The organism is Pediococcus sp. M21F004, assembly GCF_051122535.1.
In the GTDB taxonomy this organism is placed as follows: domain Bacteria; phylum Bacillota; class Bacilli; order Lactobacillales; family Lactobacillaceae; genus Pediococcus; species Pediococcus inopinatus.
On record NZ_CP177314.1, the window covers coordinates 803,745 to 861,415 of the forward strand.

The 57,671-nt window shown below is 38.4% G+C and carries 60 protein-coding genes (2 of these 60 cut by a window edge); 23 read left to right on the forward strand and 37 right to left on the reverse strand.

Translation table 11 applies throughout. The features are described from left to right. From ACLHK8_RS04290 to ACLHK8_RS04305, 4 genes are all read left to right on the forward strand, one after another. On the forward strand, positions 1–922 hold the 3' portion of the coding sequence (locus ACLHK8_RS04290; RefSeq protein WP_236698809.1) for an SAM-dependent methyltransferase. It extends 248 nt beyond the left edge of the window; 922 of the gene's 1,170 nt are visible here — the last part of the coding sequence; its start codon lies beyond the left edge, outside the window; it ends in the stop codon at positions 920–922. Positions 923–1,118: 196 nt separating this feature from the next. Next, the gene (locus ACLHK8_RS04295) at positions 1,119–1,787 is read left to right on the forward strand and encodes a DUF421 domain-containing protein (RefSeq protein ID WP_063698233.1); all 669 of its coding nucleotides are present in this window, start codon (positions 1,119–1,121) and stop codon (positions 1,785–1,787) included. 121 nt (positions 1,788–1,908) lie between these two features. Beyond that, positions 1,909–2,379 (forward strand): DUF2975 domain-containing protein, encoded by a 471-nt coding sequence (locus ACLHK8_RS04300; protein WP_057771727.1) that lies wholly within the window; start codon positions 1,909–1,911, stop codon positions 2,377–2,379. A gap of 12 nt (positions 2,380–2,391) precedes the next feature. After that, positions 2,392–2,610, forward strand: coding sequence for a helix-turn-helix domain-containing protein (locus ACLHK8_RS04305; protein ID WP_057771726.1), 219 nt, complete (start codon positions 2,392–2,394; stop codon positions 2,608–2,610). Positions 2,611–2,802: 192 nt separating this feature from the next. Here the strand turns inward: ACLHK8_RS04305 and ACLHK8_RS04310 are convergent, their stop codons facing one another. From ACLHK8_RS04310 to ACLHK8_RS04320, 3 genes are all read right to left on the reverse strand, one after another. Continuing rightward, the gene (locus ACLHK8_RS04310) at positions 2,803–3,513 is read right to left on the reverse strand and encodes a glycosyltransferase family 2 protein (protein WP_082623203.1); all 711 of its coding nucleotides are present in this window, start codon (positions 3,511–3,513) and stop codon (positions 2,803–2,805) included. Between the two features lie 31 nt (positions 3,514–3,544). Then, the gene (locus tag ACLHK8_RS04315) at positions 3,545–4,132 is read right to left on the reverse strand and encodes a hypothetical protein (protein ID WP_057771722.1); all 588 of its coding nucleotides are present in this window, start codon (positions 4,130–4,132) and stop codon (positions 3,545–3,547) included. A 234-nt stretch (positions 4,133–4,366) separates the two neighbouring features. Next, positions 4,367–5,215 (reverse strand): aldo/keto reductase, encoded by an 849-nt coding sequence (locus tag ACLHK8_RS04320; RefSeq protein WP_057771720.1) that lies wholly within the window; start codon positions 5,213–5,215, stop codon positions 4,367–4,369. Between the two features lie 277 nt (positions 5,216–5,492). Between ACLHK8_RS04320 and ACLHK8_RS04325 the strand changes: the two genes are divergently transcribed. Beyond that, on the forward strand, positions 5,493–5,810 hold the full coding sequence (locus ACLHK8_RS04325) for a DMT family transporter (protein WP_063698235.1): 318 nt from the start codon (positions 5,493–5,495) through the stop codon (positions 5,808–5,810). Positions 5,811–5,898: 88 nt separating this feature from the next. Here the strand turns inward: ACLHK8_RS04325 and guaA are convergent, their stop codons facing one another. The 3 genes from guaA to helD form a co-directional block, all read right to left on the reverse strand. After that, positions 5,899–7,452 (reverse strand): glutamine-hydrolyzing GMP synthase, encoded by a 1,554-nt coding sequence (gene guaA / locus ACLHK8_RS04330; RefSeq protein WP_057773504.1) that lies wholly within the window; start codon positions 7,450–7,452, stop codon positions 5,899–5,901. 137 nt (positions 7,453–7,589) lie between these two features. Then, positions 7,590–8,516, reverse strand: coding sequence for a type I pantothenate kinase (gene coaA / locus ACLHK8_RS04335; protein WP_057773502.1), 927 nt, complete (start codon positions 8,514–8,516; stop codon positions 7,590–7,592). Positions 8,517–8,535: 19 nt separating this feature from the next. Beyond that, positions 8,536–10,830 carry an RNA polymerase recycling motor HelD gene (gene helD / locus ACLHK8_RS04340; protein WP_057773500.1) on the reverse strand — a complete coding sequence of 765 codons (2,295 nt, stop codon included), beginning with the start codon at positions 10,828–10,830 and terminating at the stop codon, positions 8,536–8,538. Positions 10,831–11,074: 244 nt separating this feature from the next. Here helD and ACLHK8_RS04345 point away from each other — a divergent pair, with 244 nt between their 5' ends. From ACLHK8_RS04345 to ACLHK8_RS04355, 3 genes are all read left to right on the forward strand, one after another. After that, positions 11,075–12,931, forward strand: coding sequence for a cation:proton antiporter family protein (locus ACLHK8_RS04345; protein WP_057773498.1), 1,857 nt, complete (start codon positions 11,075–11,077; stop codon positions 12,929–12,931). 187 nt (positions 12,932–13,118) lie between these two features. Further along, on the forward strand, positions 13,119–13,784 hold the full coding sequence (locus tag ACLHK8_RS04350) for a histidine phosphatase family protein (protein ID WP_057773496.1): 666 nt from the start codon (positions 13,119–13,121) through the stop codon (positions 13,782–13,784). Positions 13,785–13,804: 20 nt separating this feature from the next. Next, positions 13,805–15,439 (forward strand): APC family permease, encoded by a 1,635-nt coding sequence (locus ACLHK8_RS04355; RefSeq protein ID WP_057773494.1) that lies wholly within the window; start codon positions 13,805–13,807, stop codon positions 15,437–15,439. 117 nt (positions 15,440–15,556) lie between these two features. On the opposite strand, the gene ACLHK8_RS04360 is transcribed toward ACLHK8_RS04355, so the two are convergent. Then, positions 15,557–15,925 (reverse strand): MerR family transcriptional regulator, encoded by a 369-nt coding sequence (locus tag ACLHK8_RS04360; RefSeq protein WP_063698237.1) that lies wholly within the window; start codon positions 15,923–15,925, stop codon positions 15,557–15,559. A gap of 173 nt (positions 15,926–16,098) precedes the next feature. Between ACLHK8_RS04360 and ACLHK8_RS04365 the strand changes: the two genes are divergently transcribed. The 4 genes from ACLHK8_RS04365 to ACLHK8_RS04380 all read left to right on the forward strand — a co-directional run bounded on the left by ACLHK8_RS04365 (position 16,099) and on the right by ACLHK8_RS04380 (position 17,790). After that, a complete protein-coding gene (locus ACLHK8_RS04365; protein ID WP_320531939.1) occupies positions 16,099–16,248 on the forward strand; it encodes a hypothetical protein in 150 nt (49 codons plus the stop codon). Positions 16,249–16,276: 28 nt separating this feature from the next. Next, entirely contained in the window at positions 16,277–16,756 is a 480-nt protein-coding gene (locus ACLHK8_RS04370; RefSeq protein WP_323707580.1) for an amidohydrolase family protein, read from the forward strand. A gap of 4 nt (positions 16,757–16,760) precedes the next feature. Then, entirely contained in the window at positions 16,761–16,976 is a 216-nt protein-coding gene (locus ACLHK8_RS04375; RefSeq protein WP_057773488.1) for a hypothetical protein, read from the forward strand. A 235-nt stretch (positions 16,977–17,211) separates the two neighbouring features. Further along, entirely contained in the window at positions 17,212–17,790 is a 579-nt protein-coding gene (locus tag ACLHK8_RS04380) for a histidine phosphatase family protein (protein WP_057773484.1), read from the forward strand. A 13-nt stretch (positions 17,791–17,803) separates the two neighbouring features. On the opposite strand, the gene ACLHK8_RS04385 is transcribed toward ACLHK8_RS04380, so the two are convergent. The 6 genes from ACLHK8_RS04385 to ACLHK8_RS04410 form a co-directional block, all read right to left on the reverse strand. Next, complete coding sequence (locus tag ACLHK8_RS04385; protein WP_057773482.1) at positions 17,804–18,004, reverse strand: hypothetical protein; 201 nt, start codon at positions 18,002–18,004, stop codon at positions 17,804–17,806. A gap of 41 nt (positions 18,005–18,045) precedes the next feature. Next, a complete protein-coding gene (locus ACLHK8_RS04390; RefSeq protein ID WP_057773481.1) occupies positions 18,046–18,372 on the reverse strand; it encodes a TMEM175 family protein in 327 nt (108 codons plus the stop codon). A 152-nt stretch (positions 18,373–18,524) separates the two neighbouring features. After that, on the reverse strand, positions 18,525–19,565 hold the full coding sequence (locus ACLHK8_RS04395; RefSeq protein ID WP_057773479.1) for a zinc-dependent alcohol dehydrogenase family protein: 1,041 nt from the start codon (positions 19,563–19,565) through the stop codon (positions 18,525–18,527). Between the two features lie 469 nt (positions 19,566–20,034). Further along, complete coding sequence (locus ACLHK8_RS04400; protein ID WP_434520421.1) at positions 20,035–21,009, reverse strand: amidohydrolase family protein; 975 nt, start codon at positions 21,007–21,009, stop codon at positions 20,035–20,037. An 11-nt stretch (positions 21,010–21,020) separates the two neighbouring features. Then, positions 21,021–21,473, reverse strand: a complete 453-nt coding sequence (locus tag ACLHK8_RS04405; protein ID WP_063698241.1) for a MarR family winged helix-turn-helix transcriptional regulator — start codon at positions 21,471–21,473, stop codon at positions 21,021–21,023. Between the two features lie 173 nt (positions 21,474–21,646). Next, positions 21,647–22,450, reverse strand: a complete 804-nt coding sequence (locus tag ACLHK8_RS04410; RefSeq protein ID WP_063698265.1) for a Cof-type HAD-IIB family hydrolase — start codon at positions 22,448–22,450, stop codon at positions 21,647–21,649. A 184-nt stretch (positions 22,451–22,634) separates the two neighbouring features. On the opposite strand from ACLHK8_RS04410, the gene ACLHK8_RS04415 reads away from it, so the two are divergent. From ACLHK8_RS04415 to ACLHK8_RS04425, 3 genes are all read left to right on the forward strand, one after another. Continuing rightward, positions 22,635–23,513, forward strand: coding sequence for an aldose 1-epimerase family protein (locus tag ACLHK8_RS04415; RefSeq protein WP_057773471.1), 879 nt, complete (start codon positions 22,635–22,637; stop codon positions 23,511–23,513). A gap of 104 nt (positions 23,514–23,617) precedes the next feature. Next, positions 23,618–24,247, forward strand: a complete 630-nt coding sequence (locus tag ACLHK8_RS04420) for a histidine phosphatase family protein (RefSeq protein ID WP_057773469.1) — start codon at positions 23,618–23,620, stop codon at positions 24,245–24,247. A 77-nt stretch (positions 24,248–24,324) separates the two neighbouring features. Further along, positions 24,325–24,480, forward strand: coding sequence for a hypothetical protein (locus ACLHK8_RS04425; protein ID WP_156406511.1), 156 nt, complete (start codon positions 24,325–24,327; stop codon positions 24,478–24,480). Positions 24,481–24,558: 78 nt separating this feature from the next. Here the strand turns inward: ACLHK8_RS04425 and msrA are convergent, their stop codons facing one another. From msrA to ACLHK8_RS04475, 10 genes are all read right to left on the reverse strand, one after another. After that, complete coding sequence (msrA, locus tag ACLHK8_RS04430) at positions 24,559–25,074, reverse strand: peptide-methionine (S)-S-oxide reductase MsrA (protein WP_057773466.1); 516 nt, start codon at positions 25,072–25,074, stop codon at positions 24,559–24,561. A 24-nt stretch (positions 25,075–25,098) separates the two neighbouring features. Next, positions 25,099–25,533, reverse strand: a complete 435-nt coding sequence (gene msrB / locus ACLHK8_RS04435) for a peptide-methionine (R)-S-oxide reductase MsrB (RefSeq protein WP_057773465.1) — start codon at positions 25,531–25,533, stop codon at positions 25,099–25,101. A 198-nt stretch (positions 25,534–25,731) separates the two neighbouring features. Continuing rightward, positions 25,732–27,144, reverse strand: coding sequence for a DHA2 family efflux MFS transporter permease subunit (locus ACLHK8_RS04440; RefSeq protein ID WP_057773463.1), 1,413 nt, complete (start codon positions 27,142–27,144; stop codon positions 25,732–25,734). Position 27,145: 1 nt separating this feature from the next. Then, positions 27,146–27,607 (reverse strand): MarR family winged helix-turn-helix transcriptional regulator, encoded by a 462-nt coding sequence (locus ACLHK8_RS04445; protein WP_057773460.1) that lies wholly within the window; start codon positions 27,605–27,607, stop codon positions 27,146–27,148. A 148-nt stretch (positions 27,608–27,755) separates the two neighbouring features. Continuing rightward, positions 27,756–27,878, reverse strand: coding sequence for a hypothetical protein (locus tag ACLHK8_RS04450; protein WP_269084004.1), 123 nt, complete (start codon positions 27,876–27,878; stop codon positions 27,756–27,758). A 14-nt stretch (positions 27,879–27,892) separates the two neighbouring features. Next, positions 27,893–28,570, reverse strand: coding sequence for a DUF4867 family protein (locus ACLHK8_RS04455; RefSeq protein WP_057773459.1), 678 nt, complete (start codon positions 28,568–28,570; stop codon positions 27,893–27,895). A gap of 64 nt (positions 28,571–28,634) precedes the next feature. Beyond that, on the reverse strand, positions 28,635–29,630 hold the full coding sequence (lacD, locus tag ACLHK8_RS04460; RefSeq protein ID WP_057773456.1) for a tagatose-bisphosphate aldolase: 996 nt from the start codon (positions 29,628–29,630) through the stop codon (positions 28,635–28,637). Between the two features lie 175 nt (positions 29,631–29,805). After that, positions 29,806–30,324, reverse strand: a complete 519-nt coding sequence (lacB, locus tag ACLHK8_RS04465) for a galactose-6-phosphate isomerase subunit LacB (RefSeq protein ID WP_057773454.1) — start codon at positions 30,322–30,324, stop codon at positions 29,806–29,808. Between the two features lie 297 nt (positions 30,325–30,621). Further along, positions 30,622–31,050: a galactose-6-phosphate isomerase subunit LacA gene (gene lacA / locus ACLHK8_RS04470; RefSeq protein WP_057773452.1), complete on the reverse strand. Its 429-nt coding sequence runs from the start codon at positions 31,048–31,050 to the stop codon at positions 30,622–30,624. Next, entirely contained in the window at positions 31,047–31,835 is a 789-nt protein-coding gene (locus tag ACLHK8_RS04475; protein ID WP_057773450.1) for a DeoR/GlpR family DNA-binding transcription regulator, read from the reverse strand. The genes lacA and ACLHK8_RS04475 overlap by 4 nt, the downstream gene beginning before the upstream one ends. Positions 31,836–32,076: 241 nt before the next feature. On the opposite strand from ACLHK8_RS04475, the gene ACLHK8_RS04480 reads away from it, so the two are divergent. The 4 genes from ACLHK8_RS04480 to ACLHK8_RS04495 all read left to right on the forward strand — a co-directional run bounded on the left by ACLHK8_RS04480 (position 32,077) and on the right by ACLHK8_RS04495 (position 34,693). Continuing rightward, entirely contained in the window at positions 32,077–32,568 is a 492-nt protein-coding gene (locus tag ACLHK8_RS04480) for a PTS sugar transporter subunit IIA (RefSeq protein WP_057773448.1), read from the forward strand. 57 nt (positions 32,569–32,625) lie between these two features. Then, complete coding sequence (locus ACLHK8_RS04485; protein ID WP_434520422.1) at positions 32,626–32,931, forward strand: PTS fructose transporter subunit IIB; 306 nt, start codon at positions 32,626–32,628, stop codon at positions 32,929–32,931. A 109-nt stretch (positions 32,932–33,040) separates the two neighbouring features. After that, positions 33,041–34,459 carry a PTS transporter subunit IIC gene (locus tag ACLHK8_RS04490; protein ID WP_057773445.1) on the forward strand — a complete coding sequence of 473 codons (1,419 nt, stop codon included), beginning with the start codon at positions 33,041–33,043 and terminating at the stop codon, positions 34,457–34,459. Between the two features lie 51 nt (positions 34,460–34,510). Next, entirely contained in the window at positions 34,511–34,693 is a 183-nt protein-coding gene (locus ACLHK8_RS04495) for a hypothetical protein (protein ID WP_057773443.1), read from the forward strand. A gap of 109 nt (positions 34,694–34,802) precedes the next feature. Here the strand turns inward: ACLHK8_RS04495 and ACLHK8_RS04500 are convergent, their stop codons facing one another. Beyond that, on the reverse strand, positions 34,803–35,153 hold the full coding sequence (locus ACLHK8_RS04500; RefSeq protein WP_057773441.1) for a hypothetical protein: 351 nt from the start codon (positions 35,151–35,153) through the stop codon (positions 34,803–34,805). Positions 35,154–35,441: 288 nt separating this feature from the next. On the opposite strand from ACLHK8_RS04500, the gene ACLHK8_RS04505 reads away from it, so the two are divergent. Then, positions 35,442–35,753: a substrate-binding domain-containing protein gene (locus ACLHK8_RS04505; RefSeq protein ID WP_057773439.1), complete on the forward strand. Its 312-nt coding sequence runs from the start codon at positions 35,442–35,444 to the stop codon at positions 35,751–35,753. Positions 35,754–35,820: 67 nt separating this feature from the next. Here ACLHK8_RS04505 and ACLHK8_RS04510 read toward each other — a convergent pair whose 3' ends face one another. The 7 genes from ACLHK8_RS04510 to ACLHK8_RS04540 form a co-directional block, all read right to left on the reverse strand. Then, entirely contained in the window at positions 35,821–36,774 is a 954-nt protein-coding gene (locus tag ACLHK8_RS04510) for an ABC transporter ATP-binding protein (protein ID WP_057775260.1), read from the reverse strand. Positions 36,775–36,786: 12 nt separating this feature from the next. Next, a complete protein-coding gene (locus tag ACLHK8_RS04515) occupies positions 36,787–37,914 on the reverse strand; it encodes an ABC transporter ATP-binding protein (RefSeq protein WP_057775258.1) in 1,128 nt (375 codons plus the stop codon). Positions 37,915–37,926: 12 nt separating this feature from the next. Next, positions 37,927–38,949 carry an ABC transporter permease gene (locus ACLHK8_RS04520; RefSeq protein WP_057775256.1) on the reverse strand — a complete coding sequence of 341 codons (1,023 nt, stop codon included), beginning with the start codon at positions 38,947–38,949 and terminating at the stop codon, positions 37,927–37,929. A gap of 4 nt (positions 38,950–38,953) precedes the next feature. Continuing rightward, complete coding sequence (opp3b, locus tag ACLHK8_RS04525; protein ID WP_057775254.1) at positions 38,954–39,883, reverse strand: oligopeptide ABC transporter permease; 930 nt, start codon at positions 39,881–39,883, stop codon at positions 38,954–38,956. A gap of 120 nt (positions 39,884–40,003) precedes the next feature. Beyond that, positions 40,004–41,632 (reverse strand): peptide ABC transporter substrate-binding protein, encoded by a 1,629-nt coding sequence (locus tag ACLHK8_RS04530; RefSeq protein WP_057775251.1) that lies wholly within the window; start codon positions 41,630–41,632, stop codon positions 40,004–40,006. 355 nt (positions 41,633–41,987) lie between these two features. After that, a complete protein-coding gene (locus ACLHK8_RS04535; RefSeq protein ID WP_057775248.1) occupies positions 41,988–43,625 on the reverse strand; it encodes a peptide ABC transporter substrate-binding protein in 1,638 nt (545 codons plus the stop codon). Positions 43,626–43,924: 299 nt separating this feature from the next. Continuing rightward, positions 43,925–45,559, reverse strand: coding sequence for a peptide ABC transporter substrate-binding protein (locus tag ACLHK8_RS04540; RefSeq protein WP_057775245.1), 1,635 nt, complete (start codon positions 45,557–45,559; stop codon positions 43,925–43,927). A gap of 340 nt (positions 45,560–45,899) precedes the next feature. Here ACLHK8_RS04540 and hflX point away from each other — a divergent pair, with 340 nt between their 5' ends. Beyond that, complete coding sequence (gene hflX / locus ACLHK8_RS04545; RefSeq protein ID WP_057775241.1) at positions 45,900–47,177, forward strand: GTPase HflX; 1,278 nt, start codon at positions 45,900–45,902, stop codon at positions 47,175–47,177. A gap of 102 nt (positions 47,178–47,279) precedes the next feature. Here hflX and ACLHK8_RS04550 read toward each other — a convergent pair whose 3' ends face one another. After that, positions 47,280–48,905, reverse strand: coding sequence for a peptide ABC transporter substrate-binding protein (locus ACLHK8_RS04550; RefSeq protein WP_320531942.1), 1,626 nt, complete (start codon positions 48,903–48,905; stop codon positions 47,280–47,282). A 472-nt stretch (positions 48,906–49,377) separates the two neighbouring features. On the opposite strand from ACLHK8_RS04550, the gene ACLHK8_RS04555 reads away from it, so the two are divergent. Next, a complete protein-coding gene (locus ACLHK8_RS04555) occupies positions 49,378–50,712 on the forward strand; it encodes an APC family permease (protein WP_323707576.1) in 1,335 nt (444 codons plus the stop codon). A gap of 18 nt (positions 50,713–50,730) precedes the next feature. Continuing rightward, positions 50,731–51,633: a magnesium transporter CorA family protein gene (locus ACLHK8_RS04560; RefSeq protein WP_057774108.1), complete on the forward strand. Its 903-nt coding sequence runs from the start codon at positions 50,731–50,733 to the stop codon at positions 51,631–51,633. Between the two features lie 148 nt (positions 51,634–51,781). Here the strand turns inward: ACLHK8_RS04560 and ACLHK8_RS04565 are convergent, their stop codons facing one another. From ACLHK8_RS04565 to ACLHK8_RS04585, 5 genes are all read right to left on the reverse strand, one after another. Beyond that, positions 51,782–52,738, reverse strand: a complete 957-nt coding sequence (locus ACLHK8_RS04565; protein WP_410250475.1) for an ATP-binding cassette domain-containing protein — start codon at positions 52,736–52,738, stop codon at positions 51,782–51,784. Continuing rightward, the gene (locus ACLHK8_RS04570; RefSeq protein ID WP_057774110.1) at positions 52,719–53,813 is read right to left on the reverse strand and encodes an ABC transporter ATP-binding protein; all 1,095 of its coding nucleotides are present in this window, start codon (positions 53,811–53,813) and stop codon (positions 52,719–52,721) included. The genes ACLHK8_RS04565 and ACLHK8_RS04570 overlap by 20 nt, the downstream gene beginning before the upstream one ends. 15 nt (positions 53,814–53,828) lie before the next feature. Continuing rightward, a complete protein-coding gene (gene oppC, locus ACLHK8_RS04575; RefSeq protein WP_406827451.1) occupies positions 53,829–54,716 on the reverse strand; it encodes an oligopeptide ABC transporter permease OppC in 888 nt (295 codons plus the stop codon). Positions 54,717–54,768: 52 nt separating this feature from the next. Then, on the reverse strand, positions 54,769–56,259 hold the full coding sequence (locus tag ACLHK8_RS04580; protein ID WP_057774114.1) for an ABC transporter permease: 1,491 nt from the start codon (positions 56,257–56,259) through the stop codon (positions 54,769–54,771). Positions 56,260–56,341: 82 nt separating this feature from the next. After that, on the reverse strand, positions 56,342–57,671 hold the 3' portion of the coding sequence (locus ACLHK8_RS04585; protein ID WP_323707575.1) for a peptide ABC transporter substrate-binding protein. 647 nt of this gene lie beyond the right edge of the window; only the last 1,330 of its 1,977 coding nucleotides appear in the window; the start codon falls outside the window, past its right edge — the gene reads right to left on this strand; its stop codon occupies positions 56,342–56,344.

Genomic DNA, 57,671 nt, shown 5'->3' on the forward strand with positions numbered 1-57,671 from the left:
TAGTTTCATGCATGATAAGAGTTTCTTGAAGTTTGTGCCTAAACAAGGCCACTCTGAAAAAGAGAATACCAAAGATATCCAAAGCCACTACGATATTGGTAACGATTTTTATAAACTGTGGCTCGATCCAACGTTGACTTACTCATGTGCCTATTTTGAACACGATGATGATACCTTGGAACAGGCCCAGCTAAACAAGATTCATCATATTTTGAATAAACTAAAACCAAACCGTGGTAAGACCTTGCTTGATATCGGTTCTGGTTGGGGTACTCTGCTCTACATTGCTGCTGAGGAATATGGCCTCCATGCCACTGGTGTCACATTGAGCCAGGAACAATACGATTACACAAAAGATCAGATTAAAAAACGAGGTCTTGAAGATTTAGTCGATGTTCAATTAGAAGACTATCGCAAGATTAAAGTTCAGTACGATTACATTACCAGTGTAGGGATGTTTGAACACGTTGGTAAAGACAACTTACCTGGCTACTTTAAAAAAGTTAACGAACTGCTCAAACCGAATGCTCATGCGCTAATTCACGGAATTACTGGGCAGCATAATGGCCCCGGTGTTGAACCCTGGTTAACCAAATACATTTTCCCAGGTGGCTACATCCCGAGCGTTTCTAAAAATCTTGATTACATGATTGAAGCTAATTTACAGATTGAAGATTTGGAACCACTCCGCCGCCACTATCAAAAAACGCTTGAAATTTGGGATCATAATTTTAATGACGTTCGTGATCAGGTCCGGGAAATGTTTGACGAACGTTTCTGTCGCATGTGGGATCTTTATCTCCAAGCGGCTGCCGCTTCGTTTGAATCCGGCAATATTGACGTCATGCAGTTCTTATTGACGAAGTCTCCAAGTGGCGAAGGATTACCAATGACACGTGAATATATGTATGAAGAAAAGTAATTCACACAAAAAATTAGAGTTTCTATTCTGGGCATTGGTGAAAATCAATGCTCTTTTTTACCGCTAAATTCATTTTGATCTACATCTTCATTATGGTTGCTTACTTACGTCAATCTCCTTTATACTGAAACTATAGTATCTATAACTCGCTTACAATACATGCTTGTATCAAATCCACCCAAAGGAGATAACCAAAATGATAGGACTAATTGCACTTAAATTAATTTTTGGCTTAATCGGATTATTACTAGTTGTCCGTCTCTTAGGAAAAAAATCACTCTCGGATATCACTCCGTTTGACCTCATCTATACCTTGGTCTTGGGCGGCATTTTAGAAGAATCAATTTACGACCCAAAGATAAATATTGGCCACTTATTGGTGGGAATTATCCTATGGGGTAGCTTGATTTATTTTATCGAAAAAGTTGTTCAGAAAAACGAAAAAATTAATCGTTGGCTAAAAGGTGAACCCTCCGTTCTCATTAAGGACGGTGTTTTAAATTTAAAAGAAATTAACCGTAATAAAATCGAAATGGAACAGTTACGTCAGCTTGCCCGACAAAACCAATGTTTTTCGCTTCAAAACGCTAAACATATTGTTTTGGAAAATGCGGGACAAATTAGTTTAGCCGTTCAATCAGAAGAAGACAAAGTATTATCAGTCATGCTCATTGATCAAGGACATCTGCAAGAAGAGGTTTTAAAAACGCATCAACTAAGCACATCGTGGCTCAAAGCTAGTCTGCAACAACGCGGTTTTAAAAATATCAGCGAATTGGTTTATGTAGAATGGTCTGAAGAAAACGGACTCTATATCGTAACCAACGATGATGTAATCGAGAAAATCTATCGTATTGATGGTTAAACCCGCCAAATTGCTTAATGCATTAACTTAGTAATTAAAATTTTATTAAGCAATAATTATTTATCGTTTATCGATAAATACAAGTGATATTCTTAGTTTATCAAATAACGAGGTGAGCATCTTGAAATTTCGACGCGTATTCTTAAACTTAGCACTATTATTTATTACTGGCTTTTTATGGTTAGTGGGCTTTTTATATCTTGTGCAACTCTTTTCGTCCAAACAACTTGAACACCCAATGGTCATTAGCCTGCTAGGAATTGCAGTTTTTGGAACGGTTATTTTTGGCACCCAGATCATGTATTTTCTCCACCAAATCTTACATTTAATTGTTAACTATCAGTCCTTTTCGCAAGCCTCTGTGACCCTTATTCGAAAGGTGCGTCGCAATATTGGCTTCGTCAGTATTAGTTTTCTCTTCTCTATGCCATTTTTTGTCACCATTGCCAATTCCGATGATGCTCCTGGGGTTATCTTGCTGGGATTCGCAATAATCTGTGTACCATTTGCGATCTATATTTTTTCACAAATTATTGAAGAATTGTTCGAAAGTGCCCTCAATTTGCAAACTGACCATGATTTAACGGTCTAAGGAGGCCCCAAAATGGCAATTCAAATCGAATTAGATGTCGTCATGGCACAAAAAAAAATCACCCTAACGCAATTAGCCAATGATATTGGTATCACAATGGCTAATATTTCAATATTAAAAACTGGCAAGGCCAGGGCAATTCGCTTTTCTACTTTGGAAAAAATTTGTGAAGTTCTCGAGTGTCAGCCAGGTGATATTTTAAAATTTATCCCTGATCAGAAAACAAGATAGTTTGATTTAAGAATAATTTAAGGTAAATTCAGATTTTTCATTCAAAACTTCAATGATTAGCAATCGTTTCAGATACCGCTTGATTATATTTTCAAAAATATTCCTTCTTACAGTTGAATGATTTGTTTAGATATTCTGTGATAGCAAAAAAGATCTGCCTTTAATCGGCAGATCTTTTTAAATATTTACTTGTCATTCAATAAATTTTTGGAGACTATAAATTTGATCGAACACGTGATTCTCTTCATTTCTATCTTGCCGATTAGCCTTGTGAAGCGTACTATCGGGGCGATTGCGTTTTGTGTACAACACCCGTGACAAATAGACATACTTTCCAGGCGTGTGAGCCACAAAAGTCGCTGTGAACAAATAATCTTCCGCCAAATGCAAAGACTCATCGAAAGTTAAATTTGCAGCCTTAATCGCAGATGTTCGAAATGCCTTGTTCCAAACATAACCGCCAACTTCTGTCCCATGATGGGAAACCTGATCAAACATTGATTTTTGATCCAGTTCAACAAAAGAATCAGTTTGGACAGCGGGACGGCGATACCACTCGTAACCAACGACGGCCATAACTGCACCTTGATCTAATCCCTGTTCTAGGATCTCAACGAAATTAGACGCGATCAAATCGTCGCCGTCAATAAAGACAATACCATCCCCCGTAGCATGCCGCAAACCATAATTTCTGGCCACTGAAACTCCCTGATGTTCTAACTGGACAACATGAAAATTGGGATTTCCTTCAACAAACCTATTAAGCCGTATTACTGTTTCATCAGTTGATCCATCATCAACCAACCATAGTTCAAAATCCACTGTTTGTTTTGCCAAATTTGCTAATAGTCCCTTTACGTATGAGCCTAAATTGTATGTGGGTACGACAACTGACATTTTCATGACGATCACCTCATTTTTGTTTTCAGGACTTTTAATTCACAGCAGCAAATGACGGCTGTTTTCCAGTGGTAGTTATCGCCATTCTCACCAAAATTTGTTTATCGTCACTCACTGGCAACCCATCCAAATATAATTCGCGGTGACTGGTTGAATCCGTCACCTGATACCCTGCCTTCGTGACAGCTTGTTGTAATTGATCGATTACTTTTTGGGTGACAAAACCAGTCGTGATAGTTTGAATTTCAACGCCTTCCGCTAATTGCTCAAAATTAACTGCTTCGGCCAATTCAACTTGACTCACAGCCTTCTTATAGATACTTTCATCAATAAATAACGGTTGCTTGAGCCAAATCTTGAATTCATCTCCGCGCCAAACTGCCTGAACTGGATAAGGTCGATACTCTTTAAAACCCGGAATCATAATTCCAGCGGTAGCCCCCTCACTAATAAATTTTGCTAATTTAACTACCGCATCAGCCTTTGCTAAAAAAATTGGATCTTCTGTTCGTTTTAGCGCGGTACCACTTGCCGTCAAATAACTTCGTTTCGTTAATTTCACAAAACTAATCTGAGAGTTGCGACTATATTCTGCTTGTTCCCTAACTTCCCAATCAAACATTTAAATCTCCTCCTTTACCCCAACAATCAACAATATCCATTTTGATTTAAAGTATAGATCGTTTTTGCAGGATAGCCAGTAAAACGTTTTCATTGCCGTTAATGGAACATTTTTACATCCCAATAAGGACAAAAAAAATTTCATCATAATTAGATTTTTACCCAATTGTGATGAAATGCTTTATTCAATAAAGGCTTATCAACTTTTCAATTTAGGCCTTGATATCCTAAAAAATCAGATCATTTGCAGAGGTTGTTTGGAATCTGGGCCCGGAAATTGTAAATCAATTTGTTGCATTTCTGAATCAGATAATATAATTTCTCCAGCCTCAATATTTTGTTTCATGTGTTCAATACTACTCGTCTGTGGAATAGCCATGACATCCTCAGATTGAATTGTCCATGCTAATAAAATCTGCATTGGTGTGACCTGATGAACATCTGCAATTTTTTGAACAACAGAATTTTGGGTAAGCTTTTGCCCACGAGAATCGCCTTGATCAATTGGCGCATAAGCAATTAGTGGCAATTGACGACTACGCTGCCATGGCAATAAATCATATTCAATCCCCCGATTGGCAAGATTATATAGATCCTCATTAGCAAAAACTTGATCTCCTTGTGGTAAGCCATAAAGCTCTTCCAAATCCGCTGTATCAAAATTGGAAACACCCCAGTGACGAATCTTTCCTTCTTTTTGCAGGTCAATCACCCCAGCAACAGTTTCTGACAAAGGCACTGAACCTCGCCAATGAAGTAAATATAAGTCAAGATAGTCAGTCTTTAGCCGCTTTAGACTATTGTTTAACGCTTGTTTCATACGCTCTTTAGTCGCATTTTGTGGATAAAATTTACTAATCAGAAAAACCTTTTGTCGATCAAATTCTTGCAACACATCGCCGACTAAGGTTTCGGCATTTCCTTCACCATACATTTCGGCAGTATCGATAACGGTGGCGCCATGATTTAACCCATACAGAATTGTTGCTTTTTCTTGCGCATAGGTTTTGAGATTATCCCCCATGTGCCAGGTTCCAATGCCGATCGCTGGCAAGTTAACACCTTTAAAATTCACTTGTTTCATGCTGTGGCCTCCTTCAACAACTTCATTTTACGCGCTCCAGCATCCTCTTCCTAATTTTTACTATCAAATATTCCGCAAATTAAATTCACGTCTATCTAATAATCGCTAGTCAATAATCTGGTTCCAATTAGATTGACTTTTTTATTTTTGAGATACTACAATGAAATTATGAGAAAAGACGATATATTACGCTATGCATGCGCATGGGAAACTAAGTGGAAAATCCAGGTTAATCAGTAAATTTATTTAGTGATAATTTTAAACTGGAGGATTAATAATGGGATATTTATATTTAAGCATTGCGGTTGCCGGTGAACTTTTAGGTACCAATTTATTGAAAGCTTCAAATGGATTTACAAGAATTGGCTTTTCGATTGGCTCTCTAGTTGCCTATGCATTGTGTTTTTACTTTCTATCAATTGCGATGAAAACAATTAATCTAAGCATCGCTTATGCCTTATGGGCAGGTGTCGGGATTGTCGCCACGACGGTACTTTCTGTACTGATTTGGCATGAACAAATTAATTTAACTATTGTCCTTGGCATAATTTTAATTGTAGCTGGATCAATTTTATTGAATTTGCATGTTGAGTAAAACAAATAATTTTAATAACAAAATAAAAAACGCTTTGCAATTTTTCTTGCAAGGCGTTTTAAAATTTACAAATATATTTAAATAGGTTTTATTCCCATTCAACCGTTGCTGGTGGCTTGCTCGTAATATCGAGCACGATTCGATTAACATGATCGACTTCGTTTACAATCCGCACCGAAATCTTCTGCAACACATCCCATGGAATGCGGGCAAAGTCAGCTGTCATCCCATCGACTGAATTAACGGCCCGGATACCAACTGTGTAATCATATGTGCGCCCGTCACCCATCACACCAACGCTCTTGATGCCTGGTAAAACGGTAAAGTACTGCCAGATATCACGATCTAATCCGGCTTTTTTAATTTCATCACGCAAAATCCAATCACTATCGCGCACAATATTTAATTTATCTTCAGAAAGTTCACCAAGCACACGAATCCCCAAACCAGGACCCGGGAATGGTTGCCGCCAAACTAAATCGGAAGGCATTCCTAGTTTCTCACCTAAATCACGTGCCTCATCCTTAAATAAAGTCCGTAATGGTTCGATCAATGTGAAATGCATATCTTTTGGCAATCCACCAACGTTATGATGCGATTTAATTGTTTGTGCCGTATCGGTTCCACTTTCAATCACATCTGTATATAGCGTTCCTTGGGCCAAAAAGTCAATCCCATCAAGCTTTTGAGCTTCATCATTAAAGACTTGGATAAACTCATTGCCAATGATCTTTCGTTTCTTTTCAGGATCAGAAACACCAACTAATTTGTCCATGAACCGTTTTTGGGCATCAACCTTTACAACGTTTAGGCCAAACTTACCTTCAAGACTATCCATTACTTGGGCAGCTTCACCTTTACGTAACAGACCGTGGTCTACAAAAATGCTGGTTAATTGATTGCCAATGGCTTTATGCAAAAGCACCCCAACCACACTAGAATCAACCCCGCCAGAAAGTCCGAGTAATACTTTACGATCGCCGACTTCTTCACGAATTTTCTTGATTTGTAAGTCAATAAAGTCATCCATTGACCAGTTTGCGCGTGCTTCACAGACATCAAACGCGAAGTGCTTCAAAATTTCATTTCCATACTGAGTATTACGTACCTCGGCGTGGAATTGAATCCCGTAGAATTTCCGCTTTGGATCTTCAATGGAAGCAATTGGGCAATTCTTGCTGGTTGCAACAGCCGTGAAACCTTCTGGTACTTCCTTGACTAAGTCACCATGGCTCATCCAAACAGTTTGATGACTTGGTAATCCTTTAAACAAAGGTGTTTGCGCGTCTGTAACATCAATATCAGCGTGTCCGTATTCACGGTTATCAGCTGGTTCGACTTTGCCGCCCAAGTTATAAGACATCAACTGCATCCCATAACAAATTCCTAAAATTGGAATCCCCAAGTTATAAATTTCAGGATCAACCCGAAAAGCGTCATCATCATAAACACTATTGGGGCCACCAGAAAACACGATTCCCTTCGGATTGATTTTACGAATTTCATCTGCTGAAATCTTGTGTGACATCAATTCCGAATAAACGCCAAATTCGCGAATTCTTCGTGTGATTAGTTGGTTATACTGACTACCAAAGTCCAAAACAATGATTTTATCAAATTGCGATAAATCTACATTAGCCAAGCCTTTCACCTCATTAATATTAGTTTAAGTAACAAAAACATTCTGGTTCAATTCTATCTATTATAAAGCTTAAAGTAAAGCCAGTTTGAAACATGTTTGTTTCAAACTGGCTTATTTAACAAAAGATTCCTTTGCGTCTAGTACTTTCTAAGATAAACCATATCCATCGCATGGTGCTCTACCTTATGCAAAATCACATTGGCGCGAGATCGGGTTGGTAAAATAAATTCATTTAAGTTAGGTAAATCAACCGTTTCCCAGACCCTTTTGGCTTCCGCAAAGGCTTTTTCACGCGGCCATTGGGCATATTCATAATAGTAGTCATCTGGATTGTGAAAAGCCGTATCTAACAAAATTCCGAATCGTTCCAGAAACCATTTCTCAATTAATTCCGGATTAGCATCCACATAAACAGACCAATCAAAGAAATCGCTGATATAAATATTTTGATTAGAAGGCAATTGTAAAACATTAATCCCTTCAACAATCAGAATATCCGGATTATTAATCGACTCATATTGATCTGGCACAATGTCATAGCTTTGATGTGAATAAAGGGGCACTTGAATCTTTTCCTGGCCATTTTTTACTGAGCCCATAAAACTCAAAAGACTCGCCATATCATAGCTTTCCGGGAATCCCTTTCGATCTAGAATCCCACGTTTCTCTAATTCAGTATTTGAATATAAGAACCCATCTGTTGTAATTAATTGCGATTTTAAATCTGGAAAGAAATTCGTCAGTAACACTTGTAACAACCGGGCGGTGGTACTTTTTCCAACCGCCACACTCCCAGAAATACCAATCACAAATGGCACTCGTTTTTCTGGCAAACTTAAAAAGTCAGTCTTAGTTGCCTGCCACTCCTGAAAACTGCGGAATTTCTTAATCAGTAAATGGACTAACGGCACATAAATATCCTGCACATCCTGTAATGAAATGCGGTCATTTAAAGACTTAATGGCTTTTAATTGCTGACCAGACAATGGTAACTTAGCTTCTGGTGCAAGCTTTTTCCAATCATCTTTAAAAAAGCGATAGTAACTGCGATCTTCTTCTACCATTTCACTTCTCCACTAAAATTTAATCCAAGTCGTACAAATTGGAATCAATTCGATCGAACAATCGTGACATCTTTTCAGTCGCCACAATTGTTAAACGGTGCATTGCACGTGAACAAATCGTGTACAATAATTGGCGTTCATCTTCGTCATGATACGTTGCATCTGAAGCATCCCAGACAATTACTGCATCAAACTCAAGTCCTTTAGCCAAGTATGAAGGCACGACCACCACTCCGTCGGCCAAGCGCTGATTTTCTGTCTTGATTAAGGTAACTTTTTCACCTTGTTTGCGTAAACCATCGGTAATCTTTTGACACTCGGCAACGGATTTCCCAATGATGGCAGTAGATTCGCCGTCTTTTTCATTTTTCGCCATTTGTGCTTGGACCCGTTTGACAGCTAAATCAAAACTTGCCTTCACACTAACAACGGGCAAATCTCCCTCGCGCTGAAAGGCTTCAATCGCTTCACCATTTTTCAAGATTTCTTTAGTGAAATCTGTAATTTGTTGCGTGGAACGGTAAGATTTTTCAAGTTGGATCACACGCGTTTTTTCTTTGTCAAACATGGTGGATAACTCCGCCAATAGTGTTGAAGTACTTTCATTACTGTAAATTGATTGGTTCAAATCACCCAATAAAGTGAACTTAGCCCGTGGATAGTTGTACTTTAAGTAAGCTAGCTGAAAGGCCGTGTAATCTTGAATTTCATCAATAAACACATAACGCATATCACGTTCGCCTTTTTTACCGACGATTAAATCATAAAGGTAGAGATATGCAGACGTATTATTTAGTGAAATCGTGTGCTTCTTAAAGTTAGCAACCGTCTCATCCACATAAGTTTGCCAATCGGCCGCTGTTAAACCGGCTTTTTCCAAATTAACCAAGTGCGGAACGCTCTTTAAAAAGTGTACATACTGAGAATTAATATTTAGAAAACGGTTATGCACAATGGCATTGCGAACGGGTTGCAGCGCTTGGATAACCAATTTACGAGCTAAGAATTTGAATTCCTTATCACTATCATCAAATTCTTTTGGTTCACCACCATATAGTTTCTCAAGATCTTCATGGTTTAACGACTGAACAGCCTCTTCAGCCCACTTTGAACGAACCTCGCTACCAATATGTTGATTTAGCGACTTTAATAAAGCTTCCTTGGTTGCATCTAAGCGATTGCCCAAGTGATAATTTTCGTTGTACCCGTAATAAATATCTTGAATCTTTTGTTGATCCGCAAATGGTTTATCATGAAACATCAAATTACGGAACTTCATATCCGCTGATCCAAGGTGTTCCGCATATTTCGTAACGGCATTAAAGTAAACCAAACTATTCTCTAAACGTCTAATTTTCTTGGAAACAGAATCAGTCCGTCCTTCAAATCGTTGCTGCAGGGTCTCTACTTCCATATTAGGGATTCGGCGTTTCGTAAATTGATAATACGTCATCTGAACCATATTATGCTCGCCCAGTTCAGGCAAAACTTGATCCACGTAATCGTTAAAAATTTGGTTTGGTGAAAACATAATGACTTGGCTCGCCGTTAAATTTCCTCGATAGCGATACAACAGATAAGCCACCCGTTGTAAAATTGCAGCCGTTTTACCAGAACCCGCTGCCCCTTGTACAAACAGAAGATCGGAATGCGTGTCTCGAATAATTTGGTTTTGTTCTTTTTGAATGGTCGAAACAATGCTCTTCATCTTGGTATCAGAAGAGTTACCAAGCGCTTTAAGCAGCATCTGATCCCCAATCGTTTCATTGGTATCAAATACTGTCACAATTTTGCCGTCTTCAATAGTAAATTGACGTTTTAATTTTACATCCACTTCTTGGGTGCCATCCGGCGTTTCGTAAGAAACATTTCCTAATTCACCATCGTAATAAACACTCGAGATTGGTGCACGCCAGTCATAAATCAAGAAATGATCTGGATTATCAGAAAACGAACCGAGTCCAATGTAGATCGTTTCATCCTTTTTTTCACCAGCTTCGTGAAAATCAATGCGCGCAAAATAAGGCCGCTTTTCAAGACGCTTCAAGACGTCTAATTGTTGACTTGCATGTCGCCAACTATTTTGACGCTCAGATAATAACTGTTGTTGCTGACGGACCGAAATTGCAGTGTCCATCATGCCTGTATACGAGCTCGTATTTATACGAACTTCATTGACAAAGTTTTTATCAATCGCTTTAGAGTCTGTTTCTGCAGTTTTGGCATCTTTGTCAGCCTTCTTAATTGCCTCTTGAACCTTAGCAATTACACCGTCAAGATGTGTCTGTTCATACTTTTGAATTGAATCTGTCATGAAACCCCTCCAAATTGCTTGTTGTGACGATAAGTGACACAAAAAAATGGAAACTTCATGCGCGCATGTTTGCCGCAAAAAATTCTAATAAATTAAGTAAATATGATACCACTCTTTTAGCTACAACTCAAAGATTGTCCTTCCTATAGTATAAGCGAATTTTCATTCATAGGAAAAATTATTTATAAAAATTACTTGTGCTATTCTAATTCCATAATTATGATGATGCGGGAGGAAACCTATTATGAATCAATTGTCGTTACTCATTATGCTATTTGCGGCCTTAATTACACCCATGCTAATGGCTCATTTTAAAATCACTTTTTTACCAACCGCGGTTGTTGAAATCATCCTCGGCATCATTCTTGGCCCCAGTTTGTTAAACGTTGTTCACACGACCGGAATTTTAGAACAGCTTTCCGACATTGGTGTCATCATTTTATTATTTCTAAGTGGCATGGAAATTAACTTTGATTTGTTTAAAAAATCATCTCCAGAGCTTTCACCACTCGCCAAAAAGAACGCGGCTCAAGTTTCAAAATGGTCCCCGGTTCTATTGGCGTGTCTCGCTTACTTAACGATTATCGTCATTTCTTTAGGATTGGCCGGAATTTTTAAATGGGCCAACCTTTTTTCCGATTTCTGGTTAGCTGCCATTTTGTTTGCGACAATCTCGCTGGGTATCGTAATTGCGACGCTAAAAGAAAACGAACTCCTGAGTAAAGCTTTCGGGCAAACAGTGCTTCTGATCGCGGTTTTAGGTGAAGTTGTCCCGATGTTAGGCTTAACTATCTATGCCTCGGTTTTTGGTAATAGCAGTAAAAGTCTCTGGCTACTCTTGCTTATTATTGTAGTGGCGATTTTCTTATTGCATCGGTTTAAACTATTCTTTAACTTTTTTGAACAGATCAATAAATCGACCACCCAGCTAGATATTCGCCTAGCCTTTTTCCTAATTGTAGCCATGGTTACTGTGGCCTCTTCAGTAGGTGCAGAAAATATTTTAGGCGCCTTTATTGCCGGAATTATTCTCAAACTTTTGCGACCTAGTGAAAGCACTAAGGATAAACTAGATTCGATTGGCTACGGCTTTTTCATCCCCATCTTTTTTATGATGAGTGGCATTGGCTTAAATCTTCGGACCTTATTAAGTGATCCGCAAGCCTTAACCTTAATTCCGTTGTTCTTTCTCGCCTATATCATTGCCAAACTAGCAGTATATCCAATTTTAAAATTACGATTTAAAAATATGAATGCCATTGCCGGAACGAGTTTATCAGCCGCCACCATTACAATGGTTGTCGCAATTCTCCAGGTCGCAAAGAACATGCACACCATTAATAGTCACCAATCTGGCGCGTTCTTGTTGGCTGCCGTCCTAACTTGCATTGTGTCACCGTTAATTTTTAGCAAGTTTTACAAACCCGAACCAGAAGATCTCAATAAACAAATTGTCCATTTCATCGGCGCAAATATTTTTACTGTTCCAGTCGCCCAGCAACTCACACAAGGTTGGTACGATATTCAAATGTATACGGATAACGAAAAGAACTTTCGTACCTACAACAGTGAAGTCAAAGCTAACCTATTAGCTAATCTAAATTCTGATGAGCTCATTAACCAAGGCGTATTTGATACTGATATTTTAGTTGTGGGGCATTTTCGCGCAGAGGAAAATTATGAATTAGCAAAAGCTGCTAAAGCTTATGGTGTGCGGCGGGTACTTGTCCGTTTTGAGGATCGGAACATCTTAAATGAGCATGAAAAAGAATTACAAGATCTAGGAATTGAAATCTACAATACCCCAGAGGTCAACATTGCCATGTTACGTGGCCTAATTGAAACTCCATCCACATTGCTGCTCTTAAGGGACACGAAAAACACTATTTTTGAAGTACAAGTCCGCAATCGGAAATACACTGGCATTGAAATTAAGAATTTACCATTTGTTCAAAAAATCACCATCAGTCAAATCTTTCGCAATCGCCATCTCATTCGTCCAGTCGGGTCTACCCAATTAGAACTAAACGATCGACTTATTTTTACTGGTAACAAAGAAGATACTGAAGAAATTCGTCACGAACTAGGAAAAATGAATTAATGCACCAAAAATAGGAAAATCATCGGATGATATCTGATGATTTTCTTATTTTTTGTAAGCGATGCCTTATAAGCTATCACACCGATTGGACTTAAATCGGTCTAATTAGCATCTAAAAAAGGCTACAACTACAGTCATAGCCTGTGATACAATAACTTTCGGACATTAAACAGAAAGGAGCATTGATATGAAAACATTTGAAGTTTATTTTGTACGTCACGGTCAAACTTTTTTCAACCGTTACAATCGGATGCAAGGCTGGTCAGACTCACCTTTAACTGAGCAAGGTTGGCATGATGCTAAAGTTGCTGGTCAACGATTAGCAAATATCCCCTTCACTGCGGCCTACTCAAGTGATACCACGCGTGCGTTTAATACAGCTAACACCATCGCTCATAGCAATAAATCTCCGGGCCTCGCTGTAAAACAATTAGCAGAGTTTCGAGAAGAATTCTATGGTTATTTTGAAGGTGCTGATTCTGCACAAACCTGGTTCCAAGTCTTACAACCGATCAGTTCTGTACGGACTTTTCACGAGTTTTTGATTGATCACGATATAAGTGAATCAAAAAATGCCGTTAAGGCTGCTGATCCTTTCCATGAAGCTGAAGACCACCATGATTTTTGGCAACGCTTGGATAAGGGCTTTGATTACTTGATCGACCACAGTCAAGATCAGGATAAAATTCTCGTTGTTTCTCATGGGACAACGATTCGCAGTATTGTGGGCCGCTATGCCCCGGACATGGATATTACCACCAGTCCTAGCAACGGCAGCATCACAAAATTAACCATTCAGGATTCTCAAATTTCTGTTAATTATTTCAATCGAACAGACGAAACAATTAATTAAAATTAGGAGAATTTAAAAAAATGAAAAACTCACCCTTAGATGCCAACAAACACTACATAAGTTGGCCAGTCGTTGCCCTGATGGACTTTGTAACAGTTATCGGGTTTGATGATTTAATTTACAACTTCCATAACCAAGGTTTAGCGATTGTCACAACTTGGATCCTTATGCTGCTCCTCTTTGTTTGGCCTTATGAAATGATGGTTGGCCAGTTAGGTTCCACTTTTCAAAACGAAGGTGGCGGTTTATCGTCATGGATTCGTTCCACAAACGGCGACTTAGCTGGCTACATGGTTGCCTTCCTGTATTGGATTGCCGGGCTTCCTTACGTAGTCGACGTCGCCAATTCCGTAGTTGTCTCTATCAGCTGGCTAGTAAAAGGAAACGGCGATCTCAATAAATACATGTCGACATTTATGTTTGCCGTTTTCACAGCCATTATCTTCCTTGGATTCATTTGGTTCCAGCATTTATTTAAAAACAAGTCTTTGGAAATTATGAGTACCATCGGTGGCGCCGCAATGTTTATCATGACCATCTTGTTTGTTGTCATGACAGTGGCCGCTTTGATGCATGGTCGTCACATTGAAACCCAACCGTTTAATTTAAAAGCGTTCATTCCAAAAATCGATGGTCATTTCTTATCCACTTTTGGTTTGTTAATCTTTGCCATTAACGGAGCCGAATTGGCTGGTCCTTACGTTAAACAAATGAAACATGGCAATCGTGATTTTCCTAAAGCCATGATGATGCTTTTGATTATGACTGGATTTTTAACTGTCTTTGGTTCATTCTCATTAGGGGTGTTCTTTAACGCCCATCATTTGCCTTATGATTTGAAGATGAACGGTTCCTACTACGCCTTTCAAGCGCTTGGTAAGCAATTCGGCATGGGCAATATCCTGATGTACATCTTTGCCGTTGCCCAATTTGTTTACATGTGTGCCCAATTGGCTGTCATTTTGGATGCTAGCACCCGAATCTTCATTTCAAATGTTTCTAAAAAATACTTGCCCAAGAAGCTTACTAAATTAAATAATGATGGTTTGCCAATCAATGGTTACTGGTTAACAACCGCCATCGTTTCTCTGGTATTGTTCTTAAGCAATTGGCTCCCAAGTATCAATGACATGTTCAATTGGCTGTTAAATATCAACGGAATTGTGTCACCATTTGTCACAAGTTTTGTATTCTACGCATTCATGCGTATTCGTGCTAAAAGTAAGGAATATCCTTCAGAATACAAATTCATTAAAAGTGACCGTTTTGCTTGGTTAGTAGGGCTTTGGTGCTTATTGATAACCTTGATTTTCTCAGTCATGGGAATTCGACCAACCGATGCTACTCCAGGAACGGTGTTATATACAAAGGAATTAACACTAAATATTGTTATTCCGATTATCTTCATCGCCCTTTCTGCCGTTTTACCTTACATGGCAAAAATTGGTCGTGAGCATCTCACCAAACAAGCTTGGTTATCAACGCCTTTAGCTTTGGTTGTGTTTGTAGTTATCGGCTTCTTCCTCACCCCTTGGTTACACGGTGCAGGGATTGCCACAATGATTCTTAGTTGGGCTTTAAACGTCATTTTATTTATGATTGTTTACCAGATTGTCTTTAAACTAATTACGCGAAATCATTCTACACAAAATTAAAATAACCGTTACCGACGAAAAAAGCTCAAGTCCTGTGAATACATGGACTTGGGCTTTTTCGATTGCATTTAGTGATTTTTTAAATGTTTTCCATAAACATTCACTTTCAAAAAAATCCTACTTTACATACACATTTTCATCAATTAGTAGTTTCACATCGTCAATCTTTCCTTCCAAATGTTGCATAGATTGCCGTAGCTGCTGCATTTTCTGTTTGGATTGTGCCAATTGATTCTCTAAAACAGTTAGACGTTCAGTCAACGTTTGATCACCTTTTTGAAACATCTCAATAAAATGCCTGATTTGTCCCAGCGTCATGCCACATTCTTTGACACATAAAATAAATTCGATTCGTTGTAAATCGGACTCTTCAAAATACCGAATCCCATTCACCCGTTTAATCGGACCCAACAAGCCATTTCGCTCATAGTAACGAAGCGTGGCTGTCGATAGATTATATTTTTTGGCTACACCATCAATTTTCATTATCCACACACTCCTTGACTTGAAGTATACTTCAAGTAGTAATATTTACAATAGATAAAACTGGAGGCAAAAAAATAAACACAATCATTGATGTTTTCGCTCACGTTCTTCCACCACATTTTAAAAATCAGATGCTGCAAATCGCGCCAAACGCATTAGAACAAAATAAGTGGATGGAAAATCCCCTACTTTCTGATCTTGAACAACGAAAAAAAGGCCTTCTTGCTCACCATCAAGAAATTCTTTCGATCATTAATTTAAATCCTGAAGATTTTACAGATGCGGCTCAGGCAGCAAAACTGTGTCGTCAGGCCAATCACTGATCCGCTATATGCGCCAATTTTTGAAAAGATGGCTCAGATTAATAAACCAATTTGGTTGCATCCCGTTTTTGATACTCAAAAAAAAGATAATAATATAACTTTTAGCTGGGAATACGAATTAACATTGCCCATGAACCAAATTGTGAACCAAAATTACTTTACCCGTTTCCCCGAGCTAAAAATTATTGTCCACCATGCTGGAGCAATGGTTCCTTATTTCTCCGAACGCATCCGCCATATTCAAGGCGAAAAAAACTATCAAGATTTTAAAAAGTTTTATGTAGATACCGCACTTCTGGTTAATTCTGAGGCCTTACAGTTAGCCATTAATTTCTTTGGTATTAAGCATGTTTTATTTGGAACCGATACCCCGCTGGGAATTCCGCCAATCGGGCCCACCAAAGTTATTCAAGAAGCGATTGAAAAGATCAATCTGACTAAAATAGAAAGACAACAAATATTTTTTAATAATTGGAAAAGTTTACTCAACCAGTCATCGGAGGAATAAATCCATGCCCAATACAAATATTAATTTATTCAAAACAGATCCAGAATTTTCTAAATTAGTGCAACCTTTATTAACTGATATTGATCAAAAAACAGCTCAGCATTTAAAAAGTGATCGCACATTGATTCCGTTAATTGCTATGCTTGTTCAAGGCACTACCGACTTAATCGAATTCCAAACGCAACAAGCACTTGACCTGTTCAACCGGAAAAGATTTTAGAAATCGTCTACCAGCTAACTCCTGTGATTGGAATCCCCAAAGTTGCCACCGCCCTGTCAATAATAAACGGTGTTTTTCAACAAAAAAGCCTCTCCTTTACTCAAAAAAAGGAGAGGCAATCAGCCGATTTTGGTGCAACCGTTCAGCTATTACCCTATATTGGTTTTCCTTTTGTTATCAATAGTGTTCAAAAAATTCATACAGCTGCACTTACTTTGTCAGGAGATGGTTCAAAATGAAAACTTTATATCTTGTTCGTCATGGAGAAACTTTATTTAATATTGAACATAAAATTCAAGGCTGGTGTGATTCTCCGCTAACTAAAAAAGGAGTTGACCAAGCGCAAAACCTAGGAAAATTCTTCGCCAAAATTCCACTGGATCATGCTTATAGTTCAACTTCTGAGCGGTGCACTGACACAATTGAGTTAATTTTACAAAATCGTTTACCTTATCAACGGGTAAAAGCTCTCAAGGAACAAAATTACGGTGTTTTTGAAGGTGAAAGCGAGCGTCTGAGTCCCAAGGCCCCCAAAGATTTTGAAACTTTTTTCTTGCCTTATGGTGGTGAATCTTCTAATACCGTTGGTAAACGGATGTTGGAATGTTTGACAAAGATTATGTCTAAACCCGGTAATCAACAAGTCTTGGCAGTCTCTCATAGTGGCGCCTGTTTTAATTTTTTGCGCATGTTACAGGACCCTACGGAAGAACTCGAAAAAGGTTTTTCAAATGGCACCATTTTCGTTTATCACTTTGACCAGTCCACTTTTAAGTTAGCAAAAGTCATTCGTGATTTTAACCCAGAAACCTAACCTTCCTTATTTTTTAATTATCTGACTTAGCAAAGAGCCTTTCAATATCTCGATACGGAATTATCCAAAATAAAGTGGCCACAAAACAGCCGATAATTCCGGCTTGGGCCCAGAAAAATGTTAAGAACATGACCACAAGGACCCCGAAGAAAGTATAGACGTCTTTGTAACCTAAAAATCGCCCCAGCTTCGGATTGGCATGTGTTAACGTCATCCTTAAAATATTCCACGCCACATTGTATAACAAGTACAAGATCAATAGAGAGTTTCAGCAAAATGTGAATACCAATTTTTGTCGACTGTCGCCGTCACAAATGGAAATAGCGAAAGCCAAAATAAGAGATTCATATTTGCCCATAGAACACTTCCGTCAATCTTTTTTGCCGCCTGCAACATATGATGATGGTTATTCCATGTGACTGCCAAAATGAAAAATGAAAATATATAAGATAAAAATTCTGTCCTAATATGCCATAAACCATGCCAAGATAAATCAGTCAATGGTCCTAATTCCAATACCAAAACAGTCATAATAATTGCGATAACTGCATCAGTAAAAGCTTCAAGTCGACTTTTAGACATCACAACACCTTCTATCTTTATTGACTATCAATTTAAAACCAATTCTATAACGTTTCTTTAAAATACGCGAAAATTATGTTTCTCTCTGGCAATTAATCAAAATTTTAGGCCGCAAAAAAATCATCCCTATTCAATTAGGAATGATTTTTTATTTAACCTTCGCTGATCACCAACAAAGACTTAATGGCTGTTCGCTTGTCCATTGCTTCATAAGCATCTTCAATATGATCCAGGTCAAAGCGCTTTGTGAATACCTTTCCTGGGTTAATCTTGTTATTTAAGACTGCATCCAACAAAATTTCTTTGTCATACGTTGTCACAGCCGCAATTCCGCCACGCAACCCAATATTGCGGAAGAAAAGGTTATTAGTATTCATTTCGGCTTTTTGAGGAATACCCACTCGGCCAACAACGGCACCGGGACGGCCAACTTTAACGGCCGTATCTACAGATTGTTCCATTCCGACACACTCAAGCACCGCATCAGCACCAGTACCAGTTAATTCCATCACGTGTTTAACAGCTTCATCACCACGCTCAGGTACAATATCAGTAGCACCGAACTCAAGAGCCAATTTTTGTCGGTCTTCATGGCGACTCATGGCAATAATGCGTTTTGCACCGCGTAATTTAGCAGCGATCACACCACATAACCCAACGGCACCATCACCCATAACCACCACTGTGTCGCCTTTTTTAACCTCAGCAGTTGCAGCTGCATGATAACCAGTAGCCATAACGTCCGATAAGGTCAACAACGAGTTTAGCTGTTCATCTGAATAATCTTTAGGTTGTCCAGGAATCTTAACTAATCCCCAGTTAGCGTTTGTATAGCGTAAATATTCTGCTTGATAACCGCCTCTAGTCCCAGATACTGGATTCAAACAATCGCCATCAAAACCAGCTAAACAAGCAGCACAGTGTCCACAACCATGTGTAAATGGCGCAACCACGAAGTCTCCCACTTTGATATCAGTGACTTCGGAGCCAACCTCTTCCACAACGCCAATCGCTTCATGCCCTACCGTGACGTTTGTGTCTCGCTTTGAAATGCCACGATACCACCATAAGTCAGAACCGCACACACAGGCTCTGACAATTTTGATGAGCGCATCGCTTGGTTTTTCGATTTGTGGTTTTTCAACCTCATGAGCTTCCATTTTTCCTGGTTCCATAAATACTGCTGCTTTCAAAAAAACATCTCCTAAAAAAGTTTTTTATTGCTATGCTTAATATTATACAAGTTTATCATAAATCTTAAAGTCCGCATTATGGCATATGTTTCAAGTTTTAGTAGGTAGTGCCGCTAATTAGATTTTATCTGCTTTTAGTTCCGTTCCGGCGCTGATGTGGGGCCGTGTGGGTCGCTTGCGAGCTAACTTCTGCCTTTTACAGGCCAGAAGTGGATCTCTCCAGTCTCCCATGTCTCTAAGCGATAAATCGCCAAGTGACATCGACACACTCTCTCATCAACGCCTCCACTACACCTAATTAGAAGATTAACGGTCTTCTCGTGTTTTGAAAAGGCTTTTTTAATTTTCCTACTAAAACTTTACACTAACCATTATGGCAAGCAATTTCAAAAAATTCCGACCAATCAAAAATAAACATTACAGCAACTCTCTTAACTGAAAGTTAATTTGTAATGTCTATTTTTAGATTTTATAGTTTAAATAATTTTTCGGCCGTCCCATGGGCAAATTGCTCACGTTGGTCATCCGTCAAATCAGCTTTGGTAATAAATTCATTGACTTGTTCTTTTCGTTCAATGTATGGATAATCCTCTGAATACATTAAATGAACGGCGCCCATTTCCGTGAGTACCATTTGCATTTGCGGATTAGTGAACATCCCAGATGGTGTGACGTAGACATTTCGTTTGTAGTAGTACCCAAAAGAATGTGGTAAATCTAGCCCAGAGAATGGTAAAAATTCTGATAATCGTTCAAGGAACATTGGCACGAATTCACCCCAATGCCCCGAAACTAATTTAAGATTAGGATACTTTTCCATCAAACCAGAAACAAACAACCGAACCATTTGGATTCCTTGTTCCATATGCCAGCCCCAGGCAGCGCCGCCCATAAACGTAGCTAAGGCTGGTGAATAAGCTTTACTATCATACAAAATTTTCTTTTGCTCATCTCTAATAACGCCAGGATGTAAATACAATGGTACATCTAATTTTTCGGCCATCGCAAAAATCGGTTCAAATTTAGGAGCGTCTAAAAATTGGCCATCAATCGTACCACTAATGATGCCACCCTTTAAGCCAAGTGTTTTAACAGCTCTTTCAAGTTCTTTAGCGGCCTCTTCAGGTTTATTGACTGGTAATGTTGCTAACCCGGCCAAACGATCCGAACGGGTAGAAACCGCCTCTGTCAATGTGTCATTTTGCGCACGAGAAGCATCGACAATCAACTCATCAGGTAAAACTTGCGGCGAGTTACCAGCATCAGAAATCACTTGCATATCGATGCCATATTTATCCATATACTCAATCCGTTTGTCGAAATTAGTCAAAGTCTTTCCAAGAATTTCTTGGCGCGGATTGTTATTCTTCACTTTTGAGTATTCATTAAACTGCTTAATATTAGCTGGTGTATCGAAATGTTCTTCAACAGTAATAATTTTCATCATAGTTCTCCTTATTTTTTGTTTGGCTCTTCATGCAGCCGACTCATGGTCTGTAACGCATCAACAAAAGCTTTTTGATTAAAGCTGGAACCTTGTGCTTCAATCCCCTTCACCAATTCTGCTTCTTCTGTATCAAGAATCTGCAGAATTTGTGGATAAATCGTTGTTCCTTTTTCAGTCAAAGTAAGTTGGTATGCTCGTTTATCATCAGGATTTTGATGCCGTTTCACAAAGCCTTGAACAATTAATTGCTTAATCGCTCGCGTCACATTACTTTGATCAATAAACTCAGACTCCCCCAACGCCTTTTGCGTGAGGCCAGGGTTATCGTGAATTTTTAGAATGTAAAAATACTGACTGACACTCATGCCAATTGTGGCTAATCGCTGATCAAGATGTAGGCTAACCTGTCGACTAGCAATAATTAACCACTTATGAATTGAATTTTCACGTGCTCCTTGCAAATCCTCATCTCCTGTCTGTTATTATTTGGACAAACTGGTTTTCTTAAGATTCAAATACAGATTATATGGCAATACAGTTGCGCACGCAAGTAATTAGTTTTAAAAAAAAGAGCTTACTTAAACTTAATCCATAAAAATGAATCAAATTTAGTAAGCTCTCTTGATAAGCAGTGTTAATCATTTGTCGCAAAATAAGTCTCCAAAAAATCCGCCACACCATCATGATTATTATCCAAAGCTGTGACATGATTAGCGGTTTGTTTGGCCTCTGGGGTGCCGTTTGCCATTGAGACACCGATCCCAGCACTAGCCAACATTTCCAAATCGTTTTCAGCATCCCCGAAAGTCATTAAATTTTCTCTCGTCCATTCAAAATGCCTTAACAATAGATCAAGTGCCGACCCCTTATCAATACCGGGTTTTAAAAATTCCAAAATCATCGGTTGTGATCTGACAATGTGAAAATCTTCTTTTAATTGTTTAGGCAAAGTTTTCACAATTTGATCAATCGTTGCCGGCTCTGTGCAGATTACCGCTTTACTATAGTCAACTTCAGGCAGTTTGAAAAATGGCGTATAGGCTGCCCGTAAACTCGTCCCAAACCGTTTTTCATACCCTGAAATCGGTAAATCACTAATTGGGTACAGACCGCTAAAATCCAAAATATCTAACGGAAAGTTATTATTCACACAAAAGTCGTGCAAATTCTTAAAATGGGTTCGTTTCATGCCATCTGCCATCAAGGGCTTTTTATCGATGTTATGCACAATTAATGACCCATTAAAATTAACTGAATAGTCATCTTCGCTCATGAGCCCTAACTGGTTCAGCCAATCCCAAATTGCATTAATCGGTCGGCCAGTGCACAAAACAATTTTTTTACCTTGCTTGTGCAACTTTTTCAAAATTTTTGTATTCATATCACTTATTTCCATCTTGGAATTAAGTAATGTATTATCCAAATCTAGTGCAATCATTTTGATCAAAATATGGTACCTCCTAACTTTCTGTTGGCCATAAGTAAACCTTTTGCTTTAAGTTTTCTGAAATCGTCTGAAAAGTTTTTAAAGTTCTTCATTTTTAATCTAGAAAGCCTTTACATTATTTGCCAACTGTTCCATCATATACCTGTACCCAATAAATTGAAAAGAGGCAATATGAATGATTACAATTAAAAATAACAAACTTGAAGTTGAAATTGACCAACTTGGTGCCCAAATTACACACGTGGTAGATTTAAAAGGAAACTTTGACTACATCTGGAATGGGAAAGCTTGGAAACGTCATGCACCAATCCTTTTCCCTTCAATTGGGAGATCAAATGATGATCATTATGTTGTCGATGGTCAAACCTACCCAATGCCTCAACACGGTTTTGCGCGCGATTTACAATGGGAAAATGTTCGTAAAGCCGATGATCAAGTTTTACTACAATTAAAGGCTAGTCCAAAAACTAAAGAGTACTATCCATTTGAGTTCACTTTACAAGTTGACTATAAATTAGTTGGCAACCAACTTTTAACAAAATACAGCGTCACAAATAATGACAAACAGACAATGCCATATGCTTTGGGCTCTCATCCCGGTCTCAATATTCCAATCGATGACGATGGTGTTTTTGAAGATTATTCCCTAACTTTTGGACCTCATCCAAAGGAAATCCAACAGTTAGGCATCAACCCGGCACCTTTCCGAGATGGCACCAAAGCACCGTTTGAAGCTGTCGATGGGAATGTCTTAAAACTAGACCATAAAACTTTTGATGATGGTTTAATTATTCTTGATGCGAAAAAGATTGAATCAGTCACAGTTAGCTCCAATCAGACTGCTCACCAGATCAAATTAAACATCAAACATTTCCCTTATGTCACTCTTTGGACTATGGAAAATGCGACTGAACCTTACCTTTGCATCGAACCATTTGCTGGTTTACCCGATCAGGCTAGCAACGAACCAACCGATTGGGCAAACAAGAAGGGTAACAACTTCGCCGAACCTGGCGAAACACAATCCTTTGAATATGGGATTGAATTCTCATAAGCTTATCGAACAATCATGTTAAACTGAGAGTAGTGCGATTTTCATGTGCTGCTCTTTTTATAATTAAACTAAAATTAGGAAGTGTTCTTATCAAAAAATTTACTGTGTATCTCATTCGTCATGGTGAGACTTATCTTAATAAATATGATCGGATGCAAGGTTGGGCCGATGCACCGCTCACACCACAAGGCATTGAAGACGCCCATATGGCTGCAAAAAAAGTACAAGACGTTCACTTTGATCAAGCATTTTCTAGTGATCTAACCCGAGCCGTTCATACGGCTCACATCATTTTGGATGACACAAAAAATGACGCTCTAAAAGTCACACAACTTCCAAACATTCGTGAGGCTTTCTTTGGTTACTTTGAAGGTGCCAACGGTCCAGAAACGTGGGACACAATTTGCCGTCCCCTCGGCTACAATGGCATTGATGACTTTTTAAAGGACCACACTTTTTATGAGACTCGCGATGCCATGCATGCCGCTGATCCTTTTCATGATGCCGAAGACGCCCAAACTTTTAAAAAACGAATTTTAGCCGGGATTGATCAACTAGCCGAAAAAGCAAACGATGGGGAAACGCTATTGGTAGTTTCACACATGGATGCCATCCGAAGTCTTATTCAGCTTTTAAATCCGCAGATCGATGTCCACTTACCAATCAAAAATGGCAGTCTAAACATTCTCAACTTTACTGATAATCAAGCAGAAGTTGTGGCCTACGATAAGTAGAAAGCAGTTTAAGCAAGATATTTTTATTTAGTTTCGCCTCGTGAGACAATGAAGTTAAATAGAAAGCAGGTGGCAAAATGACAGATAAGAACCAAACTGACATGCCCGCATGTTTAACTGAGCCGACTGGCAAAGACAAAACCGAACAGGATAAATTAAGTCGGATCCATGACGAATTGGTTAACCGGCAACTCGCTGAAATGGGTTTACCGATCCGCAAACTAGAAAAATAGATTTTAAAAAACGACATTGGCCTTAAATAGGCAATGTCGTTTTTATTGATCACGTCACCGCAATCTTATCAGAATTCATTATTTCCAGTTATCGTTTATAAATTTCTCCCTGCCGCCCATTTCTTCTATCGCGTATCGTGCAGGATTCTTTTTATAAAACTCTTGATGTTCTTCCTCTGCTACGTAGAATGGTTTTGCGTCTTCAATAGTTGTTACAATTGGATCGCTGAATCGTTCACTTTCTTGTAATGCCTGTTTAGATGCTTCAGCAATTTGGCGTTGTTCGTCATTTTGCACAAAAATAACGGGACGGTAGCTATCACCACGGTCCTGAAACTGGCCCATCGCGTCAGTTGGGTCCGTTTGTTGCCAGTACAGTTCAACCAATGCTTTATAGGAAATCTTTTCTGGGTCGAATTTTATTTCTACGGCTTCGGTATGGCCAGTTGTATGCGTACTAACTTGTTCATACGTTGGATTGGCAACATGGCCACCCGTATAACCTGACAGGACTTTTTTAATTCCTGGTTGATCTTCGAATGGCTGGACCATACACCAAAAACAACCACCTGCAAAAATTGCTGTTTCTTCCATTATTATTGTCACTCCTCACAAAAATTAGTTAAAAAGATGTTCATATTGTTCATAACCGTTTGCCGTCAATTTGTCGGCGGGAATGAAGCGTAGCGCCGCTGAATTAATACAAAAACGGTGGCCACCTGCTTCAGTTGGGCCGTCATCAAAGACATGTCCTAAATGCGAGTTGGCAGTTTTACTTCGTACTTCATCACGAACCATCCCAAACGACGTATCTGTGTCTGATTTAAGCGCCGCCTGATCAATGGGATGGGTAAATGACGGCCACCCGCAACCAGCATCATATTTATCCTTGGAGCTAAATAATGGTTCACCACTCACTACATCAACGTAAATGCCATCTTCATAAAAGTCATCATATTTGCCACTAAATGGACGTTCCGTGACAGCATGTTGCGTAACCTCAAACTCTTCTGGTGTAAGTCGTTGTTGTAATTCTTTATCTGATTCTGCCATTTAAAATCACCCCTTGTTAGATTTTGGTGCAAAGGTTATTCTACGAGCTTCTCATTAAATTGCAAGGTTTTTGTCTTATGCTTATTCGCGGGCGAGCTTAACAGCAATAACTGTTGCTATCACACAACAAATTTTGATTGCTCAGCCTCAATGCTATCAACTTGCATTTACTCATTTCTAGCATGTTGTTGATATTTTTTAATGACCAGTCTCAGCGGACGACTTACTTTTAACTGCATACATTAGCACAATTATGACAAAGCCCATCAAAATTGTTAAAACTAACAAAGCGTTGCGTGAACCTAAAGCTGTTAATTCGCCTTGTGAGCTGCCTTTACTTAATTGACTCGCTCCAATAATTGTGGAGACAAGTGAGGTTCCCACTGCTCCAGCAAATTGTTGAATCGTATTTAAAATGGCATTTCCATCTGTTTGTTGTGTGTTTTTAAGGTTGGCTAAGCCATTCGTCATGACGTTTCCAAAAATCAAACCAATCCCAAACATATAGAACACGTAGATGCTTAAGATAAGGCTGTCTTTAATGTTTAGGGCAAAAATCGTAAATAACGCCAAACCGATAAAGACGACCGCGCTTCCGGTAAGCAACAGTTTTTTGGCCCCAAAATGATCAAAAATTCGGCCACTAATTGGCGACATCACTGCACCTAAAGCAGCGCCTGGTAAAACAATTAACCCGGCGGTAGTGGATGATGCACCATTTACCAACTGCATGTAGTTTGGCAAAATGAAGGACATCCCTAATGAAATTAGTTGCAAACTAAAAAATACAAATACATGTGCCGAAAAAGTTTTGTTCCCTAACACACGCAGATCAATAACTGGCTGGGAAATATGTAAACTACGATAAACAAGCCCAATTACGCCAAGCAATCCAACGATAAGAGCCCCCACGACAGGCAAACTAGCAAAACGCATCGCACCCATATTGCTGAATCCAAGAATTAAACCAATAAACGTCACAGCAATTAACAAAATACTTAGTGGATCAAATTTGATCTTTCTCGTCGGCCGTTTTTGTTCAATCGTCTTCATTCCTGTAAACAACGAAATTAACAATAAAGGCATTAAAATGATGAACACAAACCGCCAGCCTAGACTAGCAACGACCACACCGCCAAACGTGGGGCCAATTGCGGGGGCCACAGCGGTAATCAGGGTTCCGATCCCCATCATCATGCCCAGCTTACTAGCCGGAACCTGGTCAATAATAATATTAAACATCAAAGGCAAGGCAATCCCAGTTCCACACCCTTGAATGATTCGCCCCAGCAACAACACTGGGAAAACAGGAGCAACAGCATCCATAATTAGGCCTAGCAAGAATAATAAATTAGCTACCATAAATAAGGATTTGGTTTTAAAACGTGTTTTTAACGCTGACGAGAGTGGCACAATAATCGCCACGGTTAACAAATATCCCGTGGTTAACCATTGTACAGTGCTGGTTGTGATGTTAAATTCCTTCATCAAGGTTGGAAATGTAATGTTCATGGCGGTTTCGACAATCACACCACTAAAAGACATTAATCCTGTCGCAATAACCGCCGCAATGACTTGGGGGCGAATTTGTTGTCTATTTTTACTCTTCATATTATTTTTTCTCGTGATCCTTCCCATAGTTCTTTCCAGCTTCATCAATAGTTAAAAACTTCAAAATTTCGGTAAAATTTTGAAGCTCTGCAGCAGTAAAACTAGCTTCCAAACTAGCCCGTCTAACTTCCATGTAACGTTGATTAAGCTTCACAAACGGCTGCGCTTTGAATGTCAATTGAATTTGTTTTTGCCGGGCATCACTTTTCGCAATTGAACGAACAACCAACCCTTTTTTCTCCATCCGTTGTAACAGGGTGGTGGCACTTGATCGCCGAATGGCAAATTCATTTTCAATGTCACGTTGCAAACAAATCTGTTCCGGATATTTACCCAAAAAATCGATAATTGATAATTGTACACCGGTTAAACCGTAGCCGGCTGCAAAACTGTCAATATGGCGACTCATCATATTACTTGCGTGTTTGACCAGCCGTCCATACATAGATAAATCTTGTTTCATACACTCCGCCTCTTTTTTCGTTAGCATACTAACGTTTTTATTACAGCTCAATTATTCGGATTTTTGCAAAAAAATAAGCTGTAAAACCTTGTGTGCAGTTGGTCACACATATTAGGTTTACAGCTCATTTTTAATTTTATTAACTAAATTATGCTTTCGTAATTGGAAATTCAGCAATCTGTTCTTTAATCATTTGTTGATGTAACGCTTCTGCTGTATCAATGTCATTTTTTTCTTCTGTGGATAAAGTTTTCTTTTCTGTGTCAGCCATTTCTATCTACCTTTCTATTTTTGAATTGGCTTAATGTCGATTAAATTGCCTTTGACACCAGGTAAGATTCCCTGTGCAATCTTGTCAGTTCTAGAAGCATGCGCCATCTGGAACTTATTTTTCTTCACGATCATTTTATTGGTACCTTTGAAGCCCTCTGGTAACGGTTGATTTGTACCTTCCAAGACCATGACAATTGCCTTAAAGCCGCTGTCATCGACCTTGCATGGACTGTAATGTAATGTATCACTGTACATTTCAAACACAGTTCCGCGTGGGACGAAGAAAAGTTTCGCATGCTCTTCAGCATTATATTCATAATTATGAATATCTTGACGTTTCCCTAAAACCATCACCACATCGGTGAAAGTGATGTTAACTTCACTTCCCTGATGAAATTCAATCGCTGAAAATGAAGTGCTCTGACCCACACAAGGGCCTGCTGAAATAGGCATTCCTGCATAAACATCAGCGGCAATTTGTTGAATCGTTGCGTCATTTTCAAGTGTTTCATCATCTGGGACATAATCGTTATGATCACTAGGAATTTCAATTTGCGAATCCATGTAGCTTGTCATTTTGCTTAAATCATACTGTTTATAAACCAATCCAAAATCCGCAAATTCATCAATATTAACGTCATAAATGGTTTTGTCTGGATTAGCCTTTTTTATTTCATCAAAGTTACTCATATTTATCTCCATTTTCAGAAAAAGGATTGCACCAAGTTGGCACAATCCTTAAGGTTAAAAGCAATTATTTTTGAACCTTGTCGTACCATGAAGTTGCAGTAGCAGCCAAAACTTTATTTAAGTCTTCAATGTTTTGACGGCCCTGTGTTTGTAACCATTTACGACCAGCTTCTTCACTTTCGCCAGCAAATGGTTCAACTGAATGACGCCATGTCGCACGGCCACAAAGGACACCATTAAATGTTGAGCCTGCTTCTTTAGCAAACTTCAATTCTTCTTGGAATAACTCAGCAGTAACACCGGCACTCAAGAAGATAAATGGTAGGTCTGTTGCATCGCTTTGTTCTTTATAGTATTTAGCAGCATCTGCTTTACTATAAACAACATCAGAAGCATCTTTAGCAAAACCTTCAACATAGCTTTGGTTAACAGGAACTTCAAGCTTCAATACATCAACGCCGTATTGAGGTTTTGAAAATTCTTTAGTCATTTCAATAACTTTGTGTGGCTTTACCTTAGCATATTCTTTACCGGTAGCATCGTCGTTATTAGCATCATATGAAACTAATTCCAAGAACAATGGCATATCTTCGCCCTTGCATTCACTACCTAAACGTTCGATAAAGACTTGTTTGCGATGGTTAATGTCGCCGCCTTCATCAGCATCATAGTAGAGTAAGAATTTAATGGCATCAGCGCCTTGTTCCTTCAAACGACGAACTGACCAGTCATCCAAGATATCTGGGAAACGGCCAGGCTCAGTAGCGTCATAACCTGTTCGTTCGTATGCAAGCAATAAACCAGCACCGTCAGCACGAGCCTTTGAAGCTGGAAGTCCGTATTGAGGATCCAACAAAATACCTGTAGCATATTGAGTTAATTCGCTTGATACAGCAACTTTGAAGTCTTCAATTTCTTTTTGTGAAGCTTCTTTACCACTTGCAGCACCAATCATTTTTTTCAATGATCCACGTTGGTCAATAGCTAAAGCATCAATGACGCCATCTTTATTTGATAAAGCTTTGATTCCTTTTTCCTTACCTGGTGTTAATTTCAACATAAAATGATTACCCCTTTTGTTTTTTTCATGATTTGTCATGATTTATTTCAACAACGCTTTCATTATAAAACGGTTGCACCAATTTTACAATGAGGTCACATTTCTAAATATCACAAGTTGTTTTGCCAACTTAATCAGCCAAAATGTGTTTCAAAAAACAGCTTTTGAACACACTCTAGTCGTGATAAACGCCTTCAGCCCATTTTTCATTTTCTTCATCGAAGAAGTGTGGGTTATCTTTTTGATCTGGATTTGGAGTTGCAATATTGTCAATTTTATCGATTAACTTCTTGTTTTCTGCTGTTTCTTTATATTCTGAATCCAAGAATACAGAGATAATGTCTTCGCAAAGATGTTCCCCAACTGTTGCACCACCAAAACCGATGATGTTGGCATTTAATTCTTCTTTAGCATAGCGAGCAGCAACCAAGTTTGAAACTAAAGCTGCACGAATACCTTCATTTTTGTTTGCAGCAGTACTGATACCAATCCCAGTACCACAAAGAACAACACCGAGGTCTGCGCGACCATCAGCAACATCTTCAGCAACACGTTTGCCATAGATTGGATAGTGGGTTCTTGTTGTATCGTAAGTACCCTCATCAATAACAGTGTGTCCTTGATCCTTTAAGAAATTTGAAAGTTGAATTTTTGTTTCTGTAACAATATGGTCATTACCAATAGAAATAATCATGTGATTTCCTCCTCAAAATTTTTGTCTATTTTGCATTCGCAAAATCTTACTTTCGGGACGGATGTCCATCCTCGCTACGTCGCTTTCGCTCCTAGTTGGACTGGCTCCTCCTCAAAATTTTTGTCTATTTTGCATTTGCAAAATCTTATTCTAAGGACGAATACTCATCCTTAGAATTCATCTTACAAATAAAACGTTTTCAATCTTTTGTATAGTTTTGTTGTTTACTTGAATAATTCTCTTGCTCTCTTACCTAGAGCGGTTATGCTCAATGAATAACCGCTTCTCTCCGCAAACTTAGATCATCTTATTCAACATATCCAAACGAACTTGATGACGGCCACCAGCATACTCTGTATCCAAGTAATATTGAACAATATTATATGCTAACTTTTCGCCAACCACGCCACTACCAATTGAGATGGCCTTTGCACCATTATGCATTGCTGTCATATGTGCGGTATTTTCTTCAACGACGTTAGCTGTAACCATTCCTTTAACCTTGTTACTTGCCATTGCGGAACCAACCCCATATTCATCAAACATAACTGCTTTATCAGCGTTACCATTCAAAACTTCTTTAGTAACGGCAAGTGATGAATCAACAAAATCTTCTGCAGGTTTTTCACTCACATCAATAACCTCATAGCTATGATCCAACAAGTACTTTTTAACTAATTCCTTTAAATTGAATCCTTTTTCGTCTGAACCAATTACGACTTTCATGCAAATCTCTCCTTTTGTTTTTTGTTTGTACTGTTATAAACTTTTGTCAATTTCTGATACTTTTGTAAGGTTGCCGAATCAATATCCTGATCCGTAATCAAGCCATCACATTTGTCCAAATGATAGAAGGCATAGAAATCATTACGGTTCAGTTTAGAGTGATCAGCAACGACAAATTTCTTTTGGGCTTGATCCAACGCAATGCTTTGCGTCTGCCCTTCATCAGAATTGGCGTTCATAATGCTGTTTCCATTGATGCCATTGACACCAACGAATGCCTTATGCATTTTTAAATTTTTTAGGAGGCCGTTTGCTAAACTTCCTATAAAAGCACCACTTCGTTCACGGTAAGTTCCACCAACCAAAAACAGTTCGTACTCACTATGTTCATTTCGAAATTGTTCAAAGACCGGCAAACTGTTTGTGACAATTCTTAGGTTTGCAAGGTTAAGGTATTTCGAAACGAGTTCGTTTGTAGTCCCTGGTCCAAGAAAAATTGTTTCATCCTCTGCAATCATGCTTGCCACCTGTTGCGCAATCCCGCTTTTTTCAGCAACATGTAGTTTTCGCTTCTGTATATAGGAAGCTTCACGCTGATCCGAGGTATGAATACTTTGTGCACCCCCATGAACTCGCACGATGCGATGCTCTTGTTCGAGCTCTTCTAAATCACGACGAATTGTCATGGATGATACATTAAGTTCATTCACTAACTCTTGAACTGTTACAACACCTGATTGATTGACCGTGCTTAAAATGGTCGCTACTCTTTCATTTTTTAGCACTGGCCTCCCTCCTTTGGAATAATTTAAGAACAAACCGTGTTACAGAATGTTCGTTTTTGTTTATTTATGTTTCGGTTTCTAGAATAGACGAGCCCTAACAAAAAGTCAATACCCTAGCGCATTTTTTTAATTTTAAATTTTTGGTTGACATTTGAAAGCGCTTGTTTATAATTAAGTTTGTAAACGATATCAAACAAAAGTGAACATTATTTCACATTTGTGATTGAGGTGGTGAAAATATATGTCAGATAAAATAGCAGAGACTTCTCTTTTTGATAGAGACACCGTGTACGTGAGTGATGCAACTTCACGTGCAGATGTGTTTAAGACAGTTGCTGATGACCTCTATAAAAAAGGTCACGTCACAGCCGACTTCTTAAAGAACCTAAACGAACGAGAAGATAAGTATCCAACCGGAATTGATTTGTCAGTGGTTTCTCCAGAATACCCTAACGTGGCAATTCCCCATACGGAAGCTGAATTTGTTAAAGAACGTAAGGTTATTCCTATTAAATTGAAGAACCCTATCGCCTTTAATAATATGATCGATCCAAGTCAAAAATTAGAAGTTAACTTCCTATTTATGATTTTGAATGACGATCCAGAGGGTCAGTCGAATGTCCTAGCGCAAATCATGGACTTCATTAGCAAGACTCCCCAAAATCAGCTTTTGACATTCTTCAAGAGCAACACTGAAGAAGCTATTTATTCATTTTTGCAGTCTAAGTTCTAGATATTCGTTTCATTAACTTTGGTAATAAATTTTAAAAATTCTAAGGAGGAATTTACTATGATTAAAATGTTAACTGCTTGTGGAGCTGGTGTTAATTCCAGTCATCAAATTAAGGATGCTGTTGAAGCGGAAATGAAGAAACGTGGCTATCAAGTTAACGTTGAAGCTATCCAAATCAAAGATCTCAACCCAGAAACAATGAAGGGTGTGCAAGTCTTCTTACCTATTAACAAACCAGATTTGAGCTTTGATATTACAGTTCCTGAAATTGATGCTGGTGCCATTCTTTACAGAATGCCTGCAATGGCTACTCCAGTTTACGATAAGATTGAAGACGCTATTAAAAAGAATCACTTAAGCTAAGTGATTTTGAAGAGAGCATCCCTCTCTTCGCTTACATATTTCTTTTATGGAGTCTTCGCCACTAAATTTGGTTACAAAATTTCCAAAAAATACGAAGGAGTTGAACAAGATGCAGACCATTATTCATTTTGCCAACGTGGTATTCAAGCCCATTATCGCTTTGGGTGCTGCGCCTATTATGTTAATTGTTTTAACCTTGATTGCTTGGGCCTTAGGAGTTAAATTCTTTAGAGCCCTTGAAGGTGGTATTCGTTTAGCGATCGCTTTAACTGGTATTAGTGCCATTATTAATTTACTTACTACTACCTACCAACCAGCTTTAACAGCGTTCGTTAAGTCAACTGGAATCCAACTTTCTATCACTGATGTTGGTTGGGCTCCACTAGCAACGATCACATGGGGTTCTCCATATACCTTATTCTTCTTGCTACTTATGGTTCTTTTAAACGTTGCAATGTTAGCGCTTAAATGGACAGATACGTTAGATGTTGATATTTTCGATATTTGGCATATTTCATTTACAGCTTTAATGGCAATTTACTTTGGAGCAAACTTCTGGGTTGCTACACTACTTATTCTCTTAATTGGTGCCTTGAAGATTGTTAACTCTGATTTAATGAAACCTACGTTTGATGATTTACTGGATAATCATGAAAACCCAATGACTACAACTCATTTGAACTACATGATGAACCCTGTAATTATGTTATTAAACAAGATTTATGATTTACTTTTCCGTTGGTTAGACCGTTTTGATTTTGATTCTGCAAAATTGAACGAAAAGATTGGTTTCTGGGGAAGCAACTTCGCCATTGGATGTTACCTAGGTATCTTCATTGGTTTAGTTGGTCGTCAAAATGTTGAAACAATCTTTACATTATCATTTACTGGTGGTGTCTGCTTGCAGTTATTCTCACTTATCGGTTCATGGTTCATCAAAGCTGTTGAACCTTTATCACAAGGTGTTACTGACTTAGCTAACAAACACTTAAAGGGACGTAAATTAAATATCGGCCTTGACTGGCCATTTATCGCCGGCCGTTCTGAAATGTGGGCTGCCGCAAACGTCCTTGCACCTATTCTTTTACTCGAATCATTAGTTCTCCCTGGTAACCATATTCTTCCTTTAGGCGGAATCATTGCTATGGGTGTTACACCAGCACTTTTGGTTGTAACTCGTGGACGTATCATTCGTATGATCGTTATTGGTGCCGTTGAACTTCCTATCTTCCTTTGGGCTGGTACATTAAGTGCTCCATTCGTTACATCAGTTGCTAAATCAGTTGGTGCATTCCCTGCTGGACTTAAAGCTGGAACCCAAATTGCTGAATCTACTAAAGAAGGTCCTATCGAACAATTCTTAGCTTACGCAGTAGGTAAAGCATCTACCGGTGAAATCAAGTTTGTTATCTACGCAGTCTTAGGACTTGCAGCATATTGCTTACTCTTCTGGTGGTACTCTGTTCAAATGAAGAAACGTAACGCTGTTTACGCTAAAGAACAAGCTGCTGCTGCAGAAAGCAACTAAATTGATAGAATAGAAACTTAAAACTTTGACTTGGCAAAGGAGGTCAATAAAATGAACGAAAGACAAGAATTAACTGATAAACAAAAGAAACAAAAGATTACAAAGACAATGTTATGGGCTTTAGTTGTCATTGTCGCGGCAGTGATTGCCTCAGCAACACACCATAACATCTGGGTAACCTTTGGTCAGCTCATTGTTACCTTCTTTGCTCTACGAGAAGTCTTGAAGATCTAAACAATCGATGTGTTATAAATATTAAAAAGCCAATCCTTCCTCCCAAGGATTGGCTTTTTGTATGTAATCAAAAACTAAGCCTTACGCAATTCACTAAAATGCGTAAAACTTAGTTTTCGTTAAACCAGTCAATTAACTGGTCTAAGTTATTCATTTCTCTGTACTGGAGTTTATCGGCTAATCGTAAGAGTTTCCTATCAAAAACCAGCTTGGTAAATTCTTTAGCGTCTGTAACTTCTTCAACCTTTTTAAGTTGTTCATTATCTTTTTGAACAGCTTCAAAGCTTTTACCTGTAGCATCTAGAACATGCACATAATAGAGCACGTTTAACGCATTACTAGGCAATGCTTGGATCAAGGCATCCCTTTGACTGAGAATCTTACTATCGTCTTTAGAAGCCATGTGATAAGCATACCTGTTCTCCTTAACCTGTGTGGTTATAACCAAATGTCTATACAAAGTTAAGCATCTCCCCCAAGTTACATAATCATCACCTATATTATGGCAGGAAGCGGTTTCTCTTGTCAATCAATACCATGCTTCGGTGCTCAATAAACCAAACAAAAACGCATTGATCATTTGATTCCGGTTAAGTCCCAGTTTCAAACGATCAACGCGCAAATTAGTTACGTTTATGCTTGGTATCGTGATTCACCATCCAAGTATGTTTCTTTAAGATCCATGTCATGGTTCCAAATTAAGAAATCAGCTTCGCGTCCAGGAAGAATACTTCCACATTAGCCACCAATGATTATCCAGCAATCGGGTTCAAAGCTTCCTAAGGCCTTTCTAATCGGCTCTGATTCTATTGCAATTGGGGCGATGAGAGCTTTAGCAGAACACAAAATAGAAATCCCCAAACAAGTATCGATTATTGGCTTTAACGATATTACTTCAGCGCAATACGTTACCCCTAGTTTGAGCACGGTCCACGTCTCACGTAACGCAATGGCCCGGGCGGCCTTTGATCTTTTAAATGAACAGTTTCAAAAACGTAATATGGTCCCCAGAAAGCTTACAATTGGGACTTCACTAATTATTCGCGATAGCAGTATTTAAAAATGAACCAAAAAAACAGTAAGATCTTTTTTCAGATCTTACGGGTTTTTTTAATTGGTACTGTTTTTTAAAGAACTTCAAGTCCTTCTTCAGTCGCTCGTTTTTGATAAATGGCAACTTCATCCTCACTTGCACGGACAAAATGCTGTGGCGCAATTTCTACCATTTGACGTTTTTTATCATCAAATTCTAGAGATGAGTCATAAACAACTTGACGACGATTACGTTCAAATTCAGGATCAGGCTGTGGTACAGCTGAAACCAAACTCTTCGTGTAAAGATGAAGCGGATGATTATAAACCTCTTCTGCGGGGCCAATTTCAAGGAGCTTACCATAATGCATAACACCGATTCGATCACTGATATATTTAACCATTGATAAATCATGTGCAATAAATAAGTAAGTTAACCCAGATTTCTCTTGGAGTTCCTTCATCAAGTTCACAACTTGAGCCTGAATTGAAACATCTAAAGCTGAAATTGGTTCATCAGCGATAATAAAATCAGGTTGAACAGCTAAAGCACGCGCAATCCCGATTCGTTGACGCTGACCACCAGAAAATTCGTTTGGATAACGACTAGAATGATCTCGGTTCAACCCAACCGTTTCAAGTAAGTCTTCTACTTGAGTTGTTCGATCAAGGTCATTTTTGGCCAAATGATGAATATCAATTCCTTCAGCCACGATATCTTTAACTTTCATCCGTGGATTTAATGATGCGTATGGATCCTGGAAGATCATCTGCATCTCACGACGAAATGCCATCAAATCACTTTTACTTTTAAGTGAAGCTACATCGCGCCCGTTAAAAAGCACTTGACCATCAGTTGGATCAAGTAGGCGAATAATAGCTTGGCCAGTGGTTGTCTTACCAGAACCAGATTCGCCAACTAATCCAAAGGTTTCACCCTTATAGATATCAAAGGAAACATCATCGACGGCACGTACTTCATCTTTTTTACCAACATTAAAATATTGTTTTAAATGTTTTACTTCTAGAATTTTTTCTCGTGTATCCATGATTAGCCTCCTTTACTCACCAATTGCATCGTCATCGTTCACACCAAAGCTTGTATTCCCAGTTGAATGAATATGACCTTGATTGATCGTACCCTTTTTCAAACGGTCTGCATAGACTTCTTGACGACGTTTGATTGCGACTGGAGGTTCTACATTTGGTGCATCTGGATGCAAAAGCCAAGTGGCAGCATAATGGGTATCTGACACTTTGAAAAATGGTGGCTCTTTTTGCTCATCAATCTTCATTGCATAAGGATTCCGCGCAGCAAACGGATCACCAGCTGGTGGATCCAATAAATCTGGCGGTGTTCCTGGAATAGATTCCAACTTCCCTTTGCGCGTATCAAGAGTAGGCATTGAATTCAGGAGCCCCCATGTATAAGGATGTTGCGGATTATAGAAGATTTCATCAACCGTTCCATATTCCACAATTTTACCAGCATACATAACAGCCACACGATCAGCCATCCCGGCAACAACTCCTAAATCATGGGTGATAAAGATAATTGAAGTCGAAATTTTCTCTTGTAATTCTTTCATTAAATCAAGAATTTGAGCCTGAATTGTCACATCCAAGGCAGTTGTTGGTTCATCAGCGATCAAGATCTCTGGGTAACAAACTAACGCAATGGCAATCACAATTCGTTGACGCATCCCACCAGAAAATTGATGTGGATAATCATTAATTCGTTCTTTAGCGTTTGTAATTCCAACTAATTTAAGCATTTCTAAGGCTTGTTTGTTGGCCTTTTCACGACTGTAACCTTTGTGAATCTGTAAAGGCTCCGCAATTTGGCGACCAATTCTCATGGTTGGATCCAAAGAAGTCATCGGATCTTGGAAGATTTCGGCAATATCTTTTCCACGAATATCTTCTAGTTCTTTTTCTGACATTTTAAGAATATTCTTGCCATGAAACTTCACTGTTCCTTCAACAACTTCAGCATTATTTGCTAATAATCCCATGACAGTTTTAGTCGTAACTGTTTTACCAGAACCAGACTCACCAACAATTGCTAAAGTTTCTCCCTTTTTCAAATGGAAAGAAACGTCACGAATCGCTTTGACTGTCCCTGCATAGGTATGGAAGTCAATGGTTAAGTTTTTTACTTCTAGAATATTTTCTTCTGCATTTTCCATTGTAACTTCCTCCTATCTGCGGGCTGTTCGAGGGTCAAACGCATCACGTAAACCATCAGCCAAAATATTAAATGCAATCATAACAATGGATAACACAATTGCAGGATACCACATTTGATATGGCAAGAACTGGAAGTTCTTTTGACCATCACTAATTAATGTTCCTAGAGAAGCAGTTGGAGCTTGAATCCCAATTCCGATATAACTTAGGAAAGCTTCGAAGAAAATAGCGGATGGAATTGTAAACATTGTTTGAATAATGATCACACTTGATAAGTTAGGCAATAAATGTTTAATCGCAATTTTAAAAGTTGACTCACCTAATGTACGGGCTGCCAGGACATACTCTTGTGTTTTCAATTGCAAGGTTTGCGCTCGCGTCAGCCGGGCCATCGTCGTCCATCCATTAAAGGCAATCGCCAAAATGATTGGTAACATCCCGCCCTTTAGAACAAGCATGAATAAAACCATGATAACGATGTTAGGTACAGATGAAATAACTTCAATTATCCGTTGCATGACAATATCGGTTATTCCACCTCTCCAGGCCGAAACAATCCCATACCCAACCCCGACAATTAAATCAATCAAGGTAGCAAAAAGACCAATTAACAAGGAAACTAAAGTTCCTCGTAAGATACGTTGAGCCAATGAACGACCTAAGTAGTCAGTTCCTAAAGTGTAATGCACTTTACTTGGCACATTATTTTGTTTATAAGCATCTACACGTTTACCAGCAACCACTGAAGTTCCATTCAAACCATTGATATTGATGCCGGGAATCTTGGGTGGTAAATTGGCATAGTTTGGATTTGAATCATTTGGATGTGAAGCTGTAAGTGGTGATGTAAAAGCAACCACAAAGATAATAGCCAAGATCCATAAACAAACAAAGGAAGCCTTATTTTGTTTCAACCGCCGCCATGCATCCTGAACAAATGTCCGGGAAGGGGCTACGATTTTTTCATCATCTAGTTCATCTTTTTTAGATACCGGTTCAAATGCATCCGGTGCTAAATTCATTTTTTCTTCCATTTATTTACCCCTCATTCCCAGAAATTCGGATTCGTGGATCAATAATTCCGTAAACTAAATCAGTTAACAATAAGATTGCACATAGTAAAGCAGAATATAACATCGTGACACCCATAATAGTTGGGTAATCATTTACCAAGATGGATTTTACAAATTGTTCCCCAATTCCTGGTACAGAGAAGATGTTTTCCACAACCATTGATCCAGTCATAATAGCGGCTGCCAATGGCCCAATAACTGTAACTAATGGAATTAAACTATTACGTAAGGCGTGATGCCAAACAACCCCAATTCGACTTAATCCTTTTGCCTTCGCTAATTCGATATAGTCGCTTCCCAAAACATCGACCATTTCAGTTCGGACAAACCGTGAAGTTTCTGCAAAAGGCGAAGCTGCTAACGCCAAGGTTGGTAACACCGTGTATGAGAATCCACCCCAATCAGCAATTGGGAACCACTGCAATTTCAGTCCTAAATAGTATTGAAGCAAGATTGCCAGTACGAAACTTGGAATCGAGATTCCTAAAATTGAAATAAAAGTTGAAGTTCCATCAATCCATGTGTTTTTACGGATTGCGCTTAAAGATCCAACGATGATTCCGAAGAAAACACCTACAATGATGGCTTGACCACCTAATTGTAATGAAGGTCCAATCCGGCTTGAAATCAAGTAAGAAACAGGTTGATCACTAAACTGGAATGATAACCCAAAGTTTCCATGTGCTGCATCCACAATGTAGCTAATATATTGCTGCCATACCGGTTTGTTCAATCCATAGTGAGCATAGATTGTTTTAATCTGTTCCGGTGTTAATTTTGCCTGGTTATTCAATGGTGTTCCGGGCATCAACTTCATTAAGAAGAAGGTGATACTTGCAATCAAAAACAGCGTTAAAACCAGGTAAAAGATTCGCTTTACTAAATATCTTGCCATTTATATTCCTCCCAATCTTTCTCTCAAACCAACTTTGCCTTTATAACAAAGGGGTAAGGGTCAGCAGTTACGCGAGCCCTTACCCTCCTGTCCAAAATTAACGCCTAATATAATGAAACATTATTTTGTCAGATTTAAATTCTTGTAATCAAAGTTGACACCAGCAGTGTTGTAAACAACGCCCTTCAACTTAGAGTTCCAAAGCTGCGATTTTGCCTGCTGGTACACAGGTGCAATTCCTTGATCATTCATCAAGATCTTTTCAGCTTGAACCATGTCGTCCCAACGTTTTTCAGGATTTGTGGCATCAGTTGTATTGGAAGCCTTGATCAATGCGTCGTACTGTTTGTTACTGAAGCCACCATTATTCTGAGCATTTCCAGTTACAAATAATTGTAAGAAGGAAATTGGATCAGAGAAATCAGCACCCCATGCAGAGAGAACAACATCGAACTTACCATTTGAAGAATTTGTCAAACGTGTCTTAAATGGTACGTTTTGCAAATTAACTTTGACATTAGGTAACTTTTCAATTTGTGACTGTAGGAATTCAGTGATTTGCTTTGTTGAAGCTGTATCATCACCAAGAAGTGTAAAGGTCAAACTTGATTTGCCTTCTTCTTTAAGTCCTTCAGCCATTAATTTCTTAGCTTCCGTTAAGTTTGGTGTAACTGCTGACTTAACTTCAGATTCAGTTGCAAAATCTTCACCAGACTTAGGATTGCTTGCTAAACCAGTTGAAACAAGTCCTTTAGGATTTGTTGAACCATCAGCAAGAACCTTACCTGTCAATTGGTTACGATTAATCGTCATTGAGATTGCTTTCCGAATCTTAGCATTACGGAAAACTTTTTCTTTCTTCATATTATATTGAAGATAGAACATTGATGATTGCTTACGTAAAACATAATCTTTGTTGTTCTTGTATTGTGCAACTTGGTTACCAATAATATTAGCAACATCAAGCTTCTTACTGTTATACAAGTTCAAACCAGTACTTGAATCTTTGACAACTTGATAATTAATGGTATTCATTTTGACGTTCTTTTTATCCCAGTAATTATTATTCTTTTCAAGTTTCCAACTTAAGTTTGTACCAGTCCAACCAACTTGTTTGTAAGGACCATCATAAACTAATTTATCAGAAGCTGTTCCGTACTTAGAGCCGTACTTTTCCACAGCCTTTTGGTTTTGTGGGTAGAAAGTTGGGAAGCCCATTAACAACTTGAAGTAAGCAATCGGACGATCTAACGTCACAACCAACTTATACTTACCTTCAGCTTTGATTCCCAACTGTTTGTAGTTTACTTTACCAGACATGATCTTGTCAGCATTTTTGATGCCTGAGAATAAGTAAGCATACTCAGAAGCGGTTTTTGGATTAACCGTTCGTTGCCAGCCATAAACAAAATCTTGAGCAGTAACAGGATCGCCATTGCTCCACTTAGCATTCTTACGAATTGTAAATGTCCAAGTCTTACCATCTTTAGATTCCTTTGTACTTGTTGCAAGAGCATTGTTAACTTTGCTCTTCTCACCTAATCGGTAAAGGCCCTCTTGGGTATTTCCTAACTGGGTAAAACCAACGACATCGGTAACCTTCGATTGATCCATTGTCGCAATTTCAGCACTTTCTTCAAAGTTAACTGATTCTTTCGACGAACTACTGTCCTTGGATCCACACGCAGCCAAAACAAATGTTGAAGCGAGCGCAACTGCTCCAACTTTTATTGCTGATCTAACATTCATAATTATTTTCCAACCCCTCTGTGAAATCTTGCGAATTCCATCATTATGTACTTTCTTAACAAAAGTTGTTCTTATTATATATTAGAAGAAGATTAAATTCAATCGTTATCTCTAATTTTGACGTCAATAAAAACTATATTTGCTAAATCAAGTTCATAATCAATACCCGCCATTACTGAATGTATGCGATTTATGTTACATTTTTAAAATTGCTCATTTTTACTCATGAATTATTTTAAAATGCGCACTTTAAAGGCGGTTTGTTGTTTGGGATTCTTAGAAAGATCACATTTGAGAAGAGAATAAGGGAAAAGAGTCGTATAACTCTTTTCCCTTATTGCTTGTATCTACTTAATTATTTTGCCAAGTAAAGACCTGAGTAATCAAAATTGACACCAGAAGTGTTGTAAACTTCACCCTTCAAGTTGGTATTCCATAATTGAGAAGCAGCTTGTTGATAAAGTGGCACGATTCCTTGTTCGTTCATAAGGATCTTTTCTGCCTTAACTAAGTCATCCCAACGTTTTTGTGTGTTGTTAGCATCAGTTGTGCTAGATGCCTTGATCAACTTGTCGTATTCTTTATTGCTCCATGAACCATTGTTATTTGAGTTTCCAGTAACAAATAGCTGTAAGAACGAAATTGGATCGGCAAAGTCAGCACCCCAACCAGTAACAACAGCATCGAATTTACCGTTTGTTGAGTTAGTCAAACGAGACTTAAATGGAATGTTTTCAACATTCACTTTCACGTTACTACCTAATTTTTCGATTTGTGATTGTAAGAACTCATTTGTAGATTTCCCAGCAGGTGTATCATCAGCCATCAATGAGAATTCAAGCTTTGTCATACCCTCTTCTTTCAAGCCTTCTTTTAATAACTTCTTAGCTTGAGTTAAGTTTTGGGTAACTGCTGATTTAACTTCTGATTCTTTAGCAAAATCTTGACCTGTTTTTGGATTCTCTGCTAATCCAGCTGAAACATACCCAAGTGGATTTTGCGAACCATCAGCTAAAACTTTTCCTGTTAGTTGACTACGGTCGATTGACATTGAAATTGCCTGACGAATCTTCTTGTTAGCAAAGTACTTGTCCTTCTTTTCATTTAATTGAAGATAGAAGGTTGAAGCCTCTTTACGTAACTTGTATGCTTTGTTGTTCTTGTATTGAGCAACTTGACTACCAGTAATGGTTGTCACATCAAGTTTTTTACTATTATAGAGGTTCAAGGCCGTAGATGAATCTTTAACTACTTGATAGTTGATTGTATCAACTTTCACATCTTTTTTGTTCCAGTAATTGTCATTCTTAACTAACTTCCATTTCAAGTTAGTTCCTGTCCAACCAGTAGACTTGTAAGGGCCATTGTAAACTAACTTGTCTGAAGCTGTTCCGTATTTAGAACCATACTTTTCAACAGCTTTCTGGTTTTGTGGGAAGAATAATGCAAATCCCATTAATAACTTAAAGTAAGGTACGGGACGGTCTAAAGTAACGGTCAGTTTATAATCACCGTCAGCTTTAATCCCTAAAGTTTTGTAATTAGCTTTGCCGGCTGTAATTTTGTCAGCATTTTTGATTCCGGAGAAAAGATAAGCATATTCTGAAGCAGTTTTAGGATTTACAGTACGTTGCCAAGAATAAACAAAATCTTTGGCTGTAACTTTGTCACCATTGCTCCACTTTGCACCCTTACGTAAGGTGAAAGTATAAGTCTTTTTATCTTTAGAAACAACCGTTTTTGTTGCTAAAGCATTGTGTACAGAACTGTTCTTGCCTAAACGATAAAGACCTTCTTCAGTATTAGCTAACTGAGTTAAACCAATCGTGTCGGTAACTTTAGAAGTATCCATAGTTGGGATTTCTGAAGCAACCATAAAGTTAACGGTTGATTTTTTTGACGATCCACTATCACTTTTTGACCCACAGGCTGCTAGGACAAATGTTGAAGCCAACGCAACGGCTCCTAATTTCACTACTGATTTCACATTCATAAATGACATCTCCCCTTTTTTGATAAGCAATTTTTTAATCGCTTGTTGTGTACTCATTTCACGAATTGTTATTATTGTACATTAAAGAAAGATTAAATACAACCCAGTATGCTTATTTATTTTTAATTTATTGAAATAACTATTTTGATTATTCACGCCTTTTCACGCTATGAGACAAAGGATCATGGGCTTTCTGTTAAAATAACAAATATTTTAATTTTAAATCCATTATCATGTTTGATAGTAATTAAACCCACAAAAAAAGTTGAAGCCATTTAAGTCTTCAACTTCTAATTACATTATTTTGTTAAATTGAGTTTAGAGTAATCATATTCGTTACCCGCAGTGTTATAAACAACACCTTTAAGTTTTGTATTCCAAAGCTGTGAGGTCGCTTGTTGATAAAGTGGGACAATTGCCTGATCATTCATCAAGACTTTTTCGGCCTTAACCATATCTGCCCAACGCTTTTGTGGATGAGTTGCATCGGTTGTGTTAGAGCTCTTGATCAAAGCATCATATTCTTTACTACTGTAACTTCCGTTATTTTGTGCGTTGCCTGTGACAAACAACTGCAAGAACGAGATTGGATCTGAGAAGTCAGCTCCCCAACCTGTGACAACGGCATCAAACTTACCGTCACTAGAATCAGTCAAACGGGTCTTAAATGGAATATTTTGAACACTGACCTTGACGTTACTACCTAATTTTTCAATTTGAGCTTGTAAAAATTCGTTTGTCGCTTTTCCGGCAGTTGTATCATCAGCCATCAAAGTAAACTTCAAACTAGACATGCCCTCTTCTTTCAAACCTTCCTTTAAAAGCTTTTTAGCTTCAGTTAAGTTCCGAGTAGAAGCAGATTTCACGGCGGATTCCTTAGCAAAATCTTCACCAGTAGAAGGATTCTTTGCTAAACCGTTAGAAACAAGACCATTAACATTTTGTGACCCATCGGCTAGGACTTTCCCAGTCAACTGCGTTCTATCGATTGACATTGAAACGGCCTGACGAATCTTCTTGTTCTTAAAGATCTTTCTCTTCTCATTTAATTGTAGATAGAAGGTTGAAGCTTCTTTACGCAATACGTAAGCTTTATTGTTCTTGTATTGAGCAACCTGTGTTCCACTAATGGTTGTCACATCAAGTTTCTTACTATTGTATAAGTTCAAAGCAGTCGATGAATCTTTGACAACTTGATAGTTGATTGTATTCATCTTAACGTTCTTCTTATTCCAATACTCTGGATTTTTAACTAATTTCCAACTTAAATTAGTTCCTTTCCAACCTTCCTGTTTATACGGCCCGTTGTAAACCATCTTGTCTGAAGTCGTTCCGTATTTAGACCCATATTTTTCAACAGCATTTTGATTCTGTGGGAAGAATACCGAGAAGCCCATTAGGAGTTTAAAGTATGGAATTGCGCGGTCTAAAGTAACTGTTAACTTATAATTACCGTCAGCTTTAATGCCTAACTTCTTATAGTTAGTTTTGCCGGCCATGATTTGATCGGCGTTTTTAATGCCTGAGAAAAGATAAGCATATTCTGAAGCAGTTTTCGGATTAACCGTTCTTTGCCATGAATAAACAAAATCTTTGGCTGTGACTTTATCCCCGTTACTCCACTTGGCACCCTTACGAATTGTAAATGTCCACGTCTTACCATCTTTAGACTCTTTTGTACTTGTTGCTAACGCATTATGTACAGAACTATTCTTGCCTAATCGATAAAGACCTTCTCCGGTATTGGACAACTGTGTCATACTAACAACATCATCAGCTTTTGAAGGATCCATAGTGGAAATTTCTGCTGATTCCATAAAGTTAACTGACTGTTTTTTTGCGGTACTAGTACTACCCTTCGCTCCACATGCGGCTAACACAAATGTAGAAGCTAACGCTACCGCACTTAACTTGACAACTGATCTTACTTTCATAAAAATTCGACTTTCTTTCTAGCATCTTTGCCATTTTTTATTGCTTGCTTTCTCAAAAACGACCTTATTATAGGTTAAAGAAATATTAAATACAATGGTTTTTACTAATTTATTTTTAACTATCTAGCAAGACGTTCAAAAAAAATTCCCTTTCATCACCTGTATAATGGGAAGTATCTTCGTTATGTTACAAAGATTACAATTTTAATGTGTATCTCATTAATCTTTTTATAAGAAAACCTCCTCATACTTTTCCATATCCTGTAACCCCACTCATATTACTTAAGAACCCCGCGTCCCTATGCTATACTGAAGGCATTAAAGAATTCGAGGTGTCGCTATGACAGAAAAAGTCATTATTGCAGGTTTGCAGCTGCCTAATCAAGACATGGATTATGCCATGCAGGAACTAGCAGCTTTAGTTGAAGCAAATAATATGGAAGCTACTGAAAATGTCATTCAAAAATTGGATCGACCAAATTCTGCTACTTATTTTGGAAGTGGTAAAGTTGTCGAACTTCACGAACTCGGTGAAAGCATCAATGTTCACACATTAGTTGTGAATGCCGAATTATCGCCAAGCCAAATTCGTAATCTAGAACAAGAATCGAAACTCGATGTGATTGATCGAACCGGATTAATCCTAGAAATTTTCGCAAATCGTGCTAAATCGCGAGAAGCAAAACTCCAGGTCGAAATTGCAAAATTAAATTATCAGATGCCAAGATTGCGAACAAGCTCTTCGCAGCGACTTGACCAGCAGTCAGCTGGCGATGCAGGTGGTGGTTACACTAACCGTGGTTCTGGTGAAACAAAGCTTGAAATGAATCGCCGAACTATTCAGCAACGGATTAACAATTTAAATCACGAGCTTAAAGAAATGACAACATCTAGTGCGGTTCAACGGCAAAAACGGGATCAAACTGGTTTGCCAAGCGTGGCTTTGGTTGGGTACACAAATGCGGGTAAGTCCACCACTATGAACGGTTTAGTTCGTTTATATGGCGAAAGCGACGAAAAACAAGTCTTTGAAAAAAACATGTTATTTGCCACTTTAGATACCAGCGTTCGAAAACTAACTTTTCCTGATCAAAAACAACTTTTGCTTAGTGATACAGTTGGGTTTGTTAGTCATTTACCTCATCAATTGATTAAAGCATTCCGTTCTACTTTGGCTGAAGCGGCGCAGGCTGACCTCTTAGTTCAAGTAGTTGATGTTTCGGATCCCCATTTCCGAGAAATGATCCAAACAACTAATGAGGCGTTGCAAGAAATCGGGGTGACCAAAGCTCCTATGATCGTGGCCTTTAATAAAGCCGATATGGCTGGCGTAGAATTTCCTACCTTTGAAGGTAACGAAGAAATTACTTATTCTGCCCAGGACAAAAAGTCACTCGTTCTTTTAACCAACATGATCAAACAAAAGGTCTTTACTGGTTATCGTGAGGCTACCTTCTTGATCCCATTTGACAAGGGCCAAGTGGTCGATTATCTTAATCAACATACAAATGTGTTGAAAACAGATTATAAAGAAACTGGTACAGAGATTGTCACAGAATTAAGCAGCGATGATTATCAACGGTTCCATGATTATCTCGTTGAACCTGTTGAAAATTAAATGTTCAGCTAATAAGTATACAAAAAAGCCGTTACTTTCCTGATTTGGTGGATAACCAAATTCACGAAGGTAACGGTTTTTAATTTTCCTAAAAATCAGCGATTACTTCTTCACAACTAAGTTCTTGTAATCATAATAGATTCCCGCTGAATTATGCACGAGTCCAGTCACTTTTTTGTTCCAAAGTTGTGCTTGGGTGCTTTGATAAATTGGAGCCACACCCTGATCCTGCATTAAAATCTTCTCGGCTTGAACCATGTCAGCAAACCGTTTTTTCGGATTAGTGGCATCGGTTGTATCTGCTTTCGAGATAGCCTTATCATAAGCTGCATTTTTCCATCCACCGTTATTTTGCGCATTGTTGGATGTTAAAATTTGTAAAAACGAAATTGGATCAGAGAAATCGGCAGCCCAACCAGATAAGGCGACATCAAATTTCTTGTTTGATTCATCCGTTAAAAATGATTTGTATGGAATATTTGTTAAAGTGATTTTAACCCCCGGTAATTTTTCCCAATCAGATTGTAAAAATTCGGAAGTCTTTTTACCTACGTCACTATCATTATTTAAAAGATCGAGTGTCAAAGAAGTTTTGTTTTCTTCTTTGAGCCCCTCCGCCATTAATTTCTTAGCTTTCTTTAAATTATATGAAGTGGCTGATGTTACAGATGCTTCAGCAGCAAAATCCTGTCCAGTTGTTGGATTTTTCATCAGACCGCTGGAAACAAATCCTTTGGCTGATTCGGAACCATCCGCAAGCACTTTTCCGGTTAATTGATCCCGATTAATTGCTAGAGAGAGCGCCTGACGGATTTTTTTATTCTTCAAAACTGCATTTTTAGTTTGATTAAACTCAACATAAGAGGTCTGTGCCAGTTTTCGACTCACAAAGTTCTTATTTGATTTGTACTGAGCTACCTGACTACCACTCAGAGTCGTTTCGTCCAATTTCTTACTATTGTATAAATTCAGCCCCGTAGTCGAATCTTTAATCACCTGAAAATTCATTTGATTAAGTTTGACACTGCCCTTATCCCAGTAGTCAGTGTTTTTAATCATTTTCCAACTAAGATTACTTCCCGTCCACCCCTTTTGAACAAATGGTCCGTTATAAACCATATCTTTAGATGATGATCCGTATTTACTGCCATATTTTTCAACCACTTTTTGATTTTGCGGGAAGAAACTAGGAAATCCCATCAATAACTTGAAATAAGGAATCGGTGTATCTAAAGTTACGGTTAATTTATATTTACCTGTCGCTTTGATCCCTAGCGTCTTTACCGAAGACTTTCCTGCTGAAATTTTATCTGCGTTATGAATACCAGAATATAAGTAGGCAAACTCGGAAGCCGTCTTTGGATTAACGGTCCGTTGCCAAGCATAAACAAAATCCTGCGCCGTGACTTGGTCCCCATTACTCCACTTCGCATTTTTTCTCAACGTGAAAGTATATTTCTTGCCATCTTTAGATTCCGTTGACTTCGTCGCAATTCCTGGTAGGATTTTGCTGTTATTGCCAATCCGATATAGTCCTTCGTTAAAATTCGAAATTTGTGTCAAACTCGTGTCGTCAATTGCCGTGGATGAATCTAAAGTGGTGATTTCTGTTCCGGTTGCCATGTTAACAACCTCTTTTTGACTAGCCTTTTTACTGCCACAACCTGCTAACGTTATTGCGATTAAAACGCCTATGACCGAAATTCTTAAAGTATCCTGTTTTTTCATGTCTGTCTGCACCCCTGTTTTATTGAATGAATTTATTATATACACAAAGCTTGAATATATCAACACTTATTTGAATATTTATTCATTTAAACAAGTATTATTGCTAAGAATACTCATTATTAGCGTTTTAATATGCACCGCTATCAGTAAGCAAATTTACCTTTATCGATTTAATTCCGTCCTTTTTATTTTTCTGCTAAGCATTAGGACAACTCCACAAGTCAGGCGCTTAATTATAAGCAAGGCTCACTGCGGGATGCGATCCCGCCTCCGCCTTGCTTTCCTTTATCCTTTTTCTGCTAAGCATTAGGACAACTCCACAAGTCAGGCTCTTAATTATAAGCAAGGCTCACTGCGGGATGCGATCCCGCCTCCGCCTTGCTTATAATTAAGAGCCTTAACGACTTGTTGCGTTCACTTAGTCTTTTACGTTACAATATTACATAAAACAAATTTTCGGGAGGTATTCTTAATGAACAATGAAAAAGACGAAGTTACCCTCAGTCGGTCGCTCGGCCTTTGGTCCGCACTCGCACTTGTCATCGGAACCATTATTGGCTCTGGCGTTTTTGTTCGCCAAGCCGCTGTATTGGACGATGCCGGTTCAACCACCAACGCCATGTTGGCTTGGCTCGCAGGTGGCATCATCACCTTAACCGCCGGACTGACCATCGCCGAGATTGCCTCCCAAATGCCCAAAACGGGTGGACTCTACTACTACATGGAAAAAATTTACGGCAAAGTATGGGGATTCTTAGCTGGCTGGATGCAAATTATCATCTATGGTCCAGCCATGATCGCTTCTCTTGCCGCCTATCTTGGCATTCTCTTAGTCGACTTTTTTGACATGCCCCATAGCTGGACCGTGCCGATTGCCCTCATTACCGTTATTTTAGTCGCTTGTTTAAACTTGCTATCTAACCGCTACGGCGCAACTTTTGCCATTGTGACCACCATTTGCAAACTTGTCCCGGTCATTGCACTCATTGGTTTTGGGTTATTCTTTGGTAAAGAAAATGCTTTTTCTCAAAGTTTTACCACTGTTCACCAATCTGCTGGAAATTTTGGTGTAGCCATCTTGGCCACTTTATTTGCTTTTGACGGCTGGATTTTGGTGGCCAATCTTGGTGATGAAATTAAGAATCCTGAGAAACGACTGCCCCAAGCAATTACATTTGGGATTCTCTTAGTCTTAGTCATTTATCTATTAGTCAGCTTTGGCGTTTTTCGTAGCATGCCTGCTGAACAAATTCACAAACTTGGGATCGGCGCAATTCCTTATATGGCTGATAAAGATTTTGGGGCCATTGGGGGTAAGATCCTCAGCATTGGCATTATCATCTCAATTGTCGGGTGTATGAATGGAAAAATCATGACCTTCCCCCGAATTATGTATGCCATGGCCCGCGATCACGAATTACCATTTGCCAAGCAACTTTCTTACCTGAACCGTAACACACACACCCCGGTTGTGTCGGTTTTAACAACTGTCACAATTTCAGCGATTATGATTCTATTTTTTAACGCTGATCGCCTTTCGGAACTATGTATTTTCACTGTCTATTGTTTTTATGTCATGACCTTTGTTGGAGCCTTTATCTTAAGAAAGCGGGAGCCAAATTTAAAACGCCCATTTAGCACACCGTTCTTCCCAATTACCCCCATTATTGCAATTTTGGGATCCCTTTTTGTTATTGTCAGCGAAATTCAATCTGACTTAATTGGTGTCGCTTTCTCCTTTGTATTTGTTTTACTTGGTTTTCCAGTATATTATTATTGTAAACACCATTATCAAAACAAAGCTTAAGGTCAGGAGGCTCATACTGTGATCAAGTCCTATGAAAGTGATCAAAAACAAAAATTTGAATTAATTCTTGTTCAAGACTGTACGGAAACGGATAAAAAACAATTGATTCAAGATTTCGACTTACCTTCGACCGTTTTAGAATACGTTGACGATAAGGATGAACCGGCACGAACTGAGGTTGATGTAGAGGGCGATTATGCCCTTTTGGTTTTCTGGGCCCCATTAAAGGGATCTGCTCATTCTGAACCAATTTCTGTCATTTTCTTTGATAAAAAACTTTTTATCTTTTTGAGTTCTGAAATGCATTTTGTCAGCGACACTCTTAAAGAGTTGCGTGATCAAGCGTATGAAAAACGCATGTCTTTTGTGTTAGACCTCATTTTACCGATTGTCCGTAAATATATTGGTCGGGTAACTAAACTAGAATATCGTGCAGACCAAATTCAAGACAAGCTCAGTGCTCGAACCCGCATGAAACGTCTAGATGACTTGACCCTCATTAATCAAGATGCAATTTATTTACGCGCTTCAATTCAAGAAAATTCCAGTTGTTTTGAAGATATTAAATCTCTTTCAAAAGACACAGACATTCCCTTTGATAAAATCTGCAATCGAAAGTTGCATAATATTCAACTAGAAACCAATCAAGCTAGTCGAATGATTGGTTTGATTTCCGAAAGCGTTGAACAGTTAAGCAATACCTATGATCGTTTAATTAATAACAACCTAAATGATATCATGCGTTTTCTTACTATCTGGTCACTTCTATTAGCAGTCCCACCCATCGTTAGTGGCTTTTACGGGATGAACATGCATTTACCGCTGGTTTCTGGTTCACTAGCCTGGTTGGCTTCTATTATCCTAACAGGAGTCCTTATGTTGGCACTGATCATATACTTGCATAATCACCATTCAGTTTAATAATTCAAACAAAAAAATTGCTAATCAACTTAATGATTAGCAATTTTTGTTTTGCTTGGTCCATCTCGCAACCTGCTAAAACAGTTCGGGGTTGGAGTGAACTGCCCTAACAAGCTGCGAGATGGACCAAGCTTTCATTCATTAACGTTTATACAGAGGCCGTTTGAGCTAAAAGTTCTCGGTAACGTTCCTCTTCTTCATGATTGGCATTTACAAAATGTCCGGGTTTTATTTCGATAAATCTTGGCTTGTCATTTTCATAGTGATGAACCGATTCATCATAAACCAAAAGTTTCTTTTTACGTGCCAGAATTGGATCTGGAATGGGAACAGCTGACAATAACGACTTTGTATATGGATGAAGCGGATTTGAGAATAGCTCTTCCGTTGTCGCCAGTTCTAAAATTCTTCCATTATGAATAACTGCAATCCGATCTGAAATAAACCGTACAACCGAAAGATCATGAGCAATAAAAAGATAGGAAAGACTACTTTCGCGTTGAAACTTCTTTAATAAGTTTAAGACTTGCGCCCGAATCGACACATCTAAAGCAGAAATAGGTTCGTCGGCAACCACCAATTCAGGCTTCATAATTAGTGCCCTGGCAATTCCGATCCGCTGCCGCTGACCACCTGAAAACTCATGTGGATACCGATATAAATGTTCAGGGAGCAAGCCGACCTCTTCAATTATTGCTTTAACCTTATTTACACGATCTTCCTCAGAATCGAACAATTTAAAATTATAAAGTCCTTCAGAAATAATATATTCTATTGTTGCACGTTCATTTAAAGACGCTGAAGGATCTTGAAAGATCATCTGAATTTTTCGGGTAACGTCTTTCTTTTTAGCATCCGACATCGGTGCATTAATCTTCTCACCATGAAAATTAATGGTTCCTTTTTTAGTTGGATTAATACCAAGAATTGCTCGTCCAATTGTAGTTTTACCAGATCCTGATTCACCAACAAGAGAAAAGGTTTCTCCTTTGTAAATATCAAAATTAACATCCTGAACGGCCACAAATTCTTTTTTTCCAGAGCCGAATGCAATTTCAAGATCACGAACAGAAAGTAATACTTCTTTATTTGATGACAATTGCATCGCCGCCTTTCTCAAAATCCATAGTGGTTTCCGTTTCCATCATTTTTACAAAATGATCGTGTAAATTTTGGATTAATGCCGGTTTTTCAACTTTCGGTGCTCTCGGATCTAACAACCATGTTTTAGCCCAATGAGTATCCGAAACTCTGAACATTGGAGGCTCTTTTTTGTAATCAATTTCCATGGCAAACTTATTTCGAGGTGCAAAGGCATCCCCTTCAATATCTTTATACAATGATGGTGGCGTCCCAGGAATTGAATACAACCCGGCTTCTTCAGTTGCCAATTGTGGCAATGATGAAAGCAGGCTCCACGTATATGGATGACGTGGGTCATAAAAAATTTCATCGCAGGTTCCCAGTTCAATAATTTGGCCTGAGTACATAACCGCAATTCGATCTGCAATTGAAGCTACTACCCCAAGATCATGCGTAATAAAAATTGTTGTGAAATGATATTCTTTTTGAAGATCCTTAATTAGCTCCAAGATTTGCGCCTGAATCGTTACATCTAATGCAGTGGTTGGTTCATCACAAATCAAAATCTTGGGATGACAAGCTAAGGCAACTGCGATAACAATTCGTTGTCTCATACCTCCTGAATATTCAAATGGATATTCATTATACCGGTTTTTGGCATTTGGAATCCCAGTTCGTTCCATTAAATCAATCGCAATTTTTTTTGCTTCTTTTGCATTTTTCTTTTGATGTTTAACAACAACTTCGGCAATTTGGGAACCAATTGTTTTAATCGGATCTAGTGAAGTCATCGGATCTTGAAAAATCGTTGCAATTCCTTTTCCTCGGATACCATCCCACTCTTTATCCTTCTTTAAGTCACTTAGCACTTTATCCTCATAGGTCACCGTTCCATTCGAAATGTAACCATTTGTTTCAAGCATCCCCGTGAATGCTTTCGTTAAAACTGATTTGCCCGAACCGGATTCTCCAACAATCGCGAGTACTTCTTGATCCTTCAGATCCAAAGAGACATGACGAATCGCTTTTAGTTGACGACCACGCACTTGGAAATCTACAGAAAGATCCTTGGCTGATAATACAACATTATTTTTCATTTCTGTCTCTCCTTTCTACATATGTGTTCGTGGATCAGAAGCATCAGCCAAATTTTGGCCAACGATATACAATGAAACGGCTATCAAGGCAAGAACAAACACTGGCAGCCAGAATAGATATGGATAACTAGTCATGTACGGTGAATACTGAGAAATTAACCTACCTAAAGATGGCACATCAGAACTTAAACCAACACCTAAGAAAGAAAGAAATACTTCATAAGAAATGAATGAAGGTAATAACTGTGAAAGCTGCGTAACAATTACTGAAGTTAAATACGGCAAGATATTTCTGAGAATCATCCGCGTAGTTGGGGTCCCTAGCGTTTTAGAAGCAATGTTGTATTCCTGATCACGACGTAACATAACCTGAACCCGAATAAAGTATGCTGTTCCTAACCAGGTGGTTACAGTCATCGCAAAAATTAAATTCCAAAATCCATTACCAAACGTATAGGACAACACAATAATGATGAGTAGGGTTGGTACGTTTGAAAAAACATTGTAAATTTCAAGCATAAGACGATCAAACTTTTTTGAGAACCCCCAAAAGGCTCCCACAATAACCCCAATAACTGTTGTAATTAGTGAAGCAATAACCCCAATTGAAATTGAAGTTCGAGCCCCTGCCCAAATCGCATCAAACAAAGACTGGCCATCGGCATCCGTTCCAAACCAATACTTCAGACTTGGCCAATTATACCGGGCTTTAAAATCATTAATTTTATTGACACTCATTAAGTTGTAACCACTGAATAGCGGTTGAATAAAAGCCATCAACAGGATAATTAAAATCAGAACAAACATGGCGATTGTAATCTTGTTAGAAAAGAAAACTGTTGCTACTGATTTCCAATACGAATACTTTGGCGTGTCAATTTTTTCAGTCGCTTTTTTATCCATTTTAACGAGTGCAAAATCGTCTTCTGTAATTTCTTGATTATTCTCTGCCATCTTAATCATCTCCTGACGTTGATAATTTAATTCGAGGATCTACAATCGTCATTAGAATATCACCCAACAAGATTGAGAACACAGCGATGGTGGTGAAAATAAATACTAATGCAATCACAATCGGATTATTATGAGTAAGAATTGCATCAGGTAACATTTTTCCCATTCCAGGCATTGCAAAAATGGTTTCAGTCATGGTAGCACCACTGATTAAACCAATGATAGATCCTGGCAATCCTTGCACAATTGGAATTGATGCATTTTTAAAAATATGTTTCCGATAAATTTCACCGTCATCCAGCCCTTTCGCCTTAGCAAATTTCACATAATCAGAAGATTGTTGATCAATCATATAGCGTCTAAACCAGATAACCAGACCAGAAACTGATAAGAGTCCCAAGATAACAGATGGCAAAACCCACGATCCAAAGACTTCTGCCCCTTTCGTTGGGAAGGAATCAGGAAATCCGAATCCTGCACTCCCAATGTAACGGAAAACATAAATAAAGGCCAAACTTGGTACTGCAATTAAAACAGTGACAATTCCGGTACCAACTTTATCAAACCACTTGCCTTTAAAACGAGCCATCAAGATAGCCATTGGAATTGAAATGACGTAAGAAATAATCAAAGCAATAAAACCAGCTCTAAAGGAGGTTCCGATCATTGATGGATCTTGATACTCTTGCTCTGTACCTGTGTAATGTCCACCATAACGTTCTTTTGCCATTGAATCTTGCTTCGCTGAAGTTTGATATTGACGCGTATAAACGTTGTCAGAACTATTCATCTTATTACCGTTTGGAAATACATACTCGCTACTCTTGGTCTCACCTTGATGATTACCAATAACGTCCATAACAGCTACTCCTGAGTAACCAGGATATGATGTTCCTAAATCAATATGGAAAATATTTTGATGGATGTATGGGAAAGCTTTATTAAAGTAAATTTGGTATTTATATTTCGTACCAGACCCAACTAATGCCCAACCAACAACCTTATCCTTTGTTATTTTCAAATATCTAGGCAAATTGGGATTCTTAGCATCATGAATAGCCCAGGGGTTATCAATATGAATCAGATTCCCATAAAACTTACCAAGCCGTTCTACTAAGGAAAGCTCACGCGTCACGTAATAGTTTTTGTTTTGTGGATAACGATGAACTGTAAAGCCATTCTTCTTAGCCCAGTCTTTAATCGCCGTTGCATTACTTTGCGTATGAGCAGTTGTTACTTCCTTACCACTATTAGAAACTTTCTTTAAAAGTGATTTTGTATCCAAGTACTCAATGTAATTCATTTTGTTATACGCATTATCTTTGTAATCAATCAATTTATCGGGCTGAGAATTCAGTTTACTAATCATAGAATCTGATTTGAAGACATCTCGTCTTGGGACTAATGAATAAATCATAATAAAAGTTAAAGTCGTTACCAAAAAGATACTGACAATAGATCGTACAATTCGAAATAATAAATATTTCTTCATAAACTTCTTCCTCCTCGCATCTTCTAAATAGAAAAAGGGCTAGTTAACGGCTAGCCCTCCTTCTTTTTAAGCGTTAAATCTATTAATTATTGTCAGCAGCTTTGGCAATCTTTTCACGTTTTGAAGTCCAAGCAGCTTTTGCTTTCTTATTTTGTGAAATCGTAACAGCTTTCTTTTGAACTTTCACATATTTATAACGTTGTGCACCAAGCCCAGATTGTGCGTATGGCTTTGTGTATGGTACAACCTTTGTAACAGAAGGTGAACCACCAAGTGAATATACAGGAATCTGAATACCACTGTTAAGCAACCATGCCTCAGCTTTTGCAAATGCTTTGTAACGAGCATTTGTATCAGTTGTAATTGCTTCAGCTTTGCTTAACAACTTAGCGTATTGATCCAAGCCAACAGCTTTTACAGCGGCTGTGTCGGAAGCAATCTTAGTTGTTGAACTAGCATCTAATCCAATTGTTTGTAACATTGAACCTGATTCAGGGTTGTAGATTTCAAGATATGATGAAGGATCATCATAATCTGGAGACCAACCAGAAGCATTACTAATATCGAAATCACTTGCTGCACCAGTGGTTGCTGCGTATGTTGCAGCATTAAACTTGTCTTCATTTAACATTTGAAGATCAATTGTGACATTCTTTTTACCAAGTGTTTTTTCAACTGAATTTTTAAATGATTTTGCTTCATTCAAGTTAGTTGTAGATTTCTCATCTACTGGTAAATCTAAATGAATTGTGCCAGTGACGCCTTCAGATTTGAGTGTCTTTAATGCTTTGGCAAGATACTCTTTTGCCTTTGCTGGTTTGTAAGTTCCATCTTGAGCATCTGCTAAGTTAACACTGCCAAATGCATCAGAATCGTTCTTGCTCAAATCAGTTTCAACTTGTGAGCCGTAGTCTTTACCATCAATTGTAACGAATGAAGGAGGAGTCATCTCGTTACGTAAGGCTTTATTGGCACCGCTCTTACCGTTAATTTGTGCCGCGTAGTTGGTCTTATTAAAGGCAAATTGAACAGCTAGACGAAAATCACGGTTCCAAATAGCTTTTTTAGTATTAGCTTTAGCCTTAGATGTTTTCTTAGATGTTGCACTGTAAGCACGACGATTTAAGTTAAACGTAAAGTTATATACAGATGCATCTTGATCAGACCAGATAATGTTATTTTTACTTTGTTTAACAACATCTTTGTAACCAGCAGAGCTTGGGTAAACTCGAGCGGCAGTGTAATCGCCACTCTTAAATGATTTGTAGAGACCATCTGGATTACTACCATCATTGTATGTGAGTTTTACAGTTTTAAGATGAACATCCTTTGTATCCCAGTAACTACTGTTCTTCTTAAACTCGATAACTGATTTAGAAGTGAAGTTGGATAAGACGAATGGGCCATTATAG

Bases quoted from the DNA above. Each gene is read 5' to 3' on its own strand.
- ACLHK8_RS04345 (WP_057773498.1), top strand. From the start codon at position 11,075: ATGAATCAATTGTCGTTACTCATTATGCTATTTGCGGCCTTAATTACA.
- ACLHK8_RS04440 (WP_057773463.1), bottom strand. From the start codon at position 27,144: ATGAAGAGTAAAAATAGACAACAAATTCGCCCCCAAGTCATTGCGGCG.
- hflX (WP_057775241.1), top strand. From the start codon at position 45,900: ATGACAGAAAAAGTCATTATTGCAGGTTTGCAGCTGCCTAATCAAGAC.
- ACLHK8_RS04415 (WP_057773471.1), top strand. From the start codon at position 22,635: ATGATTACAATTAAAAATAACAAACTTGAAGTTGAAATTGACCAACTT.
- lacA (WP_057773452.1), bottom strand. From the start codon at position 31,050: ATGAAAGTCGTAATTGGTTCAGACGAAAAAGGATTCAATTTAAAGGAA.
- ACLHK8_RS04570 (WP_057774110.1), bottom strand. From the start codon at position 53,813: ATGAAAAATAATGTTGTATTATCAGCCAAGGATCTTTCTGTAGATTTC.
- ACLHK8_RS04505 (WP_057773439.1), top strand. From the start codon at position 35,442: ATGATTATCCAGCAATCGGGTTCAAAGCTTCCTAAGGCCTTTCTAATC.
- msrA (WP_057773466.1), bottom strand. From the start codon at position 25,074: ATGGAAGAAACAGCAATTTTTGCAGGTGGTTGTTTTTGGTGTATGGTC.
- ACLHK8_RS04370 (WP_323707580.1), top strand. From the start codon at position 16,277: ATGGCTCAGATTAATAAACCAATTTGGTTGCATCCCGTTTTTGATACT.
- ACLHK8_RS04485 (WP_434520422.1), top strand. From the start codon at position 32,626: ATGATTAAAATGTTAACTGCTTGTGGAGCTGGTGTTAATTCCAGTCAT.
- opp3b (WP_057775254.1), bottom strand. From the start codon at position 39,883: ATGGCAAGATATTTAGTAAAGCGAATCTTTTACCTGGTTTTAACGCTG.
- ACLHK8_RS04550 (WP_320531942.1), bottom strand. From the start codon at position 48,905: ATGAAAAAACAGGATACTTTAAGAATTTCGGTCATAGGCGTTTTAATC.
- ACLHK8_RS04380 (WP_057773484.1), top strand. From the start codon at position 17,212: ATGAAAACTTTATATCTTGTTCGTCATGGAGAAACTTTATTTAATATT.
- ACLHK8_RS04450 (WP_269084004.1), bottom strand. From the start codon at position 27,878: ATGGCTGACACAGAAAAGAAAACTTTATCCACAGAAGAAAAAAATGAC.
- ACLHK8_RS04580 (WP_057774114.1), bottom strand. From the start codon at position 56,259: ATGAAGAAATATTTATTATTTCGAATTGTACGATCTATTGTCAGTATC.
- ACLHK8_RS04490 (WP_057773445.1), top strand. From the start codon at position 33,041: ATGCAGACCATTATTCATTTTGCCAACGTGGTATTCAAGCCCATTATC.
- ACLHK8_RS04515 (WP_057775258.1), bottom strand. From the start codon at position 37,914: ATGGAAAATGCAGAAGAAAATATTCTAGAAGTAAAAAACTTAACCATT.
- ACLHK8_RS04305 (WP_057771726.1), top strand. From the start codon at position 2,392: ATGGCAATTCAAATCGAATTAGATGTCGTCATGGCACAAAAAAAAATC.
- ACLHK8_RS04530 (WP_057775251.1), bottom strand. From the start codon at position 41,632: ATGAATGTTAGATCAGCAATAAAAGTTGGAGCAGTTGCGCTCGCTTCA.
- ACLHK8_RS04540 (WP_057775245.1), bottom strand. From the start codon at position 45,559: ATGAAAGTAAGATCAGTTGTCAAGTTAAGTGCGGTAGCGTTAGCTTCT.
- ACLHK8_RS04360 (WP_063698237.1), bottom strand. From the start codon at position 15,925: ATGAAAATTGATGGTGTAGCCAAAAAATATAATCTATCGACAGCCACG.
- ACLHK8_RS04495 (WP_057773443.1), top strand. From the start codon at position 34,511: ATGAACGAAAGACAAGAATTAACTGATAAACAAAAGAAACAAAAGATT.
- ACLHK8_RS04445 (WP_057773460.1), bottom strand. From the start codon at position 27,607: ATGAAACAAGATTTATCTATGTATGGACGGCTGGTCAAACACGCAAGT.
- msrB (WP_057773465.1), bottom strand. From the start codon at position 25,533: ATGGCAGAATCAGATAAAGAATTACAACAACGACTTACACCAGAAGAG.
- oppC (WP_406827451.1), bottom strand. From the start codon at position 54,716: ATGGATAAAAAAGCGACTGAAAAAATTGACACGCCAAAGTATTCGTAT.
- ACLHK8_RS04365 (WP_320531939.1), top strand. From the start codon at position 16,099: ATGGAAAATCCCCTACTTTCTGATCTTGAACAACGAAAAAAAGGCCTT.
- ACLHK8_RS04295 (WP_063698233.1), top strand. From the start codon at position 1,119: ATGATAGGACTAATTGCACTTAAATTAATTTTTGGCTTAATCGGATTA.
- ACLHK8_RS04555 (WP_323707576.1), top strand. From the start codon at position 49,378: ATGAACAATGAAAAAGACGAAGTTACCCTCAGTCGGTCGCTCGGCCTT.
- ACLHK8_RS04385 (WP_057773482.1), bottom strand. From the start codon at position 18,004: ATGACGTTAACACATGCCAATCCGAAGCTGGGGCGATTTTTAGGTTAC.
- ACLHK8_RS04315 (WP_057771722.1), bottom strand. From the start codon at position 4,132: ATGTTTGATTGGGAAGTTAGGGAACAAGCAGAATATAGTCGCAACTCT.
- ACLHK8_RS04565 (WP_410250475.1), bottom strand. From the start codon at position 52,738: ATGCAATTGTCATCAAATAAAGAAGTATTACTTTCTGTTCGTGATCTT.
- coaA (WP_057773502.1), bottom strand. From the start codon at position 8,516: ATGGTAGAAGAAGATCGCAGTTACTATCGCTTTTTTAAAGATGATTGG.
- ACLHK8_RS04310 (WP_082623203.1), bottom strand. From the start codon at position 3,513: ATGAAAATGTCAGTTGTCGTACCCACATACAATTTAGGCTCATACGTA.
- ACLHK8_RS04535 (WP_057775248.1), bottom strand. From the start codon at position 43,625: ATGAATGTGAAATCAGTAGTGAAATTAGGAGCCGTTGCGTTGGCTTCA.
- ACLHK8_RS04520 (WP_057775256.1), bottom strand. From the start codon at position 38,949: ATGGAAGAAAAAATGAATTTAGCACCGGATGCATTTGAACCGGTATCT.
- ACLHK8_RS04320 (WP_057771720.1), bottom strand. From the start codon at position 5,215: ATGAAACAAGTGAATTTTAAAGGTGTTAACTTGCCAGCGATCGGCATT.
- ACLHK8_RS04325 (WP_063698235.1), top strand. From the start codon at position 5,493: ATGGGATATTTATATTTAAGCATTGCGGTTGCCGGTGAACTTTTAGGT.
- lacD (WP_057773456.1), bottom strand. From the start codon at position 29,630: ATGTTGAAATTAACACCAGGTAAGGAAAAAGGAATCAAAGCTTTATCA.
- ACLHK8_RS04410 (WP_063698265.1), bottom strand. From the start codon at position 22,450: ATGATTGCACTAGATTTGGATAATACATTACTTAATTCCAAGATGGAA.
- ACLHK8_RS04375 (WP_057773488.1), top strand. From the start codon at position 16,761: ATGCCCAATACAAATATTAATTTATTCAAAACAGATCCAGAATTTTCT.
- helD (WP_057773500.1), bottom strand. From the start codon at position 10,830: ATGACAGATTCAATTCAAAAGTATGAACAGACACATCTTGACGGTGTA.
- ACLHK8_RS04390 (WP_057773481.1), bottom strand. From the start codon at position 18,372: ATGTCTAAAAGTCGACTTGAAGCTTTTACTGATGCAGTTATCGCAATT.
- ACLHK8_RS04355 (WP_057773494.1), top strand. From the start codon at position 13,805: ATGAAAAACTCACCCTTAGATGCCAACAAACACTACATAAGTTGGCCA.
- lacB (WP_057773454.1), bottom strand. From the start codon at position 30,324: ATGATTATTTCTATTGGTAATGACCATATTGTTACAGAAACAAAAATT.
- ACLHK8_RS04425 (WP_156406511.1), top strand. From the start codon at position 24,325: ATGACAGATAAGAACCAAACTGACATGCCCGCATGTTTAACTGAGCCG.
- ACLHK8_RS04400 (WP_434520421.1), bottom strand. From the start codon at position 21,009: ATGAAAATTATTACTGTTGAAGAACATTTCGATACACCAGCTAATATT.
- ACLHK8_RS04510 (WP_057775260.1), bottom strand. From the start codon at position 36,774: ATGGATACACGAGAAAAAATTCTAGAAGTAAAACATTTAAAACAATAT.
- ACLHK8_RS04480 (WP_057773448.1), top strand. From the start codon at position 32,077: ATGTCAGATAAAATAGCAGAGACTTCTCTTTTTGATAGAGACACCGTG.
- ACLHK8_RS04350 (WP_057773496.1), top strand. From the start codon at position 13,119: ATGAAAACATTTGAAGTTTATTTTGTACGTCACGGTCAAACTTTTTTC.
- ACLHK8_RS04455 (WP_057773459.1), bottom strand. From the start codon at position 28,570: ATGAGTAACTTTGATGAAATAAAAAAGGCTAATCCAGACAAAACCATT.